We start from the raw sequence: 40,933 nt of genomic DNA, 5'->3' as shown, positions 1-40,933 counted from the left end.
TTTTGCCAGAGTAGGTGTTCGGGCAAATGCTGGAGATCAAGCTGTCTATTCAGAAATAATAAAAATTAAATAGTTGATGCAGTGAAATTGTGTTAAAGACCTCATGATTCATGAGGTCTTTTTTTCCTAAATTCTTCAGCTTAGCTATCCTTATTCACTTTCCATCCATTTGATTTCTGCTGTATTTCCCACATTTTTCTGTAAATACCATCCTGTTGTACTAATGCTTCATGTGTTCCTTTTTCTGCAATACCGCCATTATTCAATACAATGATCTGGTCTGCATTTTTAATGGTAGCCAATTTATGTGCAATTACAATTACGGTTTTAGCTTTTACGAGTTCCTGTATGGCATGCTGGATATAAATTTCATTTTCAGGATCGAGACTTGCTGTGGCTTCATCCAGTAGTATAATCGGTGCATTTTTCAATAATGCACGGGCGATGCTGATGCGCTGTTTTTGACCTCCTGAAAGTTTACTGCCACCTTCACCCACCATGGTATCCATCCCTTTCGGAAATTCCCATACGAAATCCAGTATCTGTGCTTTATCGGCCGCATCAATGATTTCTTCTAGGGTTGCGTCTGGTTTACCAATTTTGATGTTGTTATAAACAGTGTCGTCAAAGAGATATACATCTTGAAATACTTCGCTGATAAGTGTATAATACTGATCTTGATGAATATCGCGAATGTCCATGCCGCCGATTTTAATGACGCCGGTATTTACCTCCCAAAAACGGGCAATGAGCGAGGCAATTGTTGATTTTCCAGAACCAGAATGGCCTACCAAAGCGAGCATTGATTTTTCAGGAACAGTAAAACTCAGATTCTGAACGGTTAACTTATTTTGATAACCAAAACTAACATTGTCGAATATGACATCATATCGATTGGGGACAGCTTCTTTTCCCGTTTCCATGGTAGGTGTTTCCATAATAGCAACAATACGGTTGAGACTTTCATTCATGTATCGAAGCACCAGATAATCGACCATGACCACTTTAAGTGGGTTGTATAAGTTATAGCCCATAATGAGGAACGTAATTAATACGGGAATGGTGATGGTATTGTTGGATAAATAGTATAATCCTAAAGCGACCATCAAAATAAAACCGATCTCGAAAACAATGCCTGCTGTAACAACAAACGGACCGGGAATAGCCTCCATACAGATACTTTTTTTCTCAGATCTTCAAATGAATTTTCCAATCCCTTATGCTTCTCACCGGTTAATCCATAAGACTTTAAATGTCGTATGCCCTGTACATATTCTAAAAATTTTGCTCCAACAGTATTCCGGGCCGCTATTTGTTTTTTCCCTAATTTGCTGACGAAATAATTGGCCAAATATAAAAAGGGATAAATGAGTGGCAATGCTGCTAAGAGACAAAGACCTAATCTCCAATCATAGATAAATAGGAAAATAGAAAGCACCGTGGTTCCAAAAATAGCAGAAGCCAGGTTTCCAACGCTATGCCCAAAAATACCTTCAAAATTTGATACATCCTGTAGTACAATGGATGCAATTTCCCCTGGATCACGTTGTTTGAAGAAACCAAGGGAAAATTTCTGGATGCGATTTCCTAAGGCAATACGAAGTTTTGTGGACAGGTCATAGACCCATAAGTTGGATCTGACCATCGACTGCGATGCAATAAAAAATTGCACGACCAGCATGACAGCCATAAGACCTACTACCGTCCATATTTTATATACATCGGGTTGAGGAGAAAACAATTCCCATATGATGACCAGTAAAATTGCTGAAGGAGCGGCAATGAACAGGCTATGGAGTATTTCCCAAAGTATGATTTTACGCGTATCTTTTCTGTTAAAAGCGGTAACGTATTTTAGGTTCTTTATCATGTTTACTGATTTCTATTGTATGCTGTAATAAATTGAATGAATGATTGCCCTTATCATGCGAACGAGGAGGCGGAATTTTATGAGGCGAAATGACCCATGTGCACTAGATCACAAATTCCTTTGCTCTGGTATGGGCATTCCACATGCGTCCATATAAGGCGCTGTTTTCCAGTAATTCATCATGTTTTCCATTATCGATTAATTCACCATGATTAAAAACTAATATTTGGTCCGCATCTGTAATTGTACTCAATCGGTGCGCAATGATTAATACTGTCTTATTTTTGATCAACTGACTAAATGCTTGTTGTATTTTGATTTCGTTTTCGGGATCAGCAAATGCTGTGGCTTCATCTAAAATTAAGATAGGCGCATCTTTAAGAATAGCTCTGGCTAATTGAAAGCGCTGTTGTTCACCACCACTTAAATGTACACCGGACTGTCCGAATAAGGTGTCGTATCCGTTGGGTAAGCTCAAAATTAAATCGTGTATCTGCGCCGCTTTGGCCGCATCTTCAACCTCTTCACGGCTTTTTTTCATACCCATACAGATGTTTTCATACATAGAGTCCTGAAACATAAAGCTATCCTGAAATACGAATGAAACCAGACGCATGAGCTGTTCTGTAGGATAATCTCTGACATCAATACCGCCGATACGTATTTCACCCTTGGTGACATCCCAAAAGCGGGCGAGCAATTGTCCGATGGTACTTTTTCCTGCCCCCGAAGGGCCGACCAAAGCTGTTATTGTTTTTTCAGGTACTGTAAAATTAATATTTTGAAGTCCCCAGTTTTTGTCTTGATAAGCAAAACTTACATGTTCAAATGTAATGGAGTAGTCGATAGGGTGCTGTAAAGCTGCATTTTCAAGTAAATGTTCTGTATACAGCAGTTCATCGATCTGTTCAACACCACGATTGATGATGGATATTTGTATACCCATATTATTGAGGGCAAACAAAGGCTTAATGTATCCTGTCCCTAAGATCAGGAACAAGAGAAGCGTGGCAAGAGTTACACCATTCTGAAAATAGAGATAGAGTCCGAGAGCCAATACCGGTAACATCGCATTGCTCGTGAAACTCATAAATATGGCGAAACCGGGCGTACTGCTTTTAACCCATTCGCCCACAAATTTATTGAACCGTTTTACGGTGTTGCCATACTTGTCAAATGTTTCTGCAGACTGACCGAATATTTTCATGACAGGCATAGCTCGGACATATTCTACAATACCGGCATTCATTTCTTCTAAGGATTGATGATAATCCTGAATCAGTTTTTTATTTCTTCCACTGTACATTTTTGGCAACATGATGGCTAAAGCTAAAAGTGGGACACAGCTGATTGCAGCAAGATGCCAGTCCTGAAAAAAAGATAGACAATAGTAATGATGGGTAAGGCGATACCTTTTACAAAATCGGGTATTTGATGGGCGATAAAATTTTCAATGCGTTCAACATCATCAGATAGTATTTTTTTTAATGTTCCTGAATTACGGTTATTGAGATAACCCATGGGTAATTTGCCGACCTGAGCGGTGATAAATTTACGCAGTTCAAATAATATATTGTACGCGGCGATATGGGATAATACGCCTGATAGAAAAAATACAAGCATACTGATTATGGCCGCTAAAATAGCATAGATGACATAGGTATTGACTAAGCTGAAATTGATGTTTTCTTTCGTGAGTTCACGGATAATATAAAAAACAAGAACATAGGGCACTAAGCTCAGTAGGGCATGCATGACGGATAGAAATCCTGAGACAAATAATAAACCCTTTTTTCGGCCGGCTATCTCAAGCAGACGGGCGATACCGCTTTTTTTATTTTTTTCTTCTTTCATTTGATTCGTGTTATGGTAACTATTATTAAGAATAGTTCTACATAATATTACTGTTTGGGCAAATATAGTGTGTTAAGCTAATCCGGGAAGTCTGTTAAAGGGAGTAAAAAGTCCTTGAAAGGGAGAAGTTTTTCTTACGTAATAAATCGATCAGGGTTTATTTTTTTTATATTTATGTAAGCCTTTGTTACTGAATATTTATTACCTTCAGCATGTTAACTATTATCTTCCATTAGCAACGATTATGAAAATAGCACTTGCATCACCACCTTTCCCTAGTTCAATAGATCATGGCCTTCAACTGCTCGAAAAATTTGCAGGCGATGCCGCACGCGGAGGTGCGGAAATTATCTGTTTCCCCGAATCATTTATACCGGGCTATCCAGGTATGGGTTATGCTATTGAAAGCCGTACTCCTGAAGCATTACAGATGGCTTTGGAAAAAGCAAAATTCATTGCAAAATCGCATAAGATTGCGCTTGTATTGCCAATGGACGGATATATTGCCGATTGTATTTATAATTTGGCTTATGTCATATCGGGTACGGGTGAGCTTTTAGGTTATCAGACTAAAAATCAGCTTGATCCAAGCGAAGATGAACTGTGGACAGCAGGAGTGGCGCGTAAGCTTTTTGAAATAAACGGATTAAAATTTGGAATAACGATCTGTCATGAAGGTTTTCGTTACCCCGAATCTGTGCGATGGAGTGCATGCAATGGGGCTCATATCGTGTTTCATCCGCATCTAACAGGCAGTAATGAAACAGGTCAACACTATCATACATTCGGAGCGAAGGAGAATCCCTATTATGAAAAGGCCATGATAATGCGTGCCCTGGAAAATACCATTTACTTTGCCAGTGTCAATTATGCCTCCACTTATCAAGAGTCTGCTTCAGCTGTAATTGCACCGGATGGTTCCTGTGTTAAGCATCAGCAGTATGGAGAAGCGGGGGTTTTAATTGTTGATATCGATCCAGCCAAAGGTTCAGGAATGCTAGCTAAAAGATTCAAAAGCAATTTATATTTATAAAAGGTTAAGTACTGTCTTTCAATTTTATCGGTATCTGAAATGCTGATTTAATTCAAAAAAATCAACTTTGTTATAGATAGTGTAATAAATACACAATTATATTAGCAAAATTTAAATTAATTGTATACCTTTATGATAGAGTAATAAGGGAATATATATTTTTTTTATCAAAGTAATCTGTTTTTCCAAACATTACCACTAACCTTTTTCATTAAAATAAAGTAAATTAAAAAAGAAAAATGAACTTAGACCTAAAGAGCATTTTTTATTCTGAAGCGGATATTCCGTCAGAATTTAATCTAGCTGAACAATTGGATCAACGTGTTTTCCTTTCAAATGGAGCGTTACTTCCTTGGGCAGGAGAGGTGAACGAAGTGTTTTCGCCTATTTGTATACAGACAAAAGACGGACTTCAGCGAAAGCGCATCGGTAGCTACCCGGTATGTACAGTTAAGGAATCGATGGAAGCATTAGATGCTGCCGTAAATGCTTTTGACAACGGACGTGGCGAATGGCCCACGATGAGTGTTGCCAACAGAATTGCCTGTGTTGAGCGGTTTACACATAAAATGTTAGAGCAAAAGGATACTGTTGTTAAATTGATTATGTGGGAAATCGGTAAGTCGTATGCAGATTCTGTAAAGGAATTTGATCGTACCGTAGAATATATCTATGCCACTATCGACGCTTTAAAGGATATTGACCGCGATTCATCCCGCTTTCAAATCGAGCAAGGAATTATTGCCCAAGTGAGAAGATCGCCACTTGGTGTGGTACTTTGCATGGGACCTTTTAATTACCCGCTGAACGAAACTTTTACAACGTTGATCCCCGCTTTGATCATGGGTAATACGTTGTTATTCAAACCACCTAAGCATGGTACTCTTTTACACTATCCGTTGTTAGAGGCTTTCCGTTCTAGTTTTCCTAAAGGAGTGGTCAATACCATTTATGGTAGAGGAAATAAAATCGTACCGCAATTGATGCAATCTGGCAAGATCAATGTGCTGACGTTGATCGGATCAAGCAGAGTTGCTGATGAGTTAAAAAAGCTTCATCCTAAGGTGAACCGTCTGCGTGCAATTTTAGGATTAGATGCTAAAAATGCGGCTATAGTAACCCGTGATGCTGACTTAGACCTTGCAGTCAAAGAAACAGTGTTGGGTGCGCTATCTTTTAACGGGCAACGATGCACTGCGATTAAAATCGTGTATGTACACCGTAGTCTAGCTCAGGAATTTTTGAAAAAACTGACGGAAGAAGTGTCACGACTGAAGTATGGTATGCCTTGGGAGAGTGGAGTAGCACTTACACCGCTTCCTGAAGTGAATAAACCAGCTTATTTAACAGAGTGTATTGAAGATGCAAAACAGTTCGGAGCGAAAGTGATCAACCCGAATGGTGGTGAAGTATTGGAGTCATTTGTTTATCCGGCTATTGTTTATCCTGTCAATGAGCAGATGAAATTATACCGTGAAGAACAATTTGGTCCAGTTGTTCCAGTTGTTCCTTTTGATGATCTGGAAGAACCAATTGAATATTTAATCGGATCCTCTCACGGACAGCAGGTGAGTATATTTAGTAATAATGCGGCTGTTATTTCTTCTTTGATCGATCCTTTGGTCAATCAGGTAAGTCGTGTAAATATCAATTGCCAATGTCAACGTGGACCGGATATTTTTCCATTTACAGGAAGAAAAGATAGTGCGGAGGGAACTTTGTCTGTTGTTGATGCCCTAAGATCTTTTTCTATCCGATCATTAGTTGCTACTAAAAATACAGAGCACAACAAAGATTTGTTAAATGATATTGTGAGTGAAAATAGATCTAATTTCTTAAGCACCAAGTATATATTTTAACGATATGACAGCTATGCTCATCCCGATCGGAGAAGCATAGCTGTATATTATTGTCATAAATCGGGGCGTCTCCCTTGCAAATTTAAGTACAGACTTGTATGAAAATAGCTTGGAATCACAACAGTAACTATCAAAAAGGCGAAAGATTATCTTTCGCCTTTTACTGTTAAGTATATTTCTTTTTTACGGCTGCTACACCATCCTGTACGATCTTTCTGAGAACAGCTTCATCAATATCAGAAAGCCGTTTGACGTATATACAGGATTTGCTCATTTTATATTTTCCGAGTTGCTCAAGATCATATTTTTGTTCATCATCACAGGTATAGAGATACAATGATATCGCAGGTTTTCTTGGAGAAAAACCGACCAAAGGCGCATCACCTTCATGTCCACTGGCATATTTGTAATGGTAGCTGCCAAAACCAATGATACTTGGTCCCCACAAAGTTGCGGGCTGTGCTGTAATCTCTTCCATAATTTCGATCAGCTTATAACTGTCGACCCTTTTCTGTTGATCAGGTATCTGTTCAATAAATTGCGTAACAGATACATCTGTGGGCACTGTTTTGTTCTTCGCCATATTTTATAAGATAGGAGTGAGCTTATAACCTTTTGCAGTTAAGAGTTTCAATAAACCTTCATTGCCAACCAGATGTCCTGCACCGACCGCAAATAGATGTGAAGATTGCGTCATCTTAGCGGGCATTTTGTTGATCCAATTGTTGTTGCGCTTGGTCAAGAAATCAGCTTGTTCTTCTTTGGACATATAACTGCTGTCATAAATTACTGTTTCCAAATCTTTTAGATTTTCGGCCTTGTAAGCAGTGACCATCTTATTCGATACAGCTGGCATTTCATCAATTTTTTCAAGGTATTTTAGTAAATCTGATGCTTTAAACATGCTGTTTAACATGTCGATCTGAAATTTCAGTGTTTCTAAATCATCTATTTTTTTGTTCGCTGACGCCGCTAATGTCTGGATGTCCGCCTCCATGGTTTTAACATTTCTAGGGTCGGAGCAATTCATTGATTTTAAACTCAAGATAGAAACAAAGACAGCAGGGGACATCATCTCTAACATTTTAACGGATAGGCCCTGTGAAATCAGAATGCTGTCAATTTTTAATAATTCACCCTGACTTAATCCTTTCAGAAAACTCGTGTCAGGTTTCATCATTTCAGGAATAAGTGCTTTATTTTCTTCTGATGCAAGATTTACTTCGAAGTTACAACATCGACCTGCGGTATTAGGTTTTTAATTTTATCTTTTAATATATAATCGTCCTCACACATAATGTGCATCGTACCCAATAAATAAGAGTCTTTCTTTAATCCATTTCCTGATATTTTCCACAGGACGGTATTATCTTGTGCGTGAACAGTAAAGGTGGCTACGATAAAGGCTATGATAGCCATAAGGCATATTTTTTCATATAAATAAGTTTTTAATACACTATAAGTATGTGAAAAGCATAAAATGTTACAGCGTGATAGCAAAAAAGCTTTATAAATTAAATTATAAAGCTTTTTGAGGCATTTTTTTACGCTATCACTCGCGTCTCAACGGTTACTTGTGAAAGGAGTATTTTATGAATGGGGCAGGCGTTGGCGATCGCTTCAATGCGCCCCTTCTGCTTATCATCAAGATTGCCTTTGTAGCTAATTTTTCTGATAAATTTCGTTTCTTTTTTATCTTCTGACTGTTCAATATCAACTTCTACATCGATAGGACCAATATCCCATTCCTTTCGGTCAGTATACATTTTTAAGGTAATGGCTGTACAGGATGCCAAAGATGCCGCTAATAACTGCTGCGGATGAAATCCGAGGTCAAGACCACCTTTTTCTTCTGGTTCGTCTACAATAATGCTGTTTTTTCCTGCAGTTACTGTTGTTTTATATTTATCTATACCGATAGTAGCTTTAGCGCTATTCATGATGTTTATTTGTTTAAATAAAATTCTGGAAGTGGAATATTTCCTGTTTCATTCGGAACTTCTGGAAATCTATTGTTGATCCAGTCTTGCTTTGCTTGTTCTAATCTTTCTTTGGAGGAGCTCACAAAATTCCATAAAATATACCGTTCCTCGGGTAAAGGTTCTCCTCCGAAAATATAGATTTTTGAATTTTCACCGATTTCAAATTCACATAATTTAGCATCTTTAGCGACCAATAAATGTTTAGATTCAAATGTTGTTCCGCTATCTGTAATGGTACCATCTAAAATATAAAGACCCGATTCGCCGTATAAATCGTTGCCGATGCTGATCTTTGCCTTGTTTTTAGATTTAATTTCGATGAAGTATAGTTTGCTGTATACTGATACAGGTGATTTTTTTCCAAAGGCTTCACCCGCAATTAAGGTATAGCTGACCCCATTTTCATCTTCCCAATGCGGTAAATCTTCGGCATTGGTATGTTCAAAAGATGGTTCGCACTCTTCAAGTTCTTTTGGTAATGCTACCCAGATCTGAAGGCCATGTAACACTTTATCGGTATGTCTTAAGTATTCGGGAGTACGCTCAGAATGGGTTACGCCTTTACCCGCAGTCATCCAGTTTACAGCTCCGGGTTTTATCTCCATTTCGGTACCTAGACTATCGCGGTGCATAATTGCTCCTTCAAAGAGATAGGTTAGGGTTGATAAGCCAATATGAGGATGTGGACCGACATCGAGGTTTTCATATTCATTTAATGCCGCAGGGCCCATATGATCAATAAAAGTAAAAGGCCCAACCATTCGCTTTTGACGAAAAGGCAATAAACGACCAACCATAAAATTGCCGATATCTGCGGCCCGTTCTTCTATAATAATACCAATATTAGACATAGCTATGTTATTTTAAAATCTTATTGTATGAAACAGTTGTCATGTATTTTAGTTTTGGTGTCAGCAAAACCATATTCAATAGGTTATCGCTAGGGATACTGATAAACACATGCCAGAGAACGCCTCGTTCTTCTGTTAAAGATAAGTACTTGTTTTATTTATATTATTGATCTAGATTAAGAAAATGACGGCAACCAGCAATTTATTTAAAATTCAGGAAGTTTATCCATGATATGCCGCCTATAAAAGAACAATGCCAGATTTTTGTATGAAGCGTGGTGGTACAGTAATCATACGTTACTTTAGGAAAAAGATAACTTTTCGACTCCACTTACAATAGGTCTGAGGTGGAGTCGAAAAGCCAATTTTTATAATGCCAAATAAACTAGAGCATGATTGTTCGCTCGATATTTATCTCCTGTAAAAAGTACTCATCATGAGATACGACCAGTATGGTACCCTGGTAAGTTTTTAAAGCGGTAGTCAATATTTCAATATTCTGAATATCTAAGTTATTAGTCGGTTCATCCATAATGATGAGATCGGGTGCTAGATTCTGAATTGTTAAGCAACATAGGCATAGCCTCATTTTTTCTCCACCGCTCAGGGTATCGCATCGCTTATCCCAGCTGTCTTTACCAAATAAAAATCGATTTAATCTGATTTTGATCTCATGTTCCTGTAAGCTAGTATCATTAAATAACTGTACCTGATCATATATGGTCAGATCATTGTTGATCATGGAATAATCTTGATCAATATACACTGATTTATGTGCTGCACGATACACTTCACCTTGGTAATCTTGGATCTTATTGAGCAAAATCTGAATAAGAGTCGTTTTCCCAGATCCATTTTCTCCTTTTAAAGCAATACGTTCTGTGCTTGAGATTTCAAAATCTAAATTTGTATTCCAAAGTGGCTTTCCATTAAAATTGCCATTCAGCTTCTTTACGGTAAAGAGTTTTTTGCCTGCGTGTAAATTGGAGTCCGTTAGACCAAACTTTATTTTATCAATATCTGGAATTCCCTTTCTTAAGCTCTGCAACTCCTGGGATAGACCCGCACTTTTTTCATGATGCGTATCTTTTATTTTAGCGGTGCTTTTTTCAGCATTATTGCGCAAGGTATTCATCATGATTCGGGAAACGCCCTCTTTCTGCTGTTTATTCTTCCCTCTAGCATCTAATTTTTGTTGCCGCTCTATGGTCTCGCGCGCCTTGATCTTTGTTTTTCTGATTTCTTTTTCGACATGTTTGATGTATGATGCAAGGCCTCTTGTTTCATCTTCTTTTCTTCCAGATAGAAATCATAATTACCGGCATAGTAAATCAATCCAGAAGAGGTCAATTCGTACATGGAATCGAGTTGATTGAGCAAAGAACGGTCGTGACTTACGATAATCATCGTGCTGGATGAAGAACGGATGAATTGATACAGCAGCTTACGGCTCATGGCGTCTAACTGATTGCTTGGCTCATCGAGTAAAATCAGTTTGGGCTGGTGAATACTGATCCCTGCTAGAAAAACTTTCGTTTTCTGGCCACCGCTCAGGCTGTCTAGCTTTTGGTCCAAAGCGAGATCCGTTAATTTCCAGTAAGACAATGCCTCCTGGCATCGATCTTCAATGTTCCAATCATCATCGAGTACAGTTAGATTTTCTTCTGTTACAATTCCTGAAAGTATGGTATGAAGTGCACTTAACTTATGATCGATTTTTAATGCCTGCGCTACCGTTAAATGATTGTACTGACCGAATAGCTGCGGCACGTAATATAAGGTGCCATCAATACTTTTTTGGCCATGAGCGGCGGTTAATTCACCCGCAATGATCTTTAATAGTGTGGATTTTCCGACACCATTGTTTCCGATCAAAGCAACTTTTTTATTGTCCTGCAAATTTAGACTGATGTCCTGAAACAGCACATCTTTATTTTGATGTATATATGAAATGTTTTGTAAAATAAGCATAATTTCTTTTTTTAGCATGAACGATCGTGCGCATGGAGTATGCGTCACATTAATTTTTTGCAAAAAGAAATTATTTATTACATGGATATGTTGCTTTTTAGTTACTGATGCAAATCTAGATAATTTTGTGCGGATATGAAAACAAATTTTTGTGACTGTTTATTTTTTGCACGACAAAATTGACAGATTTGTAATCTCCAGTCGGATGATTTCACTTCGGGTCATCGGCTTTTCTATTTTATACTAGTGCTTACTTTACAGCTAATTAAGTATTCTTATTACTGTTTTACGGCAGGTCATATTCTTTATAAAAGGAAAAGTTTAGATATCTTATTAAATGGTACATTTCTAGGGTATAATCACGTAACGGCACTTTATTAGGGTGAAGCTCGGTGCAAATTTCATAAAGTTTTACAAGATTTACCCATAATGTTATAAAAATCTAAGTTGCCTATTGCGCTAGCTTTGCACCAAGTATTATGAAAAAACTATTCGTCATATTCCTCTCATTCGTTTACCTGATCTTGTCCTCGGGCTTTGCTCAGTATGCGCATTTTTGTATGGGAACCGCAACGAAAGAAGTAACCTTAACGAATATCAATCATAATACCAATACGCCTTGTGCCATCTGTGCTTCTAAGGAAAAAGGACTGGAGAAGAAAAAGAAGAACTGTTGCAAAGTAGAAACGCAGATCTTTAAGACCGATAAAGCTTCAAGTAAACAAGCTGGCTTTGATTTTTCGCTAAAAATTTGGGGAGATGTTATTCCCAACCGAACATTAGGTGCTGTTTTCGATAAACTATCGATCACTAATGTCTCTAATAATCCTAATTACCTGTCCGACAGAACACTTCCCCGGACAAATCCCCTCTATATCTTCCATTGCATCTATAGAATATAGAAAGTCATGTATTGAATTTGACATTTACCATTCCCAATGAAGAGGAATCGGTACTCATTCTTTATATAACTTTTTAAACTTTCGTCTATGAATCTTAAATTCATGGCGTCAGTAGGCTTTATGCTTGCTCTTAACTCATCGGGTTTTGGACAAGTACTAAACTTATCTGATGCATTGCAACGTGCAGTTGACCAGCATGATAAAATAAAATCAAAAAGAACTCTTGTTCAGTCTGCTGAACAGAATACTATTTTTCAAAACAAACAATTTCTTCCCGATGTGACCTTGGGTGCACAGCAAAGTTATGGAACGATTAATGCACAAAACGGGCCCATGTATGCTCATGGAGGTTTAGCTTCTGCCGCAACTTCAATGCCTTTGGCTGAACAAAATTGGAATGCTGCTTTTGGGTCTCTGTATTTTGCTAACGTCAATTGGAATGTATTCACCTTTGGCAAAAAACAAATCAAGTGGCACTTGCCCGTACAAAGGAGCAGACTGCAACTGCTGATGTCGATCAGATCATATTTGAACATCAGGTCAAAGTTGCGGCGTCCTATCTTAATCTATTGGCGAGCCAACGTATTAAATTTGTTCAGGGTAAAAATACAGAACGTGCCCAGGTGTTTTTTGATATGACCTACAGTCGGGCAACAAGTGGTTTAATTCCAGAAGTTGATGTTTCGCTTGCGAAAGCAGAGGTCTCTCATGCGAGATCGTTAGAAATCAAATCTTACGATAAAGAGCTGGCCTATTCAAAACAGCTTGCCGTTTTGTTGGACGATGATTTTCAAACGTATGAACTGGACAGTGTATTCAATACCAGTGTACCTATTATGCTATGGGATCAAATTCAAAGTAAAGTAGCGAGGCATCCTTTATTGGAATTGCAGCAACGCAAGATTGATGAAAGTGCGCAATCTGAAAAATTTATCCACAGCCATAAAATGCCCAACATCAATATTTTTGGTGTGGTGCAGGGACGTGGTTCAGGTTTTGATTGGAACTATGTCCAGGATAACACCGCATATTCATCTTCCTATTTTAAAGGTGCAGGAATTCAGCGTAGCAATTACCTTTTGGGAGGTACATTGAGTTGGAATTTGACAAATATCTTTCGGTTTGACAGTAAAATAAAGGAGCAACAGTTTCAATCCCAATCCTTAAAGCAAGATTATACTTTATTGGAGAAAGAACTGAATGCGCAAACCAATTTAGCGAAAGTACAGTTTCAAAATGCGGTCGATAATCTTGAAGAAACAAAGTACAGCTCACCGCTTCACAGTTAGCCCATCGTCAACATACAGCATTGTATGAGAATGGTCTTACAACATTGGTTGATTTCACACAGGCATTGTACAGCCTCAATAGGGCTGAGGTCGATTATGAAATTGCCCAAAACAATGTTTGGCAGGCGATGCTGCTATTAGCATCTGCACAAGGAGATATTTCGATTTTACTTAAAGCGACTCAACACTAATTTTTCTTCGAAAATGAATTTAATCAGATTTGCACTTCGCAAACCAATTTCCATCATGGTTATGGTATTGGGCCTTTTATTCTTCGGAATACGGGCAGCAAAAGATATACAGGTAGATATTTTACCTGAGATGAACTTACCGGTGGTTTATGTAGCTCACTCGTTTAACGGCTATACGCCACAACAGATGGAGGGTTACTTTACCAAGATGTATGTCAATATGATGCTTTTTACGAATGGAATAAAAAGTATTGAGACGAAAAATACACAGGGATTGACATTGATGAAAGTCAATTTTTATGAGGGTACTGAGATGGGAGAGGCTATTGCGCAGCTGACAGCCCTCTCCAATCGCTCGCAGGTATTCTTACCGCATGGTGCTCCGCCACCTTTTATCATTCGGTTTGATGCTTCATCACAACCGGTGGGTCAATTGGTTTTCCGCAGTGAAACCAAAACGAATAATCAGCTGCAGGATATTGCCAATTTTACAGCACGGCCTTTCTTGATTGCCATTCCGGGGTTAACAACAGCGCCACCATTTGGCGGTAGTCCACGGACAATTGAAATTAATATTGATCCCAATAAACTCCGTGTACACCAGCTTTCGCCAGAGCAGATTGTGGAAATCATCAGTCGACAGAACATTACATCACCTTCAGGAAACGTGTATATAGACGATATAAACTACTTGACACCGACCAACAATACCTTAAAGACGGTCGAAGAGTTTGGCGATATTCCATTATTCAAAGGACAGGTTGATAATGTATATTTAAGAGATGTTGCAACTGTTAAAGATGGTGCAGATATTACAGCTGGCTATGCTTGATTGATGGCAAGCGTTCGGTATATATCAATGTAGCCAAATCAGGAAAAGCGTCAACTTATGATGTCGTACAGAACCTTAAAAAGGTCATTCCTAATATTCAAAAAAACCTCCCTGATGATGTGAAGATTTCTTATGAATTTGATCAGTCAGTCTATGTGATCAATGCTGTAAAAAGTCTGATTGTAGAAGGGGTCCTGGGAGCATTGCTAACGGGTTTAATGGTGATCCTATTTTTAAGAGATATGCGTGCCGCAATTATCGTGATTTTAACAATTCCGATTTCCATTATTTCAGGTGTGCTTTTTCTTAAATTATTTGGACAAACCATCAACATCATGAGTTTGTCGGGATTAGCGCTAGCCATCGGTATTCTGGTGGATGAAAGTACGGTCACGATCGAAAATATCCATCAGCACTTTGCAATGGGAAAAACAAAAGCAAGGGCCATCTGGGATGCCTGTATGGAGATCGCTTTCCCTAAATTATTGATCTTACTTTGTATTCTCGCCGTATTTGCACCTGCACTGGTGATGACGGGGATACCGGGATCACTGTTTATGCCACTGGCTCTTTCAATTGGATTTTCTATGATCACTTCTTACCTGATGTCTCAGACTTTTGTGCCGATCATGGCTAATTGGATGATGAAAAACAATCATGTAGCGGGTGAAGTGCATAAAGAAACAGCTTTCGATAGATTTAAAGTTCGCTACTCGAATCTGTTGGAACGATTAATGGCGAGTAAGAAGATCATTGTCTCGATCAGTTTGGTGCTGATCCTAGCCCTAGTTGCTGTTATGTATCAGTTTACAGGAAAAGATGTTCTTCCGAACGTCAATTCGAGCCAATTCCAGGTGCGGATAACTGCGCCTGAAGGAACGCGAATTGAAAAAACGGAAGAAAAGGTAAAGGCCGTATTGCATCAATTGGGTACTTTGATCGGGAAAGATAAAATTGCGATTTCCTCTGCCTACGTCGGCTTACATCCATCCTCATTTGCGGTAAGTCCCATTTATCTTTATAATGCGGGTCCACATGAAGCATTACTTCAGGTAGCACTAAAAGATTTTAAAGGGAATTCGGATCTCTTAAAAGATGAAATAAGAGCGCATCTCAAAAAAACGATGCCAGAACTTAAGCTTTCTTTCGAACCAATCGAATTAACCGAAAAAATATTAAGTCAAGGTGCGAATACCGCTATTGAGATCCGTATTTCGGGTATGATGAAGAAGATGAATGCGATGTCTGCCAATAAATTGATGGCGAAGCTTAAAGAATTGGATTACTTACGTGATGTCAAAATACCACAATCCATGAATTACCCAGCTCTGGAAATTAATATTGACAGAAATAGAGCCGCACAGTTAGGCTTAGATGCGCAGGATATTTCGAAGTCTTTGGTCGCCAGTACTGCTTCTTCACGTTATACAAGTAAAAATATGTGGGTAGGCGGTATGATGGGGATTGCTTATGACGTGCAGGTACAAATGCCTCAAAATATTTTAAACAGCCAAGATGAACTGGCGAACATTCCATTATCTAAAAATGCGGACAGACCTGTACTTGGCGATGTCGCAACCATAACACCTGTTAAAACATTGGGCGAAAGTTATAATTTGGGAACAATGGGTTACACAACTGTAACAGCCAATGTACATCAGACTGATCTTGGCCGAGCTAAAAAAGATGTACAGGCTGCAATTGATTCTTTAGGAGAACTGCCAAAAGGTGTGAATATACAAGTAGCGGGTATGGCTCCAGTTTTAGACGATACCATGAATAGCTTAGCGAGCGGATTATTGATTGCAATCGTGGTTATCTTTTTGATGCTGACAGCTAATTTTCAATCCTTCAAGGTTTCCCTGACCATTTTAACCACAGTCCCTTTCGTGGTATTTGGTTCTTTGGTTTTACTGAAATTGACCGGATCGACTATCAATATGCAATCTTATATGGGGATTATTATGGCAGTAGGTGTTTCAATTGCCAACGCTGTACTATTGATCAGTAATGCGGAGACATTGCGGTTAGAAAATAAAAATGCCATGCTATCTGCTATTACAGCAACGGGACTGCGTATCCGTCCGATCATTATGACCACTTTGGCGATGACAGCCGGTATGTTGCCGATGGCAATTGGATTTGGCGAAGGTGGAGATCAAGTGTCACCCTTAGGTAGAGCGATTATCGGTGGACTGGTAGCTTCTACTTTTTCCGTACTCATCATTTTACCCTTGGTTTTTGCTTGGGTATTGGGTAAAACTAAAGTTCAATCACCTTCTCTAGATCCTGAAGATGAAAACAGTGTACATTTTAACAATTAGAAAACAGAAAAAAATGAAAAACTTAATTTATATAACACTTGTATCGGCATTATTTTCACGGGCTGCGCTGAATCTAAAAAAGAAAATAAAGAAGAGCAGAAAAAGGAAATGGGGGGTATGATGATGATGAATCCTTCGAAACCGTTCCTGTGAAGAAAATTAATCCTTTGGTTATCCTGAAACTAGCGGGTGAATTGCAACCTGATCAGAGCACAGAATTGTTTGCTAAAGTAAACAGTTACGTTAAAAATATCCGTGTAGACATCGGTGATCGCGTTTCTGAAGGACAGATCTTGATGACGTTAGAGGCTCCTGAGATCCAGTCGCAGGTAGCAACTGCTAAAGCGAAATTTAAGGCCCAGCAAGCTGTTTATGTATCAACGCTGGCTACTTATGATCGCATGGTTAGAGCCAATCAGACTGCGGGCGCTATCGCGCGCGATGCAATGGATCAGATCACTGCCCGGAAATTATCGGATCAGGCAAAATTGGCCGCCGCAGAATCAGCGTATCATGAAATCAAAAATATTGACGATTATTTAGTGATCCGCGCACCTTTCAGTGGTATCATCACGGATAGAAGTGTTGATTTGGGTGCTTATGTGGGACCAATGGGTAAATCACCGTTGTTAGTGGTTCAGAATAATCAGAAATTGCGTTTGAATCTTTCCATACCAGAAGCAAATACTCCTTTTATAAAACTGGGGGATACCATTCAGTTTTATGTGAGATCGCAACCGCAACATAAATATTTTGCGAAGATAAGCCGTAAATCGGGTAGTCTTGATTTAAAATTGCGATCGGAGAAAGTTGAGGCAGATTTTATCAATACCAATAATGCTTTGAAACCTTTTATGATAGCCGAAACACAAATTCCTTTACAAAATAGTGAAGCGACTTTCTTTGTCCCAAAATCTGCCGTTGTAGACAGTAATATGGGGATGTATGTCATTGCCGTTGAAGGTGGGAAAGCAAGAAAGATTGCGGTAAGCAAAGGACGTGTGATGCCTGAGATGGTCGAAGTATTGGGCGAATTGGCAGAAGATACGGTGATCCTTAAGATGGGCAATGAAGAGATTCAAGATGGTTCAGCAATTCCAAATAAATAAAATATTTAAAATCATGATAAAACAATTCAACACAATAGCGATGGTGGCAATAGCCGCCATCGTACTGGTATCCTGCACGAATGAAGCACCGAAAGAAGCGGGGGCGATTAGTGGAACACCGGCTCAAAAGCCTATTCTGGTTCCAGCTCCTGCAGGAACGTCAACTCCTAAAAAGGGAGATCAGGTACCCAATAATCTGGTCTGTATGGTGAATGATGCCTATATGGGCAAACAGCAACTGGAAGTTCCGTTCGAGGGTAAGCTATATTACGGTTGTTGCGAGATGTGTAAAGAACGTATTCCAAATGATGCCAAGGTCAGAATGGCGGTCGATCCTCACACTTTAAAGAAGGTAGATAAAGCAACGGCCTACATCGTGTTGATCGGAGATCAGGATGAAGTCGCATACTTCGAAAGCAAAGATAACTACGATGCATTTCTAAAAGCTTCGCAATAGGAAGTAGAAAGAAGGATAAAAGGTGCTTTTCATTGACTTGAAGAGCACCTTTTTTAGATCTGTATTTTGGATGATTCTATGTAAATAACTGTGTTACTTATGGGCAAAGTGAGATTTTACCATTCAAAATTTGTATTTTCATATTGGTATTTCAGAAAACGGGCATTCATATAAAATAAGAGCGGTAATGAAGAAAGTAATTGCAGCGATCAATATGACACTTGATGGTGTTTTTGATCATACGGCCATACAACCGGACGAAGAAGTTCATCAGCATTATACGGATTTATTAAAGGATTCAGAGGTCATTCTATATGGTAGAATTACATTTGAGCTTATGAAATATTGGCAGACGTTTTTAAAAGATCCTTCAGAAGAAAAATCGATGAATGACTTTGCCATAGCAATAGATCAGATTCCTAAAATAGTCTTTTCAAATAAACTGAAAGATACGGATTGGGATACCGCAAGATTAGCAACTCAGGATATTGAAAAGGAAGTTTTAGTTCTGAAAGAAAGTTCTGAGAAAGATATTTTACTGGGCAGCAGGAGTATGATTAATCAACTGATGAAATGGGATCTGATTGATGAATACCAGTTTTGTGTGCATCCGCTTATCGCAGGTAAGGGCTTGTCATTGTTTGAGGAAATGCATGATCGAACTTTATTGAAGCTCATCAAAACGAAGATCTTTAGTAGCGGTGCGATCATCCTTTACTATGAACCGTTAAGGGGGTAATTGTATTTTATTAATTCGTATTATTCAATATTTCTCTATTTGAATCGATCAGAAATTTATAGTTTTCCTCAATTTATCATTCATTATTTTTACAATTTTTCCCGTACCAATTATCCTGCTTCCTTCACGAAATTCAAAAAACATTCCTTCTTCCAACCTGCCACTGAAATATTCTTGTCCAATAATTCTAAGGGTAGCTTTAACTTCCTCCCCAGGATATACAACTGTCTTATTAATAAAAGTCTGTTCTCCGGATGTTTGCATGTCGTCAAAATCAAATTTTACTTGTGGTCTATATTTTGAAAAAGCTGGAGTTGATCGACCTCCTTCTTCCAGAGTTCTATAAGTTAATTCAGCAACAAAATCAATCATTTTAATTTTATTTTGGTAATAAATGATTATTTGTTCGATGATATAAGAAAAATCAGATCGATTATAAAGTACTTCTGCATATTCAATCATTTCTATTAATGAACTTCCAGCTTCACATCTCCAAGCATCGAGAGATGTGGAACCGATAGCATTCTTTCGGATTTTATCTATTGTAATAGGCTTACCAAAATAACTTTCAAACTCTTGTATAAATTCCGAGATTTTTAATGAGTGAGCATTAGGCCAATCATTTAATGCATTGATCAATAAGGATGCTGTTTTATTAAAGCTATCATCATTTTGATATAATTCGGTTAAAAAGACCAATTGATCAAAAGTTTCAAACTTGGTTTTATTTTCCATAAATGCTGTTGTAAATTTATTTATCTTTTTTATTTTAAAACTTTTTAACTTGTATAATAGCATTTAGTATTCTCTAAACTTCTTTACATTATCCAAATAGAATAACTCGAAATAAGAAGAATGTTACCCTAATGAATAGAAAACATCATTAACTATGATAATTTACTGAGGTAAAGCCATACTGCTCATCATAATAAATAGGGGTCTCATCATTAATGCTAATATTCGATTCGTAAAGGGTGTTTGCATTATTACATGATGTTTTTATTTATAAGCGTAATAACAACTTTGACTGTAAAGGCGTTTTAAATTTTTTGCAGATACCCAATGATACTTATTTAACATAAACTTTTCAAAAGCTTCAAAAGCAATAAATGTAATCTCTGTCCCTGAATGAACTGGGTTTTCTTGTACATAGCGATTTCCCATTTTATTCACGGCCTTACAAATTAAATGACACTCTTCCAGTTTTTGTGCACTTAAATTCGGAAATACAGTTGACAATCTTTCATTGATCGGTTGTAACCAGTTTTCACCAAAATCCATTGAAAGTTCTAGACCGTAGTTTAGTATATCAATTGTTAGTGGCATCTGCTTCATTGATAATGATTGTTTTGTTTTCCTTATAAAGCTACCAATAAGCGCTCATGAAAGCAATATGTAATTAATTACAATCATAATTTAACGCATATTCTCTTCTTTATCGTGTTTGCAGATACTATCTTAATCTGTATTTTCGTTTGAGAAGAGAAATGACTTCCATGCTTTGATCATTTTCAAACTATATTTACTATTATAATTGACAATATAAAATGACAGAAGAAAAAAAACATCAGATAAAATTAGAAAACGATAAAATAATTAAAGATAAAGGTTATCGTGTTAATGATTGGCTTCCCATTTTAGAGACATCTTCTTTTCGGACATTGGATGAAATAAAAGGCAGAATGTCGGTTATGAATGCGCTCATAAACATTGCTTTTGAGGCTCCAGTTTATATTATTAAGGAATGGCTTGAAAACCAAAATCTTCTCGTATTTCTTTCAGATGCTGAAAAAGAAATCTTAGAAAAAGACAATGATGAGCTAACGGATATCGAAATTAATAGCCTGAATTGGTATTTAGAGAGTTTATGGGCTTTAATGTGGGCAACTGGTATGATTGAGCGTCTAGCAGCAGAGGACTATGTCGGTGATCATATGGTCTCCCTGTTACCTAATTTACAACATGGTGAAACGAATATTAAGCTTGAGCGTCTGTCAAAAGTGCGGACAGAGATAGAGCTATATACGATGCTGGATTACTATTATAGATTGCATTGGTACTGTGTAGATGAAAGACTAAATGGCCGTCAAGCTAAGTTAAATGAAGGAGTGATTTATGAGCGACGGAAATCTTTGGAATGGGCATTCAACCGCGAAAATGACTGGGATAATGTTGAAATGGGAACGTAAAAACCAATATTTAGTTCCGGCTTTTTCCTAATCACTTTAAAAATAAGATTGAAATAAATGACACAGAGAGCAGCTATACCATGTCCTGAATGTGACAGAGAAAAATATTTTGAGGGACTGTGCTATTCTTGCAAAAACAGAAAGTTGCGAGAACATTATGAATCGATGAGCAGAGGCCAGATTCTTGAAACGGTTGAAAATATTATTGCAAAAATTGAAACCATTGACAAATGGGAAGAAGTCTATAAAGATTTCTCTGGATTACTGGCTTACCAGGACATTGATACAAGTAAAATTGCTGACGCAGCATTTCAAAAAAGATCTTTTATCCGCCAACCTTATATAGAAATGCATCAGATGAAATCCAAGATCAATTAATCGCATTAATCTGTACACCTGATTGTGCATATGCAGGCCATATATTAAGTTGTCTTGCAGTGGTAGGTGGTGAAAAAGTAAGAAAGACTTTCCATGAACTGGAAAAAATCCACTGCCTTGGCGTAAAAATCTGTATGTAGATCCTTCATTTTATGCCGCATTGGGCGGATGGACTTTTGATCAAGCAGGAAACAAGGTTCAACTTAATTATGAAACGTGTTATTCACTTTTAGAAGATGAACAACATGAAGATGATGCAGTCAAAGTAGCTGTACCAAAAAATGAGAATTGTCAGATCTGTAAGTGTCAAACGGTCGATATATTAACCCTAAATGGAAACGACGAACGGCTATCATTTCTTGGATTACCAGGGCTTCTAAAAATTCCAATATGTCCGAATTGTGCAAGTATGTGTGAAAAGACAATAGTTCGTTACCAAATTGATGGAGCGAGCACTTTTGAGATCGTAGAACCGTATACAAAAGAAAACTATTTGTCGTTAGCAGATTTTAAAGAATTGACAACAAACAAACTGGCGTTATCAATTTCAAAAAAACCTGTATATTTCGCATGCGGAAATGATGATGTATCAATAATAGGAGGGAACGCAGAATGGGTGCAAGATTGGCAATATGAAAACTGTCCTGACTGTCAAAAGAAAATGAAATTACTAGCGGCTCTTTCCTGGGATCAAATCATGAACGGTTCAGAAGGAACACTTTATGTTGAAATTTGTACAGATTGTTCTCTTGTCGTAGCTTTTCACCAACAAACGTAAGTGAAATATTAGTTTTTGTTTCAATCGCGAAATATAATCCCATAAGTGGGCTTCCTGTTGAATTGTACTGCTGATCTTTACATTTCAACAGGAAGCCAGCTTTTTATTATTGCTTTTTACCAACATAAATGGTGGCTGCACCAAAAAGTTGTGGATAGCTTTTACTTTAACAAAGCCGGATTCTTCCAGTATCTTCAAGAATTTATCTCCAGAAGGGAAGTTTATAGCCGATTTGGATAGGTAAGCATATGCATTTTTATCTTTGGAAAAGATTCGGGCTATCCTTGGCATGAGGTGTTCCGTATACAGGAGATATCCAAATTTTATTAATTTATTTGAGGGAACCGAAGTTTCTAAAATAACAATCGTTCCGTCAGACTGCATTACTCTGTACATTTCTCCAAGTCCTTTTTCAAGGTTTTCAAAATTCCTTACACCGTAGCTGATATTGACTATATCAAAAGAACAATCAGCAAAAGATAGAGATTCAGCATGCTGCACTTCAGTGTGAATGCGTCCGTCTAATTTATTGGCACTAATTTTTTCATTTGCGATCTTAAGCATTCCTTTAGAGATATCAACACCGATTATATTTTCAGCTTGCGTCCTTCCTAAAAGAATTGCCATATCGCCGGTCCCGGTTGCGACGTCAAGTATGTGACGGGGATGACATTCTGAAACTATTTTAAAAACTTTACGTCGCCAACTTTTATCCATCCTAAAGGTGATAATATTGTTTAGGAGATCATACTTTTCGGAGATGGTATCAAACATGTGTTCAACCTGTTTACTTTTTCCTTCTGTCGAGTCTAAATAAGGTGTAATTTTCGCGTTCATATTTTTTAAATGATGCCGATCCAATTTAAGTTGAATTATTATTAGTTACTGTGGATGTGTGAAATAGGGATACATTAAAGCCTTGATGGAACTGACATAGGATTCATACGCTTGGAGACCTTCAAGTTTTTCATTAATCAAGTTATGTGAGGGCCAAAAGTCAACCACAATAAAAATATTGTTGATCAGATAATCCCACACTTCTTCAGGAATATCATTTCTTAACACTTTCTTTTGAACCATCAGGTTAAAGAAACGTTTGGTTTCCTTTTTTCGTTTAATCACTATTGCGGCATATGATTCGCGGATTGAAGGAATCCATAAGGAGATTTCAACAAAGTTTATGAATATAAACTGATAACGAGTGAGCAGATTATAAAAATCTTTGAAAATAGTAAATACTAATTCCATGTCAACACCTTCTACATAGTTTTCAAGAGATGCCATTAGCATATCTGATTCTTTAATCAGACGGTCAAATAAGGCTTGTATGATATCCTCCGTATGTTTGAAGTGATAATGTAAATTCCCTGCACTGATACCTATTTCTGTGGCGATGTGGCGGGTACTGGTATTACGAAGACCTCTGGTATTAAAGACCTGTAATGAAATTTCAAGAATGCGTTCTTTTGTATTCATATTCAAAATTAGAACTTTTGTTCTAATTTGAATATATTTTTACTTTTGTGTATGAAAACGCAAAAAGAGAACTGGTTCATAAGAAATCTTAAAGATATTCGAGAAACTATTTTTGGTTTTAATACCACAGATAGTACTTTGAAAAGAGCGAGTAAGGTTATGGGATGGTATATGTTTTTAACCTTGATGACATGTGGAATAGTCGCTACCTTGATCGCAATTTCTTTTGCACATTAAAGCAATACTTATCTGACCCATTCTTGCTGTTTTATGGTCTATCGTGGATTCTTATTCGATATTGCAGGCAGACAGGACAGCCAATCCCGGTTTTAAATAACTGGTTGACAGATTTTGTCTTTGTTCCATTAATCGCATATATCGCATTTTGCATTGGCAATCTCCTTTTAACTTTATACAGCGCACCCCATTATTATCCATTATATCAGATACTTGTATTAGCGTTTTTCGTTTCCATTGTTTTTGAATATATCATGCCTAAATACACCAATTACAATGTCAGTGATCCAATAGATACCCTGTGTTACTTCGTAGGTGGATGCTTTTATTATTTCTGTCATCAAAATTATTTGAAAAGTAAATTTAGCTAACGATTATCCATAAGATTCTTGATTAACACGAAAGGACATAATCTAATTTGGAATATTTCACCCTTTCTTGAAACAGAAAAAATAAATGTTTTTTGGGAATTAATGTTAGATATTATCTAAATTGAACACACTCTAAGATACGGCATAATAAAATTTAAAAATCTCAATATCAATTGGATAGACTAGATAGCATCAAAATGAAGATAAAATACGATATAGATTGGTTAATTGAAAGATTTGAAAGTGGTGAGACCTTGAAATATATTTTCTTTTGGGGACATGAAAATAGACATAAAGATGTGGTAAGTAAATCTTGTTTTAGCCAATGGTTTGATTGCCCTTTTAAGGTTGACAGTGTTAATTATAAAACTTCTGAACACTGGATGATGGCTCACAAAGCTCTACTGTTCGGTGATGATAATCTTTTTGATAAGATCATAAATTGTGAAAAACCTGGAGAAGCAAAAGAACTAGGCAGACAAATCCTAGGCTATGATCAACAAATCTGGAATGAGCATAAATTTGAAATTGTAAAACTGGGAAATATACATAAATTCAATCAACATCCCAGATTAGCAAATTATCTTTTGCAAACAGAAAATAGAATTTTGGTAGAAGCAAGTCCGGTTGATGTAATTTGGGGAATTGGTATTGCTGTAGATAACGATGATATTGAAAATATTTATAATTGGCGTGGAGAAAATCTCTTAGGTTTTGCATTAATGTATGTGCGTGATTTTTTTAAACAATTTGGACATTTCAAGCCACTTGAGAATTCCATTCAACCACCGTGGAAGAAATTCCCTAATATGGACAGTAATGATATGTTTTGGAGTATGGGAAAAGGAGAGGACTATCTAACCCAATTTTCAGAATATTATAATGGACTTGATGACAGAGAGAAAATGATTTTTAAAATGACGAACACATGCCCATATGAATGGCAAAGCTTTTATGATTAAGTAATTATGATGCGAATTCCACTTTAAGGAAAATAGATAATTAAGTTAATAAAGGAACTAGGATTCAAGGAGAAGATAGCTGCGGTAATTAAAAATCAATTTAGAAATGAGTAAATATAAAATCTGGATTACTATCTTCATTAATTTAATGATAAGTGCTTTGTATTTTAAACAGATTTTATATAGCGGAAATCTGCTTCCGCTACTTAAAACGAAAGAAATATTACTGACACCATTTTTATTATTTTACACAGTATTAGGAATCGTAACCTGTCTTTTTCTAGATAAAAAAATAGTTAAAAATCAGCATATTACTGCAGTTATTTTATTGATTGTTATACTTGGTTTTTTGATTTTCCCAGTTTCGTTCCTACATCATAGAAGGGGATACGAACTTGCACTACCGTTCCTATCAACCCTTGTAGAGCCCATTAAAGTCAAGTACTTATTTGGCCAATCTATCAAAGTTTTATTGCAGAAAAACATTGTTCTGATGGTGATCAGCTTTTGCTTGCTCTTTTTTGTATCCTTCTTTTTTAATATGGATTCGACCAATTATCTTTATGCTTACGGAGGAATGTATTTTCTGATGTTGGCAATTCTAGACTATTACTTTCATCAAATAAAGTTCAGCTCTCAACCACATTGATTGTTTAAGACTACAATAGTTAACTATGGTTTTAGCGAAATGAAACTACATTCAATTGAAGCAGTAATAGATCCCGAAAATGTGGCCTGCCAAAGTATTAGAGAAATGTAATTTTATTAAAGAAGGATATTTTAAGGAAAATGAGTTCTACAACGGACAATTTTTGGCTACTGTCATTTATTCGAAAATAAATGGATAAGTAACATACTACGTATGAAGAAAAAAAATCCATGTACATTACATGGATTTTTTCGCTTTAAAAGCATATTTCATTGTCCTTTCTTTGAATGAACAGGTCACATTAAATATGCTTCCTGATATCGTGAGCAAACTATAGGCAGTCAAGCATAACTGTTAGTCTATAAATTATTTCAATTCAATGATTTTATTATTATCCGCTTCTTTAACCTCTTGTTCAATCGAAATCGTAAGTTTCGAAAATATCGTAAATGCTAATAGTAAGATAAGTGCAACCGGAAATATAATTCCGATAATTATTGCAAAGAGCAATGAAATGCTCAAGTACACTTTTCCAGTACTAGAAGAAACTTTTAATTTAGAATTTTTTAGCGAATCAAATGCTTTTTGAAAACCATTTGTGATTGTTTTGCTATTGATGTCGAAGATTGTTTTAGTTTTCATGATAAATCTGTTTATGTATTTGTTTATGATTCAAAAGTAGCGCTATTGCGTTTCAAAGCTTAGTGGAAATAGGTGGATGAAGGAAGAAAATCGGTAAACCATTATTTTTTAGCGGTCAGTAAGAATAACTATATAGCTCTTTAGTATTTAAACATAATAGATGTTATGATCTATTTTAATAGGTTTAAAAACTCATTTCTCTTTGTCTCTGAAGAGAAAATGCCACCATATTCAATGGAAGTTGTACTACTTGTACTGTCCTTAATACCGCGGGCAGATACACAAAGATGCTCGGCATGGATCACCACAATGATATCATCGGTCTGTAAAGCAGATTTCAATTCATTATATATCTGCAAGGTTAATCTTTCCTGCACCTGAGGTCTGTGTGCATAATAATCGACCACACGATTAATTTTAGAGAGACCGATTACCTTATTCTTTGCAAGGTAACCGATGTGCGCAAGTCCTACAATGGGCAGAAAATGGTGTTCACAGGTTGAATTTACACGGATATTCTTTTCAATCAATATTTTATTATAATCATATTTATTGACGAATGTAGAAAGCTTTGGCTTATTTAAAGGATTGAGACCATAGAACAATTCCTTTATGTACATTTTAGCGAAACGGTAGGGCGTGCCACTTAAACTGTCATCATGTAGATTTAATCCAAGTTCCCACAATATTTGTTGAAAAAGCTCGGAAATGCGATTCATTTTCTCTTCATCAGTTCTGAGAAATGCATCCGGTCGTAAAGGCGTTTCAATTGAAGTCATGGCATGTTGATCTCCGATATCCTCTGTATTGGAGATTGTTTCTGTTTGTGATAATGAATTCATCATGATTTATACTGTTGTTATATTAATTCGAAGTGCTATTATTAAATACTTAACAAATATAAACCTAAATTCTTCAAATGCAACTAAATTGCTTTTGTGAATTATCTTATCTATATTTGACCATTGATAATCCAATTGACATTTTTAATTATTATAATAAATGAATGCTATACTTATTGTTTCTATACTTTTTTTATCTCCATTTATAAGTGGAATTTCCGTTTTATCAGTCAAACGGGATCGTTCAACATTTTTAAAATTGATTCTTTCGTTCAGTGGTGCCTATCTTTTTGGACTGACGATACTTCATCTTATTCCGCACGTGTATGCAGATGCGTCGGAGCATATGGATACCATTGGACTGTATATACTTGGCGGGTTCCTGTTCCAGCTTTTGCTAGAACATTTCTCCCAAGGAGTGGAGCATGGACATATACATATGAAGAAGGAAAATATCAATTCTTTTCCACTAGCTATTATGTTGAGTTTATGTGTCCATGCTTTTTTAGAAGGTATGCCTTTGGTTAGTGCACAGCGTCAACATCTTGTTTTTGGTATCGCGATCCATCATATTCCAGCAGCATTTGCATTGGGATCTTTACTTCTGGCCTCTCAAGTTTCAAAACGAACATTACTGATTGCTATTTTCGTATTTGCTATGATGACGCCAGCAGGTTTTGTGACCAGTCAGTTTATCAGTCAGCATGCTGTGGGTGATCTTGCACAATATTTTGATAAAATTATGGCTGTAGTGATCGGTATATTCCTTCATATTTCCACTACAATTCTTTTTGAGTCCGGATCTGCAGACCACCATGTTTTCAATAAAAAGAAGATGATTGCAGTATTATTGGGAATAGTATTATCACTGAGGAGTTTAATCTTTGGCGGTCATGATCATAGCATTCTGAACATGATCACCATAATCACGAATCACATCACGAACATTAAAAAAAGCTAAAGAATGAATACAATGAATTACAAATTATCGATTCTCTTGATGATCCTCATTTTTCTAACTGGATGCAATAATTGTCAAACTGGCATAAGTACGATTAAAGTCGGGAAAACAGGTAATGAGGTTAATGCGTTTATAGGCCAAGATCTCCATTTTAAAACAAATATTTACTTTCCTGAAGGAATTAAATTGCTGAAAGTGACATTTGAACCAATAAAAAAGACAGATTGGTCCTATGTGAAGGATTATACTACCGATGTCAAACAACATAATCAATATCATTTAAGCGGGGTTATACCTATTCCAGTGTATTTAGCAGTCGGAATTTATAAATTATGTATCAAAGCAGTTTCGGAAGTAGGAGAAATTGCAGAGGAGGAAACTGAGATCAATCTAAAAGTAGATAGTTCGATGCCATTTGCCTCGAAAATTGATGTAGGTCTTAATGCGAAGAAAGATAATCTGCATCTGGAATCAGAAATTACTGCCTCCAAAAAGATTAAAAGCGTAAAGGTTCAGCTTAAATGGGGTTCAGCTTCCAAAACCTATACTTATAATACAGACGCGATGATCGGAGCTCTACAATATACCTTTCATGAGCATCTGGACCTAAAAGACTTTAAAAATGGGAAATATGATGTTATCTTCATCGTAGAAGATCAAGAGGGAAGACTATTTGAAACAAAAGGAGATTTTATAAAATAACACTTTTCAATATTAAAACTTATTTATAATACGATTCCTAATCTTAGCATATGCAAGATAACACATGCTAAGCTTAGGAATCAAAAACGTTATGATTAATCATGTTGTTTCGACACTGGATTTATGGTCAAATAACTAACTTTTCATATTCAATCTTTCTTCTTGAAGATCGAGCAATCGAAGATGTTTCCTGATAATTTCTTCATCTAACAGAAGCTCCTCGCGGTTTTTATTGATAAGCCATGTTCTTTGCGTTTCGATTATGTCAATATAAATACTTCGATATTCAGCGAAATTAATGATGATTTCAGAACTGCTCAATTGATTTTCATATTTTTGCAATTGATCTTTCAATGTTGGAAAACTATCTATTTTGTGAGCATAATCTTTACGGATTTTATCCACTGCCACTTGAGCGAGGTTGTTCTGAATTTCATAATCGATTTCCTTTTCACTTCGAGTAAAATCCTGATCTATTTGAGGGAATTTCCTTAATAAGAAAGGAAGCGTAAGTCCCTGGACAAGTAATGTTAAAAGGATGACGACAAAGGTGATGAAAAGTATGAGATTTCTTTGAGGGAAAGGAGTTCCGTCCGCTAAAGTCAGGGGAATTGAAAGTGCCGCGGCCAAAGAAACAACACCTCTCATTCCGGTCCAGCCAATGATTAAAGGAGTTTTCCAGCCAGGAGATTTGGCATCAGCAACGGTAATGTAATTTCTCATAATTAAAGTCGTTATCACCGCCGCATAACCGGAGAAAATTCTAACAAGAACCAGCACTACAGTAACAGCTATTCCATAACCGATTGCTGTATAAATATCAGTATCTCCCAAACCAGAAACAATTTCAGGTAAATCTAAACCAATGAGCATGAAAACAATTCCATTTAACAAAAAGCAAAAACTTTCCCAAACTGTTACAGTACGTATTCTCGATGCACTGCTCAAGAAATCATGACTACGATAAGACAGAAATAATCCGCCACTTACCACCGCCAAAACTCCCGACGCATGCAGTTCCTCCGCCGCCAAATACATCGAGAAAGGGGCGATAAAAGTGAGCAAAATATCAGTATTAGAATCTGTCGGAAGTATTTTGTGCATTTTCAGAAAGATGTATGCAAGTACAAGCCCGATGCCTACGCCACCAATGCACATCCATACAAAACTTCCCGCCGCTTCGTACCATACAAATTGCCCTGTTGCCGCAGCAATCATCGCAAACCTGAAAATGATTAAAGAAGAAGCATCATTCAGCAAACTTTCGCCTTCGAGGATTGACGCCAATCTTTTAGGCACCTTTACAAATTTTAAAATTGCTCCAGCACTTACTGCATCTGGCGGCGAAACGATTCCGCCCAATAAAAAACCTAAAGCTAAAGAAAATCCGGGGATGAAATAATTAGCGAAGACGGCTACCGATAATGCCGTAAAAAAAACGACTACGAAAGCGAAACTGAAAATAATTCTGCGCCATCGCCATAGCTCTTTCCATGAGGTTGACCAAGCAGCTTCATACAGCAACGGTGGTAAAAAAATGATAAATATTAACTCTGGTTCTATTTTTATTGTGGGTACTCCCGGAATAAAACTTATGGAAAGACCAGCTAATACAAGCAAAACAGGATACGCGACCTGAATCTTTTTCGCCAACATGATCAGCATGGTGATAAGCAGCACCAAAAAAAGATAAAATTCGAAATTTTCTAGCATGTGTAAATTTTAGTTACATAAATATATATTAAATTTTTAGCAACATTTACAACCTATTTAAAATTTAAATGAGTTGTAAATGTTGTCATAGAAATAATGTGTGATGCATTTTTCCAATTTCCATATGTATCCAGCATCTAATAGTTTGCGGTGTAAAAGATTGTTGCTATAATTTTTATTCCGTACAGATTAAGCAGATCCAGCCTTCATTACCAACTATGGTATTTTTAAACAATTAAAACAAACAGTAAGGTCGAGCTGTATTACTTATTCACGACAAAAAAATATCATTATGAAAGTTGCCATCATCGGAGCATCCGGATTTATCGGATCAGCTATTTTAAATGAAGCGCTGAGTAGAGGTCATGACATAACCGCTATTGTCCGAAATCCAGAAAAAGTAACGGTTTCCAACCCACGTCTTAACGTCAATAAAGGAGATGTTATAAAAGAAGAGGAGTTGGTCAGCCTTTTGAAAGGAAACGAAGCTGTTATCAGTGCTTACAGCGCAAATGACTCATCGACCTATGTAAAGGCTATCACAGCTATTATTAATGCTACGAAAAAAGCAGGTATTACGCGATTATTAGCTGTTAGCGGGGCCGGAAGCCTCAAAGTAAAACCCGGAGTACAATTGTTAGATACCCCAGAATTTCCCGCTGAATGGAAGGACGGTGCTACTGCTACACGTGACGCATTTGATGTTATCAAGCAGGTGACCGACCTGGATTGGTCTGTCTTGAGCCCAGCCATGGTGATCGAGCCCGGCCCGCGTACAGGTATTTTTCGCTTAGGGAAAGATCAAGTGTTATTTAATGATAAAGGAGAAAGTAAGATTTCTACAGCCGATTTCGCAGTAGCTTTGCTCGATGAGCTGGAACGACCCGCACATATCAAACAACGTTTTACGCTTGCTTATTAAGCTTGGAATAATTGCAGGAAGATATATCAGATAGGAAACAATGCTGTAATGTATCATAACAGCATTGTTTCCTAACTGATATACCTTATGCGATTGAAATGGTTTCATCCAGGTAAATATCTTGTATCGCTCTAAGAATTTCTATGCCATCTTTGAGCGGACGTTGAAAAGCTTTTCTACCCAATATTAGCCCTGTGCCTCCGGCTCGTTTGTTTATAATCGCTGTTCTAATAGCCTCAGGAAGATCGCGTTCACCTTTCGATTCACCTCCTGAATTAATAAGACCAATTCTGCCCATGTAGCAATTTGCTACTTGATAACGGCAAAGGTCAATAGGATGCATGGATGATAAATCCGTGTACATTTTAGGATTGCTTTTTGCAAAATTAATGGTAGTGAATCCGCCATTGTTTTCCGGAAGTTTTTGCTTAATGATATCAGCCTGTATGGTTACACCTAAATGATTGGCTTGACCTGTAATATCTGCCGCAACTTCATAATTAACGTTATCCTTAGTAAAACTATTATTACGGGTATAGCACCATAAAATACAGGGCATTCCTAACTCATGAGCTCTTTCAAAGGCTTCGGCAACTTCTACAATTTGCCTGTTTGAATTTTCTGAACCAAAGTAAATCGTAGCACCTATTGCAGTTGCTCCTAAGTTCCAAGCATCTTTTATACTCCCAAACATAATTTGATCATACTTTGTAGGATAAGTAAGCAATTCATTATGATTTATTTTAACGATGAATGGAATTTTATGTGCATATTTTCTAGCCATTATAGCAAGATTCCCAAAAGTTGTTGCAACAGCATTACAACCTCCTTCGATAGCAAGCTTGATGATATTTTCTGGATCAAAATACAAAGGGTTCGGAGAAAAAGAAGCACCAGCAGTATGTTCTATCCCTTGATCAATTGGCAATATGGATAAATATCCGGTATTAGCCAGATGTCCATGTTTGTAGAGTGCCGCAAGATTTCTAAGTACCTGAGGATTGCGGTTGCTTTGCAGGAAAATCTCATCGATAAATTTTGGGGAGGGAAGGTGAAGTTGTTCCTTCAAAATTTTTGGTGTATTAAAGCCTAGCAGATTTTCGCCTTCGGCACCTAATTCTAATAAAATATTTTTATAATTCATAACGTGATGATATTATTATAAATAAAGTACATTGAGATAATATGCAGTGATTTAAACTGTTATTACAATTAAAGTTAACTAATGATTTCGATAGTCCCTAGTTTTTAACATATTATTTGAAGATTAATTTACAATCTTAATTAAAAAGACATCTTGTGCAGGATTGCATTCGGAATAAGAATTCTTATAAAAAATTCAGTGCAGAAGTTTTTGATTCAAAGGGTATAGAGGATGATTGGGGAAATGCAACATCATCATGCTTTCCAATACCTTACATAGGTCATGATGAATACATATCAGATAGTTGCTTGAGATCTCAGGTTAAAGCAAGTGGAGGTATAGCTCATACCAAGCACTTCTAGCTATTTAAAAACGGCTGACTGGTTTTCTATTTCAAATCCGCGTTTTTGAAATCAAATGGTATCCGCTCAATCGAATTTTCATTTTCGATCATCAGTTCAATTTTAATTTCGTCTTTTTCGGTTGCTGCCATATCTTTTTTCAATTTAATCAGCTTATATTTCATATTTGTATGCTTATCTGTCAAAGTGAGGTTATTGTAACCGTGGTCTAAGTCTTCATTAACAGCTATTATTAAATCTTGATTTTTAGTAGATCGATATGCATACATTAAGTCATAAGACTTGAAATCAATGCTTTTATAATCCTCCCCATTATTGGTTTTATACCTAAAATCTGGAAATGCTTTTTGTATGTTGGCAGAATCTACAATTGAAAAATAAACAGTTGGATTTGCTTTTACTACACTTTTATCTATTAAATTGATGTTTTTTTCTAAACCTTTCAGTTTACCCAAATTGAAATACGATTTTTTATTTTCTGATGGTTTGAAGTATATGATCGTGCCTTTAATATCAATTTTATGATATTTTTTATTTTCCTCAAGTTCGTACCTTGCTACAACATTAGCTCGTCTAAAAGAATTTTCAAATATATTATTGTGCAATATTTGTCCCTTATTATAGGTCGCAGTAAGCTATCTATTTTAATCAGGTGAAATCTGTCGTTGGGCTTATTTTCAAGTTCTAAACTTATCTCAATTTCATTGTACATCTTAATGGTGTGAGATAGTATTACTTTTTCTTGTGAATAAAGACAAATAGGAATCATTAAAACTAAAAGAGTTGTGAGATTTTTCATCTATACTTTGGAAATCGTTAAAATTCTGTCATTGCTTCATTTTGTTATGCTTAGAGATCGATCGTGAGTAAACGATAATTTTATTTAGCCGTTATTTAATCCCTCTTGATACTATAAATCTTACCAAATTCACTATTTGTATTATGTTGCATTGACTTTATTTGATCTTTAGTAAATTTTATTGTTGCATCGGCATAATCATTTTTATATTTTTTTAGCAAGTCGGAAAGTCCAGAATACTTTTTCGTTGACATACTATGTGTTTTAAAAATCAAAGTATCGCCTTTTACTTCATAAACCTTATACAGCGTATAGGTATCATTTTTTTCTATTTTGTATAAATCATCAACTTTTGGATTTGCTAAATATTCAGTTTCATTAACCGAATTTTGATAAACAGTAAAGATGATCATGCAGCATAACAATCCTATAACAAATAATCCAAAATAATGTGTAATTGGTCTTTTTGCTTTGGCAGATGCCATGAAATAGTCTTGCTTCATTTTTGGACTCATTTCATTTGCATATAGAACTTGTTTGCAATGACTGCATTGGCTCATTCCTTTTTTTGAAGTTGGAAAAAAAGGAATCCAAAAAATATGAAAATAGCGGGCTAAAAATAAAAAAGTAACAGTCCCTTTGCTACTGCAATTCTCACAGTCGTAAGACAGCATTTCTTTTGAATTTAAGATCTTTGCTCTTGTTCCAAATATTATCATAGCCTGATTTTATTAGGTTTTATTTTTCCGGATTCTATTCTTTAGTTCTTTTAACAGTTTCGTACGACTTTTAGTTTTTATTATATAGTCCACTAGTGCATTATTGTTGATATTTTCTGCATTTGGGCATAGTTATACTAGTAATAAGTTTTAAAGCAGTTATCTAAAGTGCATCGTTGCTGTTAGCAGTAATAAAAATACATTTAATAATCAAAACCAAATAGTAGATTTACAATTCGCGAAACATGTTTTACAATTCGTGTAATAAGTCAGTTTATTCCCTTAAACTGATTTAATAACAGTATTTTAGTAAATAGAAGCTACTTCGAAAATTGCGTTTTACGAACCAAAGTCTACTTGTATATACGGATCAGGTAGTATACTTTGGCAAAATATATGCGCTGTAAGAGTATGGATGCGAAAGAAAAAAATGGAAAGTGCAATTTTACAGTAAATTGCATCAATACTTATTGTATATAGACATCGTTATCAATGATTTATTTAGGCTTATGAAAAGTAAAAACGTATTACTGGTTGTAGTTGTTTTGTTGTTCCAGACCTTGTGTTTGGGACAAACTCAAGAACATACGAAAATAGACTTCATTGTTACTAATGATTATATGTCTGAAAGAAATCTTTCTTTGATGGGAGGGCCGATCCCAGTAAATTATAAGAAAGAGATTAAAGAAAGTTTACGAAATAGTTTTGTTGAGTTTTATGATGACAATAACAATATTACAGCGGAAAAATACTACAATAAAATAGGTGCATTATATCACACGAATCAAAATTTCTATGACAGCAAGAACCGATTAGAAAAAACACTTGAAATTGACGAATTTAAAAACGACACCTGCGTTATTCAGTATCAATATACAGACAGTTTAAATCGAGTGGCCCATAAACAAGTTAGTCGTTCATGTTCAAGTAATTTTCTCGATTTTTATTATAGCTATAATGAAAAAGGTCTGAAAATTAAAGAAGTACTGAACGAGAACAACACTTTACTCCGTAAAAAAGTCATTCTGGAAATTTCCAAAAATGAAAGACAAATAAGCTCGTATGATCAAGCAAACCGTTTATCAAATTATCAGTATAAGTATAATAACAAAGATCTGCTTATATACGAAAAACGTAAAGAATGGGATTATGTCCAAAAAGGAGAATATTTTGAAATTGGTGGCGAATATGAGTATTTGTATCAGTATGATAAAAATGGCAATTGGATAGAACGCATTAAACAAACCTATTGTCCAGCAAAGAAGAAAGTCGCAACAAGTAAAAAAGTGGATAACAAAAAAAGTCTAGTTAAAACAGAAGAACCAAAACTGCTCGAAAATATTGATTACAATTGCGAACCTGAAATCAAAGAGAAGCTGATCAGAAAAATATATTATAAGTAGAAATTTCCTTAAAAAACAGAATGGTTATTTTCGGCGAGAGTTTCAATATTTACATGAAGAAGTCCTATCAGCAGGAGTCGATATGATAATAGGGTAGATTTCGATAAAAAACATTAATACAGAAACAAATGACATCTTGGAAAAATTATTGTATGCTCTTCATTATACTTCATTTTGTCACAAATGCGTGTGCACAATTTACAGGATATTATAATTTGCACGATGGAGGTGTAGATATGCCATCTTCCTCACTCTTTGTTTTACCCAATAATGAATTTCTTCTTTTTTATTATGATGGATACCAAATCGGAAGTTGGAAAGAAATAGATAACAGCACGATAGTCTTAAGTGTAATCAAAGGAAAGACTGTCCCAATTACTATTTATGGAAAGTATAATAAGAATCTGACAGGTATAAGCATAGATGTATATGGTTTGGCAAAAGCAAACGCATTCATAAATTTTTCAAAAGATACTACTTCAAAAAAAGAGTTTCAACCTATTTTTAACGACTTGGCAAACTGTCTTGGTGACGACTATAAAATCAAAAAATGGTCGGTGAAAGTAATTGGGTTACCATAAGCTATCCTGCCGATCCTGATTTTGGAAGAAACAGTGTCAGATATCCTTATAAAGCGTTGACTTACACCTTTCCATTGAATAGACAATATAATGATTATGTAGCAATTCAAAATGAAGATGCTCTTCAGGACATTAAGGATTTTACAATTACCAAAAAAATGGGATTTTTACTATTAACGATCAAAAATCAGAGCGCACAGAATTGACCGATGAAATATTAAAGAAGATAGATGATGCAAAAAGGTTAATGAACAATAAAGAAATTAAGATCAAGGAAAAGTTTGGAACAAATGTAATTGCTTTTTCAACAGGAAAAACGGACATTTTTAAACCAGTTCTTAAACCCCTCTTCATAGCAAAATGTGATGATGATGTTGATGAACATATTGATGAAAAACAAGATAATTTCAAATTACTTCCGAGGGCTGACAGAGTGAACGGATTTTATACGGTTGTCAATTTTAAAGAAAATGAATATGATGCTAAAAAATATCAATTAGCCAAAGAACCCAGCATTCAGAAGGACGATATCTTATCTGTCAGTAAAGTAATATCAGATTATGGTGGTTATGAGATTCAAATCACTTTTACCGAGAAGGGGAGTGAAAAATTAGCACAATTATCCAGAACAAATATTAGAAAACCGATTGCAATTGTTGTTAATAAATTAATTATTTCTTCGCCTGTATTTGCTTCGGAAATAACTGGAGGTAAAGCTAATATTGCGGGCGGATTTTCTGAAGCAGAAGTGGATGAGATCATCGCAAATTTGAAAAACTAATTAAACTTATTTAGATAATAAATGACTTTCGATAATTATAAGTACGCCAGGTCTTTGATCATTCTCTTCAACGATCGAATCTAAACGCATGTCGATCGAAATTTTGTTAAATAACGTCGGTAAATATCTGGATTTGAAAATATTTATAGCTAATTGAACTATAAAACCGAGTTTCTTTGGTATTTTTATCACAGGCAGCAGATTTGTAGGGTTCTTAAGTAAATTAAAGAACCTCCAGCTTAAAAAATAGCAGAAGTTCTTTAATTTATATAGTAAGAATAACCTCAGCTTCGAATTGTTATTGTTGAGCAGCCCAGATTTCAATTTCAATTTTAAGTTCCTCAAGTCCTAATCCCTTTACATAAGCAATAGTCATCGAGGGATAGACTTTCCCGAATAACTCTTCCCATTTTGCATTTAGAAAATTCCAATCAATCTCTTCCGTAGCCCAGATGTTGACTTTTATAACGTCATCAGAAGATAAATTTTGACTATCTAGTAGCTGGCCTATATTTATAAATGTATATGCCACTTGTTCATTTATGGAAGAAGGAATGGATCCATTATTATCAATACCTATCTGACCAGAAAAAGTATATAGATTGGAATTTTTAGGAATGATCGTAACATGTGAATAGTTCCCGACAGGTACCGGAACATTTTTAGGGTTTAACCTAGCTACTTTTTGCGTGTTGTTCATACTCATTTTTTTAAAATAAAAACTATAAATTTTGTGAAATAGTGATGCAAATCTATGTTAAGAAAGATCTTAGCTATTTCGAGTACAAAAGTATAGGTGATATTTATTGTAGAATTGGATAAAACCGACAGTTCTACATAAAAATGCTTCAGATTGGTAAAGAAAGCATTTAGAGGATGGATTTGATCATTTGGAAGCATCCCATAGAGGAAAATTCAGCAACTTTTCGTTTGCATTAAGCATGAATCTTTCAGGGTTGGTCCCAGTAAATCCTTTGAACTCTCTAATATAATGAGATTGATCAAAATACTCGTTTTGATATGCGATTTCTGTAAGATTGTTAAAATCAGCTTGTCGTAAGATGTTTAAACCAGATTGAAAAGGCATAATTCTTGAAAACATTTTTGGAGGTATACCCACATATTGTTTTATTAATCGCTCGAGCGAGCGTTCCGACAAATTCATTTCTATTTGAGTTTCTTTAAGCGTTTTTCCGTTTTGAAGAAATAAGGATGCGATTGTAGCTTTCTCAGTATTGCGCTCAACTTTGCTTATGTGTTTTAATAAAAAGTTGGAGATAATTTTAATCTTTTGCTTTAAAGAGACTGCATTAATAAGTTGTTGAAGAATTGGTTCTGTTATAATATCTTCTAGGGGAACTTTTGATCATTAAATTCGAAAGCATCTATATTAAAAATAGTTTTTAAAGCTGTTGGCTGTAAATAAACTCCAATAATCCTAAAATTACCCATAACGCGATGCTCTGTAAACTTAGTTGACTGCCCCTGTATATACAACTGCGGTGCTGCCTGAGCATCCATATCAAAAAAGAGGTTTGGCTTTTCTTGAAAGATCAATGTAGGTATGCCATCTGGGATGATCTTAAATGACTTAACGCTAAAATTATCTGTGTCGTCTTCCAATACCCAAAAATATCGGATGTAGTCTTGTAAAGACGTTTCAGGAAGGAACTCTTGATAATGCATTTGTTTTTCTTTTAAAATTTAAAAATACAAAAAATGATGAAGAATACGGAGATCCTTTTCTTATGATCCGACAGTAAAGATGAGTACCATAAGTAGGCCTTTATTAGATTATACATATTTTAAAACACAAAAAGCCTCACATTTCTGTGAAGCTTTTCGTGTTTCTGCCGTTGCAGTCTTCAAGCCATTTTATGAGGGATTTGTTACTACTCGCTAATTGTACAGCAGACATATATCAAATCGTTCGTTTTTTTATAAAACTTCTATTAGTCCTAATACAGATATTTCATAATATGCTGAAGATAGGGTTTTAATAAAAAGAACTGTATAGCGTAATTTTCAGTTCTTGATCTTTTGCAACTTGATGTCTACGACCTCCCCAGCCCAAATTACCATTTGAAGCATGATAAATAATAAAATCAAAATCCGTATTTGCAGGTACTCTAATGGATACATATCCATTGTCATTAACTAAACCCTTAAGTGTTGATCGTTTTACAATATCACTTACATTATCTGATGTAACTTTAACAGAGTTAAGAGGAAAAGCAACGACACCCTGGTTACGCAATGGGGTATAGTCATAGGCGTTTAGGAGTCTAATCTTCAAAATACCTGAAAAATCAGATACCTTAGTAATCTTTTTACGTTCTACGCCAGCAGTTATTTGAACATATTCGTTTAATAGATAGCCGTTATTATTGACCATTATGGAATCTGTCAATAATCGATAATTTTTAGGTATTAAATCTGAAAAATATACTATGCCCTCATTATTGGTTAAAGCAGAGTCTACCGCCGCGTTTGGATATGAATTCGTTCCTGTATTAAGGAGGTAAACTTTAATTCCAGCTATACCATTGCCAGCGTCATCATTCAGTTTGTAACTTAATTTTCCCGTAGTCTCGTTATCGACGATGTTTACATTTATATCATCTTTACAGGAGGCCGTCGCAAGCAGCAGCCCCAGTAGGATAACAAATTTATATTTCATAATTAATTTATAATAAAGGATAATTATCAATATTTTATTGATAAACAACTATTGGATAAGTAACTGAAGCACCTTTCTGCACTCTCACATTAGCATAGCCCTTACTTACGTTTGTTGAAGTATTGTAGACACAAATCCAATAATCCTTGTCAGAAGGAACTTTAAATGAAATTACACCTTCGGAGTCTGTGATTCCTTTGAAGTCAGCAAGATTTATATATTTCGTGACATTGTTATCGTAATCAAAATTATTGTAAGGAAGTATAAGTACTCCCGCATTTTTTAGAACCGAACCATTATATAAATTAACTTTAACTTTTAAAGTTCCGGAAAAATCAGTCACTTTAATATCCTTATGCAGTACTGTCCTAAATAAATT

48 protein-coding genes are annotated in these 40,933 nt (G+C 35.9%); 22 read left to right on the top strand and 26 right to left on the bottom strand.

The features are described from left to right. Nucleotides 1–140: 140 nt before the first annotated feature. The 4 genes from L950_RS32630 to L950_RS32620 form a co-directional block, all read right to left on the bottom strand. Nucleotides 141–1,172, bottom strand: a complete 1,032-nt coding sequence (locus L950_RS32630) for an ABC transporter ATP-binding protein (RefSeq protein WP_231577031.1) — start codon at nt 1,170–1,172, stop codon at nt 141–143. Continuing rightward, nucleotides 1,106–1,870, bottom strand: coding sequence for an ABC transporter transmembrane domain-containing protein (locus tag L950_RS32625; RefSeq protein ID WP_231577030.1), 765 nt, complete (start codon nt 1,868–1,870; stop codon nt 1,106–1,108). The genes L950_RS32630 and L950_RS32625 overlap by 67 nt, the downstream gene beginning before the upstream one ends. A 103-nt stretch (nt 1,871–1,973) precedes the next feature. After that, nucleotides 1,974–3,188, bottom strand: a complete 1,215-nt coding sequence (locus tag L950_RS09630; RefSeq protein ID WP_231577029.1) for an ABC transporter ATP-binding protein — start codon at nt 3,186–3,188, stop codon at nt 1,974–1,976. Nucleotides 3,189–3,199: 11 nt separating this feature from the next. Continuing rightward, a complete protein-coding gene (locus L950_RS32620; RefSeq protein WP_231577028.1) occupies nt 3,200–3,724 on the bottom strand; it encodes an ABC transporter transmembrane domain-containing protein in 525 nt (174 codons plus the stop codon). Nucleotides 3,725–3,968: 244 nt separating this feature from the next. On the opposite strand from L950_RS32620, the gene L950_RS09625 reads away from it, so the two are divergent. Both L950_RS09625 and L950_RS09620 read left to right on the top strand, forming a co-directional pair. Next, nucleotides 3,969–4,757, top strand: coding sequence for a carbon-nitrogen hydrolase family protein (locus L950_RS09625; protein WP_031287446.1), 789 nt, complete (start codon nt 3,969–3,971; stop codon nt 4,755–4,757). A 239-nt stretch (nt 4,758–4,996) separates the two neighbouring features. Continuing rightward, complete coding sequence (locus L950_RS09620) at nt 4,997–6,616, top strand: NADP-dependent glyceraldehyde-3-phosphate dehydrogenase (RefSeq protein ID WP_021188556.1); 1,620 nt, start codon at nt 4,997–4,999, stop codon at nt 6,614–6,616. A gap of 166 nt (nt 6,617–6,782) precedes the next feature. Here the strand turns inward: L950_RS09620 and L950_RS09615 are convergent, their stop codons facing one another. The 7 genes from L950_RS09615 to L950_RS32610 form a co-directional block, all read right to left on the bottom strand. Then, complete coding sequence (locus tag L950_RS09615) at nt 6,783–7,199, bottom strand: DUF1801 domain-containing protein (protein ID WP_021188555.1); 417 nt, start codon at nt 7,197–7,199, stop codon at nt 6,783–6,785. Between the two features lie 3 nt (nt 7,200–7,202). Next, on the bottom strand, nt 7,203–7,796 hold the full coding sequence (locus L950_RS09610; RefSeq protein ID WP_084825411.1) for a TraB/GumN family protein: 594 nt from the start codon (nt 7,794–7,796) through the stop codon (nt 7,203–7,205). 38 nt (nt 7,797–7,834) lie between these two features. Next, a complete protein-coding gene (locus L950_RS35215) occupies nt 7,835–8,035 on the bottom strand; it encodes a TraB/GumN family protein (protein WP_031287442.1) in 201 nt (66 codons plus the stop codon). A gap of 125 nt (nt 8,036–8,160) precedes the next feature. Next, the gene (locus L950_RS09600) at nt 8,161–8,556 is read right to left on the bottom strand and encodes an OsmC family protein (protein ID WP_021188554.1); all 396 of its coding nucleotides are present in this window, start codon (nt 8,554–8,556) and stop codon (nt 8,161–8,163) included. A 5-nt stretch (nt 8,557–8,561) separates the two neighbouring features. Continuing rightward, the gene (locus tag L950_RS09595; RefSeq protein ID WP_021188553.1) at nt 8,562–9,449 is read right to left on the bottom strand and encodes a pirin family protein; all 888 of its coding nucleotides are present in this window, start codon (nt 9,447–9,449) and stop codon (nt 8,562–8,564) included. A gap of 385 nt (nt 9,450–9,834) precedes the next feature. Continuing rightward, a complete protein-coding gene (locus tag L950_RS32615) occupies nt 9,835–10,587 on the bottom strand; it encodes an ATP-binding cassette domain-containing protein (RefSeq protein ID WP_231577027.1) in 753 nt (250 codons plus the stop codon). A 65-nt stretch (nt 10,588–10,652) separates the two neighbouring features. After that, entirely contained in the window at nt 10,653–11,420 is a 768-nt protein-coding gene (locus tag L950_RS32610; protein WP_231577026.1) for an ATP-binding cassette domain-containing protein, read from the bottom strand. 479 nt (nt 11,421–11,899) lie between these two features. Between L950_RS32610 and L950_RS09585 the strand changes: the two genes are divergently transcribed. From L950_RS09585 to L950_RS09560, 8 genes are all read left to right on the top strand, one after another. After that, the gene (locus tag L950_RS09585; RefSeq protein ID WP_156169632.1) at nt 11,900–12,322 is read left to right on the top strand and encodes an HYC_CC_PP family protein; all 423 of its coding nucleotides are present in this window, start codon (nt 11,900–11,902) and stop codon (nt 12,320–12,322) included. A gap of 470 nt (nt 12,323–12,792) precedes the next feature. After that, nucleotides 12,793–13,611 carry a TolC family protein gene (locus L950_RS29810; protein ID WP_197086334.1) on the top strand — a complete coding sequence of 273 codons (819 nt, stop codon included), beginning with the start codon at nt 12,793–12,795 and terminating at the stop codon, nt 13,609–13,611. A 20-nt stretch (nt 13,612–13,631) separates the two neighbouring features. Continuing rightward, nucleotides 13,632–13,802 carry a TolC family protein gene (locus L950_RS35210; protein WP_197086335.1) on the top strand — a complete coding sequence of 57 codons (171 nt, stop codon included), beginning with the start codon at nt 13,632–13,634 and terminating at the stop codon, nt 13,800–13,802. A gap of 13 nt (nt 13,803–13,815) precedes the next feature. Beyond that, entirely contained in the window at nt 13,816–14,634 is an 819-nt protein-coding gene (locus L950_RS36405; protein ID WP_316930590.1) for an efflux RND transporter permease subunit, read from the top strand. After that, nucleotides 14,631–16,958 (top strand): efflux RND transporter permease subunit, encoded by a 2,328-nt coding sequence (locus L950_RS09575; RefSeq protein ID WP_316930589.1) that lies wholly within the window; start codon nt 14,631–14,633, stop codon nt 16,956–16,958. The genes L950_RS36405 and L950_RS09575 overlap by 4 nt, the downstream gene beginning before the upstream one ends. Before the next feature lie 149 nt (nt 16,959–17,107). Next, nucleotides 17,108–18,067 carry an efflux RND transporter periplasmic adaptor subunit gene (locus L950_RS09570; RefSeq protein WP_021188551.1) on the top strand — a complete coding sequence of 320 codons (960 nt, stop codon included), beginning with the start codon at nt 17,108–17,110 and terminating at the stop codon, nt 18,065–18,067. A 13-nt stretch (nt 18,068–18,080) separates the two neighbouring features. Further along, nucleotides 18,081–18,524, top strand: coding sequence for a hypothetical protein (locus L950_RS09565; protein WP_031287440.1), 444 nt, complete (start codon nt 18,081–18,083; stop codon nt 18,522–18,524). Between the two features lie 187 nt (nt 18,525–18,711). Continuing rightward, complete coding sequence (locus L950_RS09560) at nt 18,712–19,263, top strand: dihydrofolate reductase family protein (protein ID WP_021188549.1); 552 nt, start codon at nt 18,712–18,714, stop codon at nt 19,261–19,263. A gap of 48 nt (nt 19,264–19,311) precedes the next feature. Here the strand turns inward: L950_RS09560 and L950_RS26290 are convergent, their stop codons facing one another. Together L950_RS26290 and L950_RS09550 are read right to left on the bottom strand one after the other, a co-directional pair. Then, nucleotides 19,312–19,998, bottom strand: coding sequence for a hypothetical protein (locus tag L950_RS26290; RefSeq protein WP_132768132.1), 687 nt, complete (start codon nt 19,996–19,998; stop codon nt 19,312–19,314). Nucleotides 19,999–20,262: 264 nt separating this feature from the next. Continuing rightward, nucleotides 20,263–20,589, bottom strand: coding sequence for a hypothetical protein (locus tag L950_RS09550; protein WP_156169630.1), 327 nt, complete (start codon nt 20,587–20,589; stop codon nt 20,263–20,265). A gap of 221 nt (nt 20,590–20,810) precedes the next feature. Here L950_RS09550 and L950_RS09545 point away from each other — a divergent pair, with 221 nt between their 5' ends. The 3 genes from L950_RS09545 (at nt 20,811) to L950_RS29795 (ending at nt 22,608) form a co-directional block, all read left to right on the top strand. Continuing rightward, nucleotides 20,811–21,452, top strand: coding sequence for a DUF4272 domain-containing protein (locus tag L950_RS09545; protein WP_021188546.1), 642 nt, complete (start codon nt 20,811–20,813; stop codon nt 21,450–21,452). A 57-nt stretch (nt 21,453–21,509) separates the two neighbouring features. Continuing rightward, nucleotides 21,510–21,830, top strand: a complete 321-nt coding sequence (locus L950_RS29800; protein WP_031287437.1) for a hypothetical protein — start codon at nt 21,510–21,512, stop codon at nt 21,828–21,830. Nucleotides 21,831–21,990: 160 nt separating this feature from the next. After that, the gene (locus L950_RS29795) at nt 21,991–22,608 is read left to right on the top strand and encodes a hypothetical protein (protein WP_021188544.1); all 618 of its coding nucleotides are present in this window, start codon (nt 21,991–21,993) and stop codon (nt 22,606–22,608) included. A gap of 84 nt (nt 22,609–22,692) precedes the next feature. Here L950_RS29795 and ubiE read toward each other — a convergent pair whose 3' ends face one another. After that, the gene (ubiE, locus tag L950_RS09530; protein ID WP_197086333.1) at nt 22,693–23,445 is read right to left on the bottom strand and encodes a bifunctional demethylmenaquinone methyltransferase/2-methoxy-6-polyprenyl-1,4-benzoquinol methylase UbiE; all 753 of its coding nucleotides are present in this window, start codon (nt 23,443–23,445) and stop codon (nt 22,693–22,695) included. Between the two features lie 45 nt (nt 23,446–23,490). Further along, entirely contained in the window at nt 23,491–24,084 is a 594-nt protein-coding gene (locus L950_RS09525; RefSeq protein WP_021188543.1) for a TetR/AcrR family transcriptional regulator, read from the bottom strand. A gap of 51 nt (nt 24,085–24,135) precedes the next feature. On the opposite strand from L950_RS09525, the gene L950_RS09520 reads away from it, so the two are divergent. Both L950_RS09520 and L950_RS09515 read left to right on the top strand, forming a co-directional pair. Beyond that, nucleotides 24,136–24,321, top strand: a complete 186-nt coding sequence (locus L950_RS09520; protein ID WP_021188542.1) for a hypothetical protein — start codon at nt 24,136–24,138, stop codon at nt 24,319–24,321. Between the two features lie 544 nt (nt 24,322–24,865). Next, nucleotides 24,866–25,654, top strand: a complete 789-nt coding sequence (locus L950_RS09515; protein WP_231577025.1) for an NADAR family protein — start codon at nt 24,866–24,868, stop codon at nt 25,652–25,654. A gap of 1,015 nt (nt 25,655–26,669) precedes the next feature. On the opposite strand, the gene L950_RS09505 is transcribed toward L950_RS09515, so the two are convergent. Together L950_RS09505 and folE are read right to left on the bottom strand one after the other, a co-directional pair. Then, nucleotides 26,670–26,945 carry a hypothetical protein gene (locus L950_RS09505; RefSeq protein ID WP_021188538.1) on the bottom strand — a complete coding sequence of 92 codons (276 nt, stop codon included), beginning with the start codon at nt 26,943–26,945 and terminating at the stop codon, nt 26,670–26,672. A gap of 170 nt (nt 26,946–27,115) precedes the next feature. Beyond that, the gene (folE, locus tag L950_RS09500; protein ID WP_021188537.1) at nt 27,116–27,790 is read right to left on the bottom strand and encodes a GTP cyclohydrolase I FolE; all 675 of its coding nucleotides are present in this window, start codon (nt 27,788–27,790) and stop codon (nt 27,116–27,118) included. Nucleotides 27,791–27,947: 157 nt separating this feature from the next. Here folE and L950_RS09495 point away from each other — a divergent pair, with 157 nt between their 5' ends. Continuing rightward, on the top strand, nt 27,948–28,748 hold the full coding sequence (locus L950_RS09495; protein ID WP_021188536.1) for a ZIP family metal transporter: 801 nt from the start codon (nt 27,948–27,950) through the stop codon (nt 28,746–28,748). A 12-nt stretch (nt 28,749–28,760) separates the two neighbouring features. After that, nucleotides 28,761–29,450: a hypothetical protein gene (locus L950_RS09490; protein WP_156169628.1), complete on the top strand. Its 690-nt coding sequence runs from the start codon at nt 28,761–28,763 to the stop codon at nt 29,448–29,450. A 135-nt stretch (nt 29,451–29,585) separates the two neighbouring features. On the opposite strand, the gene L950_RS09485 is transcribed toward L950_RS09490, so the two are convergent. Beyond that, on the bottom strand, nt 29,586–31,163 hold the full coding sequence (locus L950_RS09485) for a Na+/H+ antiporter (protein WP_021188534.1): 1,578 nt from the start codon (nt 31,161–31,163) through the stop codon (nt 29,586–29,588). A 292-nt stretch (nt 31,164–31,455) separates the two neighbouring features. Here L950_RS09485 and L950_RS09480 point away from each other — a divergent pair, with 292 nt between their 5' ends. After that, entirely contained in the window at nt 31,456–32,085 is a 630-nt protein-coding gene (locus L950_RS09480) for an NAD(P)-dependent oxidoreductase (protein WP_021188533.1), read from the top strand. A gap of 85 nt (nt 32,086–32,170) precedes the next feature. On the opposite strand, the gene L950_RS09475 is transcribed toward L950_RS09480, so the two are convergent. The 3 genes from L950_RS09475 to L950_RS09460 all read right to left on the bottom strand — a co-directional run bounded on the left by L950_RS09475 (nt 32,171) and on the right by L950_RS09460 (nt 35,109). After that, on the bottom strand, nt 32,171–33,229 hold the full coding sequence (locus L950_RS09475) for a class I fructose-bisphosphate aldolase (RefSeq protein ID WP_021188532.1): 1,059 nt from the start codon (nt 33,227–33,229) through the stop codon (nt 32,171–32,173). Between the two features lie 388 nt (nt 33,230–33,617). Continuing rightward, nucleotides 33,618–34,196, bottom strand: coding sequence for a hypothetical protein (locus L950_RS09465; RefSeq protein WP_021188530.1), 579 nt, complete (start codon nt 34,194–34,196; stop codon nt 33,618–33,620). 289 nt (nt 34,197–34,485) lie between these two features. Beyond that, nucleotides 34,486–35,109, bottom strand: a complete 624-nt coding sequence (locus tag L950_RS09460) for a zinc-ribbon domain-containing protein (RefSeq protein WP_156169626.1) — start codon at nt 35,107–35,109, stop codon at nt 34,486–34,488. Between the two features lie 509 nt (nt 35,110–35,618). Here L950_RS09460 and L950_RS09455 point away from each other — a divergent pair. The 4 genes from L950_RS09455 to L950_RS09440 all read left to right on the top strand — a co-directional run bounded on the left by L950_RS09455 (nt 35,619) and on the right by L950_RS09440 (nt 37,874). Beyond that, the gene (locus L950_RS09455; protein WP_021188528.1) at nt 35,619–36,512 is read left to right on the top strand and encodes a hypothetical protein; all 894 of its coding nucleotides are present in this window, start codon (nt 35,619–35,621) and stop codon (nt 36,510–36,512) included. 128 nt (nt 36,513–36,640) lie between these two features. Next, complete coding sequence (locus tag L950_RS09450; RefSeq protein WP_021188527.1) at nt 36,641–37,093, top strand: hypothetical protein; 453 nt, start codon at nt 36,641–36,643, stop codon at nt 37,091–37,093. Continuing rightward, nucleotides 37,063–37,299 (top strand): hypothetical protein, encoded by a 237-nt coding sequence (locus L950_RS09445; RefSeq protein WP_021188526.1) that lies wholly within the window; start codon nt 37,063–37,065, stop codon nt 37,297–37,299. Before L950_RS09450 ends, L950_RS09445 begins: the two co-directional genes overlap by 31 nt. A 41-nt stretch (nt 37,300–37,340) precedes the next feature. Further along, on the top strand, nt 37,341–37,874 hold the full coding sequence (locus L950_RS09440) for a SecDF P1 head subdomain-containing protein (protein WP_156169624.1): 534 nt from the start codon (nt 37,341–37,343) through the stop codon (nt 37,872–37,874). A 298-nt stretch (nt 37,875–38,172) separates the two neighbouring features. Here the strand turns inward: L950_RS09440 and L950_RS09435 are convergent, their stop codons facing one another. From L950_RS09435 to L950_RS29780, 5 genes are all read right to left on the bottom strand, one after another. Further along, nucleotides 38,173–38,574 (bottom strand): RidA family protein, encoded by a 402-nt coding sequence (locus L950_RS09435; RefSeq protein WP_031287428.1) that lies wholly within the window; start codon nt 38,572–38,574, stop codon nt 38,173–38,175. Nucleotides 38,575–38,760: 186 nt separating this feature from the next. Continuing rightward, nucleotides 38,761–39,039, bottom strand: coding sequence for a helix-turn-helix domain-containing protein (locus L950_RS29790; RefSeq protein ID WP_197086332.1), 279 nt, complete (start codon nt 39,037–39,039; stop codon nt 38,761–38,763). Between the two features lie 185 nt (nt 39,040–39,224). Then, entirely contained in the window at nt 39,225–39,560 is a 336-nt protein-coding gene (locus L950_RS29785; protein WP_197086331.1) for a DUF6597 domain-containing transcriptional factor, read from the bottom strand. 310 nt (nt 39,561–39,870) lie between these two features. Then, nucleotides 39,871–40,554 (bottom strand): hypothetical protein, encoded by a 684-nt coding sequence (locus L950_RS09420; protein WP_021188522.1) that lies wholly within the window; start codon nt 40,552–40,554, stop codon nt 39,871–39,873. Nucleotides 40,555–40,588: 34 nt separating this feature from the next. Continuing rightward, on the bottom strand, nt 40,589–40,933 hold a 345-nt coding region (locus L950_RS29780; RefSeq protein ID WP_037525336.1), incomplete at its 5' end, for a hypothetical protein.

The organism is Sphingobacterium sp. IITKGP-BTPF85, from assembly GCF_001006065.1.
In the GTDB taxonomy this organism is placed as follows: Bacteria; Bacteroidota; Bacteroidia; order Sphingobacteriales; family Sphingobacteriaceae; genus Sphingobacterium; species Sphingobacterium anhuiense.
This window is presented reverse-complemented; position numbering and strand designations above follow the sequence as displayed.

Coding starts and splice junctions, on each gene's coding strand:
- L950_RS09475 (WP_021188532.1), bottom strand. CDS start 33,229: ATGAATTATAAAAATATTTTATTAGAATTAGGTGCCGAAGGCGAAAAT.
- L950_RS09485 (WP_021188534.1), bottom strand. CDS start 31,163: ATGCTAGAAAATTTCGAATTTTATCTTTTTTTGGTGCTGCTTATCACC.
- L950_RS09480 (WP_021188533.1), top strand. CDS start 31,456: ATGAAAGTTGCCATCATCGGAGCATCCGGATTTATCGGATCAGCTATT.
- L950_RS32610 (WP_231577026.1), bottom strand. CDS start 11,420: ATGCTTATTTTACAAAACATTTCATATATACATCAAAATAAAGATGTG.
- L950_RS09445 (WP_021188526.1), top strand. CDS start 37,063: ATGGTCGGTGAAAGTAATTGGGTTACCATAAGCTATCCTGCCGATCCT.
- L950_RS32625 (WP_231577030.1), bottom strand. CDS start 1,870: ATGATAAAGAACCTAAAATACGTTACCGCTTTTAACAGAAAAGATACG.
- L950_RS09565 (WP_031287440.1), top strand. CDS start 18,081: ATGATAAAACAATTCAACACAATAGCGATGGTGGCAATAGCCGCCATC.
- L950_RS09595 (WP_021188553.1), bottom strand. CDS start 9,449: ATGTCTAATATTGGTATTATTATAGAAGAACGGGCCGCAGATATCGGC.
- L950_RS09630 (WP_231577029.1), bottom strand. CDS start 3,188: ATGTTGCCAAAAATGTACAGTGGAAGAAATAAAAAACTGATTCAGGAT.
- L950_RS09545 (WP_021188546.1), top strand. CDS start 20,811: ATGACAGAAGAAAAAAAACATCAGATAAAATTAGAAAACGATAAAATA.
- L950_RS26290 (WP_132768132.1), bottom strand. CDS start 19,998: ATGGAAAATAAAACCAAGTTTGAAACTTTTGATCAATTGGTCTTTTTA.
- L950_RS09600 (WP_021188554.1), bottom strand. CDS start 8,556: ATGAATAGCGCTAAAGCTACTATCGGTATAGATAAATATAAAACAACA.
- L950_RS09450 (WP_021188527.1), top strand. CDS start 36,641: ATGACATCTTGGAAAAATTATTGTATGCTCTTCATTATACTTCATTTT.
- L950_RS29800 (WP_031287437.1), top strand. CDS start 21,510: ATGACACAGAGAGCAGCTATACCATGTCCTGAATGTGACAGAGAAAAA.
- folE (WP_021188537.1), bottom strand. CDS start 27,790: ATGATGAATTCATTATCACAAACAGAAACAATCTCCAATACAGAGGAT.
- L950_RS09585 (WP_156169632.1), top strand. CDS start 11,900: ATGAAAAAACTATTCGTCATATTCCTCTCATTCGTTTACCTGATCTTG.
- L950_RS09455 (WP_021188528.1), top strand. CDS start 35,619: ATGAAAAGTAAAAACGTATTACTGGTTGTAGTTGTTTTGTTGTTCCAG.
- L950_RS35215 (WP_031287442.1), bottom strand. CDS start 8,035: ATGGCTATCATAGCCTTTATCGTAGCCACCTTTACTGTTCACGCACAA.
- L950_RS09620 (WP_021188556.1), top strand. CDS start 4,997: ATGAACTTAGACCTAAAGAGCATTTTTTATTCTGAAGCGGATATTCCG.
- L950_RS09560 (WP_021188549.1), top strand. CDS start 18,712: ATGAAGAAAGTAATTGCAGCGATCAATATGACACTTGATGGTGTTTTT.
- L950_RS32615 (WP_231577027.1), bottom strand. CDS start 10,587: ATGATGAATACCTTGCGCAATAATGCTGAAAAAAGCACCGCTAAAATA.
- L950_RS09615 (WP_021188555.1), bottom strand. CDS start 7,199: ATGGCGAAGAACAAAACAGTGCCCACAGATGTATCTGTTACGCAATTT.
- L950_RS09420 (WP_021188522.1), bottom strand. CDS start 40,554: ATGAAATATAAATTTGTTATCCTACTGGGGCTGCTGCTTGCGACGGCC.
- L950_RS09520 (WP_021188542.1), top strand. CDS start 24,136: ATGAAAACGCAAAAAGAGAACTGGTTCATAAGAAATCTTAAAGATATT.
- L950_RS36405 (WP_316930590.1), top strand. CDS start 13,816: ATGAATTTAATCAGATTTGCACTTCGCAAACCAATTTCCATCATGGTT.
- L950_RS32620 (WP_231577028.1), bottom strand. CDS start 3,724: ATGAAAGAAGAAAAAAATAAAAAAAGCGGTATCGCCCGTCTGCTTGAG.
- ubiE (WP_197086333.1), bottom strand. CDS start 23,445: ATGAACGCGAAAATTACACCTTATTTAGACTCGACAGAAGGAAAAAGT.
- L950_RS32630 (WP_231577031.1), bottom strand. CDS start 1,172: ATGGAGGCTATTCCCGGTCCGTTTGTTGTTACAGCAGGCATTGTTTTC.
- L950_RS09495 (WP_021188536.1), top strand. CDS start 27,948: ATGAATGCTATACTTATTGTTTCTATACTTTTTTTATCTCCATTTATA.
- L950_RS09505 (WP_021188538.1), bottom strand. CDS start 26,945: ATGAAAACTAAAACAATCTTCGACATCAATAGCAAAACAATCACAAAT.
- L950_RS09460 (WP_156169626.1), bottom strand. CDS start 35,109: ATGATAATATTTGGAACAAGAGCAAAGATCTTAAATTCAAAAGAAATG.
- L950_RS09440 (WP_156169624.1), top strand. CDS start 37,341: ATGAACAATAAAGAAATTAAGATCAAGGAAAAGTTTGGAACAAATGTA.
- L950_RS09550 (WP_156169630.1), bottom strand. CDS start 20,589: ATGCCACTAACAATTGATATACTAAACTACGGTCTAGAACTTTCAATG.
- L950_RS29790 (WP_197086332.1), bottom strand. CDS start 39,039: ATGAATTTGTCGGAACGCTCGCTCGAGCGATTAATAAAACAATATGTG.
- L950_RS09625 (WP_031287446.1), top strand. CDS start 3,969: ATGAAAATAGCACTTGCATCACCACCTTTCCCTAGTTCAATAGATCAT.
- L950_RS09435 (WP_031287428.1), bottom strand. CDS start 38,574: ATGAACAACACGCAAAAAGTAGCTAGGTTAAACCCTAAAAATGTTCCG.
- L950_RS29785 (WP_197086331.1), bottom strand. CDS start 39,560: ATGCATTATCAAGAGTTCCTTCCTGAAACGTCTTTACAAGACTACATC.
- L950_RS09525 (WP_021188543.1), bottom strand. CDS start 24,084: ATGAATACAAAAGAACGCATTCTTGAAATTTCATTACAGGTCTTTAAT.
- L950_RS09490 (WP_156169628.1), top strand. CDS start 28,761: ATGAATTACAAATTATCGATTCTCTTGATGATCCTCATTTTTCTAACT.
- L950_RS09610 (WP_084825411.1), bottom strand. CDS start 7,796: ATGATGAAACCTGACACGAGTTTTCTGAAAGGATTAAGTCAGGGTGAA.